The 55,393-nt window shown below is 62.9% G+C and carries 57 protein-coding genes and 1 tRNA gene (1 of these 58 cut by a window edge); 52 read left to right on the top strand and 6 right to left on the bottom strand.

Translation table 11 applies throughout. The features are described from left to right. Window positions 1–246 precede the first annotated feature (246 nt). Window positions 247–909: a TetR/AcrR family transcriptional regulator gene (locus tag BMW89_RS34855; RefSeq protein ID WP_092034872.1), complete on the bottom strand. Its 663-nt coding sequence runs from the start codon at window positions 907–909 to the stop codon at window positions 247–249. A gap of 318 nt (window positions 910–1,227) precedes the next feature. Here BMW89_RS34855 and BMW89_RS34860 point away from each other — a divergent pair, with 318 nt between their 5' ends. Continuing rightward, window positions 1,228–2,463, top strand: a complete 1,236-nt coding sequence (locus tag BMW89_RS34860) for an acyl-CoA dehydrogenase family protein (protein ID WP_092034873.1) — start codon at window positions 1,228–1,230, stop codon at window positions 2,461–2,463. 131 nt (window positions 2,464–2,594) lie between these two features. Beyond that, window positions 2,595–3,653 carry a phosphotransferase family protein gene (locus tag BMW89_RS34865; protein ID WP_092034874.1) on the top strand — a complete coding sequence of 353 codons (1,059 nt, stop codon included), beginning with the start codon at window positions 2,595–2,597 and terminating at the stop codon, window positions 3,651–3,653. A gap of 95 nt (window positions 3,654–3,748) precedes the next feature. Here the strand turns inward: BMW89_RS34865 and argE are convergent, their stop codons facing one another. Further along, the gene (gene argE / locus BMW89_RS34870) at window positions 3,749–4,936 is read right to left on the bottom strand and encodes an acetylornithine deacetylase (RefSeq protein ID WP_092034875.1); all 1,188 of its coding nucleotides are present in this window, start codon (window positions 4,934–4,936) and stop codon (window positions 3,749–3,751) included. A 942-nt stretch (window positions 4,937–5,878) separates the two neighbouring features. Further along, complete coding sequence (locus BMW89_RS34885) at window positions 5,879–6,664, bottom strand: SDR family NAD(P)-dependent oxidoreductase (protein WP_092034876.1); 786 nt, start codon at window positions 6,662–6,664, stop codon at window positions 5,879–5,881. Between the two features lie 133 nt (window positions 6,665–6,797). Here BMW89_RS34885 and BMW89_RS34890 point away from each other — a divergent pair, with 133 nt between their 5' ends. The 3 genes from BMW89_RS34890 (at window position 6,798) to BMW89_RS34900 (ending at window position 10,419) form a co-directional block, all read left to right on the top strand. After that, a complete protein-coding gene (locus BMW89_RS34890; RefSeq protein ID WP_177196542.1) occupies window positions 6,798–7,496 on the top strand; it encodes a histidine phosphatase family protein in 699 nt (232 codons plus the stop codon). A 69-nt stretch (window positions 7,497–7,565) separates the two neighbouring features. Next, window positions 7,566–8,333 (top strand): SDR family NAD(P)-dependent oxidoreductase, encoded by a 768-nt coding sequence (locus BMW89_RS34895; protein WP_092034878.1) that lies wholly within the window; start codon window positions 7,566–7,568, stop codon window positions 8,331–8,333. 121 nt (window positions 8,334–8,454) lie between these two features. Then, the gene (locus BMW89_RS34900; protein ID WP_092034879.1) at window positions 8,455–10,419 is read left to right on the top strand and encodes an AI-2E family transporter; all 1,965 of its coding nucleotides are present in this window, start codon (window positions 8,455–8,457) and stop codon (window positions 10,417–10,419) included. Window positions 10,420–10,423: 4 nt separating this feature from the next. On the opposite strand, the gene BMW89_RS34905 is transcribed toward BMW89_RS34900, so the two are convergent. Then, window positions 10,424–11,647 (bottom strand): serine hydrolase domain-containing protein, encoded by a 1,224-nt coding sequence (locus BMW89_RS34905; RefSeq protein WP_092034880.1) that lies wholly within the window; start codon window positions 11,645–11,647, stop codon window positions 10,424–10,426. A gap of 150 nt (window positions 11,648–11,797) precedes the next feature. Here BMW89_RS34905 and BMW89_RS34910 point away from each other — a divergent pair. The 12 genes from BMW89_RS34910 to BMW89_RS34965 all read left to right on the top strand — a co-directional run bounded on the left by BMW89_RS34910 (window position 11,798) and on the right by BMW89_RS34965 (window position 30,135). Further along, a tRNA-Trp gene (locus BMW89_RS34910) sits at window positions 11,798–11,873 on the top strand. A gap of 345 nt (window positions 11,874–12,218) precedes the next feature. Beyond that, on the top strand, window positions 12,219–12,410 hold the full coding sequence (gene secE, locus BMW89_RS34915; RefSeq protein WP_063682740.1) for a preprotein translocase subunit SecE: 192 nt from the start codon (window positions 12,219–12,221) through the stop codon (window positions 12,408–12,410). Beyond that, on the top strand, window positions 12,410–12,964 hold the full coding sequence (gene nusG, locus BMW89_RS34920) for a transcription termination/antitermination protein NusG (RefSeq protein WP_008136441.1): 555 nt from the start codon (window positions 12,410–12,412) through the stop codon (window positions 12,962–12,964). Before secE ends, nusG begins: the two co-directional genes overlap by 1 nt. Before the next feature lie 130 nt (window positions 12,965–13,094). Then, complete coding sequence (rplK, locus tag BMW89_RS34925; RefSeq protein WP_045008228.1) at window positions 13,095–13,523, top strand: 50S ribosomal protein L11; 429 nt, start codon at window positions 13,095–13,097, stop codon at window positions 13,521–13,523. Between the two features lie 6 nt (window positions 13,524–13,529). Beyond that, a complete protein-coding gene (gene rplA / locus BMW89_RS34930) occupies window positions 13,530–14,222 on the top strand; it encodes a 50S ribosomal protein L1 (RefSeq protein ID WP_092034881.1) in 693 nt (230 codons plus the stop codon). A 90-nt stretch (window positions 14,223–14,312) separates the two neighbouring features. Then, complete coding sequence (locus BMW89_RS34935) at window positions 14,313–15,266, top strand: 2-hydroxyacid dehydrogenase (RefSeq protein ID WP_092034882.1); 954 nt, start codon at window positions 14,313–14,315, stop codon at window positions 15,264–15,266. A gap of 583 nt (window positions 15,267–15,849) precedes the next feature. Further along, the gene (rplJ, locus tag BMW89_RS34940) at window positions 15,850–16,368 is read left to right on the top strand and encodes a 50S ribosomal protein L10 (protein WP_092034946.1); all 519 of its coding nucleotides are present in this window, start codon (window positions 15,850–15,852) and stop codon (window positions 16,366–16,368) included. A gap of 54 nt (window positions 16,369–16,422) precedes the next feature. Then, entirely contained in the window at window positions 16,423–16,794 is a 372-nt protein-coding gene (rplL, locus tag BMW89_RS34945) for a 50S ribosomal protein L7/L12 (RefSeq protein WP_074828450.1), read from the top strand. 484 nt (window positions 16,795–17,278) lie between these two features. Next, window positions 17,279–21,394, top strand: coding sequence for a DNA-directed RNA polymerase subunit beta (gene rpoB / locus BMW89_RS34950; RefSeq protein ID WP_092034883.1), 4,116 nt, complete (start codon window positions 17,279–17,281; stop codon window positions 21,392–21,394). 129 nt (window positions 21,395–21,523) lie between these two features. Then, window positions 21,524–25,720 (top strand): DNA-directed RNA polymerase subunit beta', encoded by a 4,197-nt coding sequence (gene rpoC, locus BMW89_RS34955; RefSeq protein WP_092034884.1) that lies wholly within the window; start codon window positions 21,524–21,526, stop codon window positions 25,718–25,720. Window positions 25,721–25,911: 191 nt separating this feature from the next. Further along, window positions 25,912–27,972 (top strand): FAD-dependent oxidoreductase, encoded by a 2,061-nt coding sequence (locus BMW89_RS34960; protein WP_092034885.1) that lies wholly within the window; start codon window positions 25,912–25,914, stop codon window positions 27,970–27,972. 132 nt (window positions 27,973–28,104) lie between these two features. Next, complete coding sequence (locus BMW89_RS34965; RefSeq protein WP_092034886.1) at window positions 28,105–30,135, top strand: ABC transporter ATP-binding protein; 2,031 nt, start codon at window positions 28,105–28,107, stop codon at window positions 30,133–30,135. Here BMW89_RS34965 and BMW89_RS34970 read toward each other — a convergent pair. Continuing rightward, window positions 30,054–31,286, bottom strand: coding sequence for an FAD-dependent oxidoreductase (locus BMW89_RS34970; protein ID WP_092034887.1), 1,233 nt, complete (start codon window positions 31,284–31,286; stop codon window positions 30,054–30,056). The two genes, BMW89_RS34965 and BMW89_RS34970, sit on opposite strands and share 82 nt — an antisense overlap. A gap of 683 nt (window positions 31,287–31,969) precedes the next feature. Here BMW89_RS34970 and rpsL point away from each other — a divergent pair. The 34 genes from rpsL to BMW89_RS35140 all read left to right on the top strand — a co-directional run bounded on the left by rpsL (window position 31,970) and on the right by BMW89_RS35140 (window position 54,065). Continuing rightward, window positions 31,970–32,341 carry a 30S ribosomal protein S12 gene (gene rpsL / locus BMW89_RS34975; RefSeq protein WP_007603006.1) on the top strand — a complete coding sequence of 124 codons (372 nt, stop codon included), beginning with the start codon at window positions 31,970–31,972 and terminating at the stop codon, window positions 32,339–32,341. Window positions 32,342–32,356: 15 nt separating this feature from the next. After that, on the top strand, window positions 32,357–32,827 hold the full coding sequence (rpsG, locus tag BMW89_RS34980; protein WP_092034888.1) for a 30S ribosomal protein S7: 471 nt from the start codon (window positions 32,357–32,359) through the stop codon (window positions 32,825–32,827). A gap of 30 nt (window positions 32,828–32,857) precedes the next feature. Then, window positions 32,858–34,930 carry an elongation factor G gene (gene fusA / locus BMW89_RS34985; RefSeq protein WP_092034889.1) on the top strand — a complete coding sequence of 691 codons (2,073 nt, stop codon included), beginning with the start codon at window positions 32,858–32,860 and terminating at the stop codon, window positions 34,928–34,930. A 40-nt stretch (window positions 34,931–34,970) separates the two neighbouring features. Continuing rightward, window positions 34,971–36,161: an elongation factor Tu gene (gene tuf, locus BMW89_RS34990; RefSeq protein ID WP_092034890.1), complete on the top strand. Its 1,191-nt coding sequence runs from the start codon at window positions 34,971–34,973 to the stop codon at window positions 36,159–36,161. A gap of 84 nt (window positions 36,162–36,245) precedes the next feature. Further along, entirely contained in the window at window positions 36,246–36,554 is a 309-nt protein-coding gene (gene rpsJ / locus BMW89_RS34995) for a 30S ribosomal protein S10 (RefSeq protein ID WP_002712302.1), read from the top strand. A gap of 53 nt (window positions 36,555–36,607) precedes the next feature. Then, window positions 36,608–37,321: a 50S ribosomal protein L3 gene (gene rplC, locus BMW89_RS35000; RefSeq protein ID WP_092034891.1), complete on the top strand. Its 714-nt coding sequence runs from the start codon at window positions 36,608–36,610 to the stop codon at window positions 37,319–37,321. Window position 37,322: 1 nt separating this feature from the next. Further along, window positions 37,323–37,943: a 50S ribosomal protein L4 gene (gene rplD / locus BMW89_RS35005; protein ID WP_092034892.1), complete on the top strand. Its 621-nt coding sequence runs from the start codon at window positions 37,323–37,325 to the stop codon at window positions 37,941–37,943. Further along, window positions 37,940–38,242, top strand: a complete 303-nt coding sequence (locus BMW89_RS35010) for a 50S ribosomal protein L23 (protein WP_007603019.1) — start codon at window positions 37,940–37,942, stop codon at window positions 38,240–38,242. Before rplD ends, BMW89_RS35010 begins: the two co-directional genes overlap by 4 nt. A gap of 12 nt (window positions 38,243–38,254) precedes the next feature. Further along, the gene (gene rplB, locus BMW89_RS35015) at window positions 38,255–39,088 is read left to right on the top strand and encodes a 50S ribosomal protein L2 (protein WP_092034893.1); all 834 of its coding nucleotides are present in this window, start codon (window positions 38,255–38,257) and stop codon (window positions 39,086–39,088) included. 12 nt (window positions 39,089–39,100) lie between these two features. Then, a complete protein-coding gene (gene rpsS, locus BMW89_RS35020; RefSeq protein ID WP_074116739.1) occupies window positions 39,101–39,379 on the top strand; it encodes a 30S ribosomal protein S19 in 279 nt (92 codons plus the stop codon). 3 nt (window positions 39,380–39,382) lie between these two features. Beyond that, window positions 39,383–39,769, top strand: a complete 387-nt coding sequence (rplV, locus tag BMW89_RS35025; RefSeq protein WP_092034894.1) for a 50S ribosomal protein L22 — start codon at window positions 39,383–39,385, stop codon at window positions 39,767–39,769. A gap of 18 nt (window positions 39,770–39,787) precedes the next feature. After that, a complete protein-coding gene (gene rpsC / locus BMW89_RS35030; protein WP_092034895.1) occupies window positions 39,788–40,513 on the top strand; it encodes a 30S ribosomal protein S3 in 726 nt (241 codons plus the stop codon). A gap of 31 nt (window positions 40,514–40,544) precedes the next feature. Further along, window positions 40,545–40,958 carry a 50S ribosomal protein L16 gene (gene rplP / locus BMW89_RS35035; RefSeq protein ID WP_092034896.1) on the top strand — a complete coding sequence of 138 codons (414 nt, stop codon included), beginning with the start codon at window positions 40,545–40,547 and terminating at the stop codon, window positions 40,956–40,958. 5 nt (window positions 40,959–40,963) lie between these two features. Further along, complete coding sequence (gene rpmC / locus BMW89_RS35040; RefSeq protein ID WP_092034947.1) at window positions 40,964–41,167, top strand: 50S ribosomal protein L29; 204 nt, start codon at window positions 40,964–40,966, stop codon at window positions 41,165–41,167. Window positions 41,168–41,180: 13 nt separating this feature from the next. After that, a complete protein-coding gene (gene rpsQ, locus BMW89_RS35045) occupies window positions 41,181–41,429 on the top strand; it encodes a 30S ribosomal protein S17 (protein ID WP_092034897.1) in 249 nt (82 codons plus the stop codon). 83 nt (window positions 41,430–41,512) lie between these two features. Next, complete coding sequence (gene rplN / locus BMW89_RS35050) at window positions 41,513–41,881, top strand: 50S ribosomal protein L14 (protein ID WP_027535299.1); 369 nt, start codon at window positions 41,513–41,515, stop codon at window positions 41,879–41,881. Next, entirely contained in the window at window positions 41,881–42,195 is a 315-nt protein-coding gene (gene rplX, locus BMW89_RS35055) for a 50S ribosomal protein L24 (RefSeq protein WP_092034898.1), read from the top strand. The genes rplN and rplX overlap by 1 nt, the downstream gene beginning before the upstream one ends. Continuing rightward, window positions 42,188–42,745 carry a 50S ribosomal protein L5 gene (gene rplE, locus BMW89_RS35060; protein ID WP_092034899.1) on the top strand — a complete coding sequence of 186 codons (558 nt, stop codon included), beginning with the start codon at window positions 42,188–42,190 and terminating at the stop codon, window positions 42,743–42,745. The genes rplX and rplE overlap by 8 nt, the downstream gene beginning before the upstream one ends. Window positions 42,746–42,791: 46 nt before the next feature. Next, window positions 42,792–43,097 (top strand): 30S ribosomal protein S14, encoded by a 306-nt coding sequence (gene rpsN, locus BMW89_RS35065; protein ID WP_092034900.1) that lies wholly within the window; start codon window positions 42,792–42,794, stop codon window positions 43,095–43,097. 14 nt (window positions 43,098–43,111) lie between these two features. Further along, on the top strand, window positions 43,112–43,510 hold the full coding sequence (gene rpsH, locus BMW89_RS35070; RefSeq protein WP_092034901.1) for a 30S ribosomal protein S8: 399 nt from the start codon (window positions 43,112–43,114) through the stop codon (window positions 43,508–43,510). A gap of 16 nt (window positions 43,511–43,526) precedes the next feature. Continuing rightward, a complete protein-coding gene (gene rplF / locus BMW89_RS35075) occupies window positions 43,527–44,060 on the top strand; it encodes a 50S ribosomal protein L6 (RefSeq protein WP_092034902.1) in 534 nt (177 codons plus the stop codon). A gap of 11 nt (window positions 44,061–44,071) precedes the next feature. Then, the gene (gene rplR, locus BMW89_RS35080; protein WP_092034903.1) at window positions 44,072–44,434 is read left to right on the top strand and encodes a 50S ribosomal protein L18; all 363 of its coding nucleotides are present in this window, start codon (window positions 44,072–44,074) and stop codon (window positions 44,432–44,434) included. A gap of 44 nt (window positions 44,435–44,478) precedes the next feature. Then, window positions 44,479–45,072: a 30S ribosomal protein S5 gene (gene rpsE, locus BMW89_RS35085; RefSeq protein WP_092034904.1), complete on the top strand. Its 594-nt coding sequence runs from the start codon at window positions 44,479–44,481 to the stop codon at window positions 45,070–45,072. A gap of 25 nt (window positions 45,073–45,097) precedes the next feature. Continuing rightward, a complete protein-coding gene (rpmD, locus tag BMW89_RS35090; protein WP_092034948.1) occupies window positions 45,098–45,292 on the top strand; it encodes a 50S ribosomal protein L30 in 195 nt (64 codons plus the stop codon). Window positions 45,293–45,367: 75 nt separating this feature from the next. Further along, complete coding sequence (gene rplO, locus BMW89_RS35095) at window positions 45,368–45,853, top strand: 50S ribosomal protein L15 (protein WP_092034905.1); 486 nt, start codon at window positions 45,368–45,370, stop codon at window positions 45,851–45,853. Window positions 45,854–46,003: 150 nt separating this feature from the next. Continuing rightward, window positions 46,004–47,335 carry a preprotein translocase subunit SecY gene (secY, locus tag BMW89_RS35100; RefSeq protein WP_092034906.1) on the top strand — a complete coding sequence of 444 codons (1,332 nt, stop codon included), beginning with the start codon at window positions 46,004–46,006 and terminating at the stop codon, window positions 47,333–47,335. Further along, window positions 47,332–48,543 (top strand): preprotein translocase subunit SecY, encoded by a 1,212-nt coding sequence (locus BMW89_RS35105; protein ID WP_092034907.1) that lies wholly within the window; start codon window positions 47,332–47,334, stop codon window positions 48,541–48,543. Before secY ends, BMW89_RS35105 begins: the two co-directional genes overlap by 4 nt. Further along, window positions 48,540–49,430: an adenylate kinase gene (locus BMW89_RS35110; protein ID WP_092034908.1), complete on the top strand. Its 891-nt coding sequence runs from the start codon at window positions 48,540–48,542 to the stop codon at window positions 49,428–49,430. The genes BMW89_RS35105 and BMW89_RS35110 overlap by 4 nt, the downstream gene beginning before the upstream one ends. Before the next feature lie 187 nt (window positions 49,431–49,617). Continuing rightward, entirely contained in the window at window positions 49,618–49,986 is a 369-nt protein-coding gene (rpsM, locus tag BMW89_RS35115) for a 30S ribosomal protein S13 (RefSeq protein ID WP_092034909.1), read from the top strand. Between the two features lie 124 nt (window positions 49,987–50,110). Beyond that, window positions 50,111–50,500, top strand: coding sequence for a 30S ribosomal protein S11 (gene rpsK / locus BMW89_RS35120; protein WP_007603045.1), 390 nt, complete (start codon window positions 50,111–50,113; stop codon window positions 50,498–50,500). A 111-nt stretch (window positions 50,501–50,611) separates the two neighbouring features. Next, window positions 50,612–51,643 (top strand): DNA-directed RNA polymerase subunit alpha, encoded by a 1,032-nt coding sequence (locus tag BMW89_RS35125; RefSeq protein WP_092034910.1) that lies wholly within the window; start codon window positions 50,612–50,614, stop codon window positions 51,641–51,643. 137 nt (window positions 51,644–51,780) lie between these two features. Then, entirely contained in the window at window positions 51,781–52,197 is a 417-nt protein-coding gene (rplQ, locus tag BMW89_RS35130) for a 50S ribosomal protein L17 (RefSeq protein ID WP_092034911.1), read from the top strand. A 117-nt stretch (window positions 52,198–52,314) separates the two neighbouring features. Continuing rightward, the gene (locus tag BMW89_RS35135; RefSeq protein WP_092034912.1) at window positions 52,315–53,154 is read left to right on the top strand and encodes a c-type cytochrome; all 840 of its coding nucleotides are present in this window, start codon (window positions 52,315–52,317) and stop codon (window positions 53,152–53,154) included. Between the two features lie 122 nt (window positions 53,155–53,276). After that, on the top strand, window positions 53,277–54,065 hold the full coding sequence (locus tag BMW89_RS35140) for an SDR family NAD(P)-dependent oxidoreductase (RefSeq protein WP_092034913.1): 789 nt from the start codon (window positions 53,277–53,279) through the stop codon (window positions 54,063–54,065). Between the two features lie 130 nt (window positions 54,066–54,195). Here BMW89_RS35140 and BMW89_RS35145 read toward each other — a convergent pair whose 3' ends face one another. Then, the gene (locus tag BMW89_RS35145) at window positions 54,196–55,209 is read right to left on the bottom strand and encodes a zinc-binding alcohol dehydrogenase family protein (protein ID WP_092034914.1); all 1,014 of its coding nucleotides are present in this window, start codon (window positions 55,207–55,209) and stop codon (window positions 54,196–54,198) included. Window positions 55,210–55,330: 121 nt separating this feature from the next. Here BMW89_RS35145 and BMW89_RS35150 point away from each other — a divergent pair, with 121 nt between their 5' ends. After that, window positions 55,331–55,393 carry the start of a winged helix-turn-helix transcriptional regulator gene (locus BMW89_RS35150; RefSeq protein ID WP_092034915.1) on the top strand. The gene runs 312 nt beyond the window's last position, so the window shows 63 of its 375 coding nt (coding positions 1–63); it begins with the start codon at window positions 55,331–55,333; the stop codon falls past the right edge of the window.

The following is a 55,393-nucleotide window of genomic DNA, read 5'->3' on the forward strand; positions in this document are numbered from 1 at the left end:
AGCCCCCGCCCATCAACCCCAGCCGCCGCCAATCCTGCAAAATCCCCGGCCAGATCGAGTTCTGCTACGGCTGAGTTTCCCCGGACAGCCCTGCGCTTGCGGGGAGAGGTCGGATCGCTCTTGCGATCCGGGTGAGGGGGTACATGTCTCTCGACGATCTCACGTGCGGAGAGAGGCCCCTCACCCCAACCCTCTCCCCGTAAGAACGGGGCGAGGGAGCGCACCGTCGGCGTGGCGCGTCTTGCGCTAACGCGCCGCCATCTTCGCCGGCGCCTTGGCCTCGACCTTTCCCGCCGTCAGCGCCATCGTCGCGACACCGACCACGCGCGCGACCACGTCTTCGACGTCATCGAGATCGCATTTGCCTTCCGACAGCTTTGTCAGCCGCTCGCTTTCGCGGATGGTGTGGTGCGCCATCGCGAGCGCGAAATTGAGGCCCCAATAGATATCGACGTCGCTGCGATCGGGCAGGGCGCGCCGCATGGCGCCGGCGAATTTGCGCAGATGGTCGATCTCGCGGTTCTTGATGCGGCGGATCGGCGGCACGGACTCGATCGAGGCGCGGATCATGAAGCGCGCCGCGGTGGAGCGCTGGTTCTCAGGTCCCAAGCAACCGCGCAAGGTCGGGCCGACCAGTGCGTGCAGGATCACCTCGATCGGCGCGCGGCCGCCGCCTTGCTCTTCCGCCGCCTTCAACTCGCGCAAGCGCTCGCGGTTGGTCGCGATCGAGCGGGTGACAAATAATTCCGCGATCAGCTCGTCCTTCGAGCCGAAATGATAGTTCACCGCGGCCAGGTTGACATTGGCCGCCGCGACGATGTCGCGCAGCGTCACGTCGCCAAAGCCGCGATCGGCATAGAGCCGTTCGGCGGCGGCGAGAATGGCAGACCTTGTATGATCGCTGGCCATGGATGCCCTCTAAAGCGCGATGAGATTGGGATGAATCGTCATCGCGCTTTAGGTTGTTGTTTGCGCATAATCTTTTCGGAAAACCGCTTCGCACTTTTCCGGATCATGCTTCAGGCGGAGGGAGTTGCAATTCAAACACTTGTATGAAACTATCGTTTGAAGGCCGGAGAAAGTCAATCCGCAATCGAGACTCGTTCGCAAACGCGCGATCCGGTTCCGAAGCTCGCAAAGCGCATGCATTCGCGCTTGCGGGCCGTGCGCGGCGGGAGGACAGTCCGGCGCAAAACAGTTTCGCAAAGAGAAACCGAGGAGCGTCCCATGGATTTCGATCTGTCCCCCAAGCAGAAGGAATGGCTCGACCGCGTGCAGTCCTTCATGGCCAAGCACGTGCGTCCGGCGGTGCCCGTTTATGACGAGCAGGATCGCACCGGCGAGCGCTGGAAGGTCATTCCTGTGCTCGAGGACCTCAAGAAGATTGCGAAGGCCGAAGGCCTTTGGAACATGTTCATGCCGCCGAACCAGCATGAGGACGACGAATTCCGCGGCGCGGGATTGAGCAATCTCGAATACGCGCTGTTGTCGGAAGAGATGGGCCGCGTCACCTGGGCCTCGGAAGTGTTCAACTGTTCGGCTCCCGACACCGGCAACATGGAAGTGTTCATGCGCTACGGCTCCAAGGAGCAGAAGCGTAAATGGCTGCGCCCGCTGATGGACGGCGAGATCCGCTCGGCCTTCCTGATGACGGAGCCGGCGGTGGCTTCGTCGGATGCGACCAACATCGAGACCAGCATCAAGAAGGACGGCGATCACTACGTCATCAACGGCCGCAAATGGTGGTCATCAGGCGTCGGCGATCCCCGTTGCAAGATCGCGATCCTGATGGGCAAGACGGATTTCAACGCGGCCAAGCACCAGCAGCAGTCGCAGATTCTGGTTCCGCTCAACACTCCCGGCATCAAGGTCGAGAAGATGCTCCCGGTGTTCGGCTACGACGACGCGCCGCATGGCCACGCCCAGGTGCTGCTCGACAACGTGCGGGTGCCCAAGGAGAACATCCTGCTCGGTGAGGGCCGCGGCTTCGAGATCGCGCAGGGCCGTCTCGGTCCGGGCCGGATCCATCACTGCATGCGCACCATCGGCAAGGCCGAGGAAGCCCTGGAGAAGATGGTGAAGCGGCTGACCTCGCGCTCTGCGTTCGGCAAGAAGATCGTCGAGCACTCTGTGTGGGAGCAGCGCATCGGCGATGCCCGCACCAACATCGAGATGACGCGGCTGCTGTGCCTGAAAGCCGCCGACATGATGGACAAGGTCGGCAACAAGACCGCGCAGGCCGAGATCGCCATGATCAAGGTCGCAGCGCCCAACATGGCGCTGAAGATCATCGACGAGGCGATCCAGTCGTTCGGTGGCGCCGGTGTCTCGGACGAAGCGGGCCTTGCCAAGGACTACGCCCACATCCGCACGCTGCGTCTCGCCGACGGTCCGGACGAGGTGCACAATCGCGCCATTGCAAGGCTCGAAGTTCGGAAGTATGCCAATTCTCCCAAGCATTAAGCGGGAGGGCAGGATCGCGCTCCCGACTTAAGAAACGACAGGGCATGATCCGTGATCGGATGACCGCTTGACGCAAGTGCAAGAGCAGTTACCGATTAGGATCATGTTCGGACTGAAGAGGGAGCGTCACCGTGGCTGACGGCGTCAGGAAAGACGAAGAGTTCTCGGGCACCAAGCCGGTCGAGGAGCGTCATCGCATCGACGAGATGCGGCTCGAGGCCTGGCTGCGCGACAATGTCGAAGGCTATGAGGGCCCGCTGGTCATCCTCCAGTTCAAGGGCGGCCAGTCCAATCCGACCTATCGCCTGGACACGCCGAAGCGCTCTTACGTGATGCGCAGAAAACCGTTCGGCAAATTGCTGCCGTCGGCGCATGCGGTCGATCGCGAATACCGCGTCATCGCAGCCCTTGGAAAGCAGGGTTTTCCGGTCGCGCGCGCCTATGCGCTGTGCCAGGACGACAGCATCATCGGTTCGGCCTTCTACATCATGTCGATGGAAGATGGCCGGGTGTTCTGGGATCCGACGCTGCCGAGCCAGACGCCGGAGGATCGCCGGAAAATCTTCACCAGCAAGATCGAGACGCTGGCCAAGCTGCACATGTTCGATCCCACGGCGATCGGCCTCGGCGATTTCGGCAAGCCCGGCAATTATTTTGCGCGGCAGATCGACCGCTGGACCAAGCAGTATCGCGCGTCCGAGACCCAGCACATTCCGGAGTTCGAGAAAGTCGCCGAATGGCTGGTGAAGACCGTGCCGGAGCAGGCGCGGGTCTCGATCGTGCACGGCGACTACCGCCTCGACAACATGATTTTCCACGCGACGGAACCGCGCGTGCAGGCGGTGCTCGACTGGGAGCTGTCGACGCTCGGCGATCCCATGGCCGACTTCACCTATCTGCTGATGCAGTGGGTGATGCCGGGCCTGGACGGCGCCGACCTCAAGGCGCTCAACATTCCGAGCGTGGAGGAAGCAGCCCAGATCTATTGCAACGTCACCAAGATGACGGTGCCTGATCTGAACTGGTACTTCTCATACAATCTGTTCCGCCTCGCCGGCATCACCCAAGGCATCGCCGGCCGCGTCCGCGACGGCACCGCCGCGAATGCCAAGGCGCTGGAGTCAGCCAAGCGCACCGTGCCGCTGTCGAAGGCGTCATGGGAATACGCGCAGAAGGCGGGCGCGGTTTAATATCAACTCGCCACTCTCGTGTCCCGGACGCGCTGCAGCGTGCAACGCTGCTGCGCAGAGCCGGGACCCAGTCACTTGGCTGCGCCGCTCTCCGGCTACCCCTTCACACAATGCGCGATCAGCTTCGCCACAAACCCCGCACACTTCTCCAGCTCCGCCATTTCCACGAATTCATCCGGCGTATGCGCCTGCGCGATCGAGCCGGGGCCGATCACCACCGAGGGGATATCGGCGATGCTGGCAAACAAACTCGCTTCGGTGCCGAAGGCGACCTTGGCGTGGTCGTTGCGTCCCGCAAGGCTCTTGGCGAGCGTGACGATGGCCGCATCGGCCGCCGTGTCGAGCGCGGGATAGTCGAGGATCTCCTCGAAATCGATGCCGCACTGCGGATGTCTCGCCTTCATCGCCGGCTCAAGCTCGGCCTTCGCCCAGGCGACGATCGCATCCGTCACCTCCCTGGACTCGGTGATGCCGATGCCGCGGCATTCGAAATCCACCGTGCAGGTATCAGGCACGATGTTGAGTGCAGCGCCGCCATGCACGATGCTGGTCAGCAGCGTCGAGTGCGGAACGTCGTAGAGACTGCCGCGCTCGGCCTGGCCTGCGAGCTTCACCGCGCGGCGACGGATCTCGACGATCAGTTCGGCCGCATATTCGATCGCATTGACGCCGTCGGGTGCGATCGAGGAGTGGCGGGCGAGGCCGCGGAACGTCGCGCGCACGCCGTGCTTGCCCTTGTGGCCGATGATGACCTTCATCTCGGTCGGCTCGCCGATGAAGGCGCCGAGCGGCTTCACTTTCTTCTTCGCGACCTCGCCGAGCATCGGCCGCACGCCGACGCAGCCGATCTCCTCGTCATAGGAGATCGCCAGATGGATCGGCGTTGTCAGCTTCGCCTCCAGCATCTCCGGCACCATGGCGAGGCACACCGCGACAAAGCCCTTCATGTCGGTGGTGCCGCGGCCGTAAAGCTTGCCGTCGCGCTCGATCAGCTTGAACGGATCGTGGCTCCAGTCCTGGCCGATGACAGGCACCACGTCGGTATGGCCCGACAGCACGAGACCGGGGCGATCCTCCGGCCCGATCGTGACCCACAGCGAGGCCTTCTGACCGGTCTCATCGGTGATGCGCTCGCCCTTGACGCCGAGGAAAGCGAGATAGCTCTCGATGTGGGCGATCAGGGGCAGGTTGGTGCGATCGCTGATCGTGTCGAAACCGACGAGGTCGGTGAGGAGGTGGCGAATGCGATCGGGGCGTGAGCTCGGGAAAATCGGGTTCGGCATTGTCATTTCTTGTCGGAGGAAGATTGAGGCTGATGTGCTTGCACGAACCATACCAATGTGGCGGCCGATCGGGCAAATCAACTCAGCCCCGTAGCCGGATGGAGCGAAGCGCAATCCGGGGCCGCTGTGTCTGCGCGGATAGAATCCCGGATTACGCTTCGCTCCATCCGGGCTACGAGACCTTGTGTTGCCCGACGGGCAAAACACCCAAGCTGCCGGTCAATGCCCGCTCGCAAAAATATTCCACTTTACCGAAATTCGGAAACGGCGTATGCATCGCCGCAACCCGGCCCAAGGAAGAGGGGCGTATCGCGATCGTCACGAACGCGGGCCGGGCGGCGGTGGACGCTGATGACATCGGCGCGAAGGCTTTCGCAGGGCGGGCAACCGTGAGCGATGCGCGTCGCGCGCACGACCGGTGTGATCGGCGTACGGCAAAATCGTGTGGTCCTGACGCCCGGGGTCTGTGCGTCAAGTGTTGCGGTGATGTGGCGGCCCGACCGGGCACGCGCATCAGCCATCCGCAAGGCGACGGGGGCAATAGTGCATCGCTCCCCGGGGAGAGCACGACATAAGCCGTAAAACCATTGCGCAGGGAAGGCCGGTTGTTAGGCTTCACCTGTATGCCGCTGTGCAAATTCTTGTTGCCACCTTCCGCACAGTGGACCGTGGGTGCCCGGCCGGCACCCGGTCTTCCCTGCGCCCTCTTTCAATTGAGGGTGAGACGACGAAGCAAAGCTCGGGCGAAATGAGCCGCGAGGATGAGAAGGTGTGTCTAATCTTGAACACAGGTCTCGTGCCCCGGACGCAGCGCAGCGTCTCTTCGACGGTGCGCTGCAGAGCCGGGGCCCATGTAGTAGCGAGTGCGGTGGCTTCTCTGGGTCCCGGCTCTGCGCAGCAACGCCAAGAGCGTTGCAGCGCGTCCGGGACACGAGAGCTGTGCTAAACCGGCTTCCCCGCATACGGCATCGACGCCGTCAGCCCGCCATCCACCGGGAATGCCTGACCATTCACATACGACGCTTCGTCGCTCGCCAAAAACAATCCCATCGCGGCGAGCTCGTGCGGCTGGCCGGGGCGCTTCAGCGGATTGAGCTGACCGATCTTGTCTTGGGTGCCGCGCTCCTTGGCACGATCGAAGATCGGCTTGGTCATGCCGGTCTCGATCAGGCCCGGGCATACCGCGTTGATGCGAACGCCGGTGCCGGTGAGCGAGTACGCCGTGGTCTGCACCAGCGAGATCACACCGGCCTTGCTCGCGGCATAAGGATGACCGCTGGCACCGGCCTTGAGGCCCGCGACGGACGCGGTCAGCACGATTGCGCCGGACTGCTGCTTCGCCATGTGCGGCATCGCGTGCTTCACCGCGAGGAACGGCCCGATCAGATTGACGCGCAACACCTCTTGCCACTGTTCCACGGTCTGCTCGCCGAGCGGGACGAGTCCGCCGGAAACGCCGGCATTGGCCCAGATCACATCGAGCCGGCCATGCGTCTTCACCGCCCTGTCGATGACGGCCATCACGTCGTTCTCGGAGCCCGCATCCGCCATCATGGCTTCCGCGACACCGCCGGCCTTCTTTACCTCGTCGACGGTCTCCTTCACGGCCTCGGTGCGATCGACCGCGATCAGTTTGGCGCCTTCCCTCGTGAACAGGAGTGCCGCCGCGCGACCGATGCCGCTGCCGGCGCCGGTGATGATGACGGATTTGCCTTGCAGACGGCCCATGCGTTTCTCCCTTTGGCTCACACGCGGCGCTTGCCGCGCGACGGAATTTCAAACAGAATTTGAAACAGTAAAGTGTCTTGAGACACGTTCACACCTGACGTACAGCGACATCACACGGGATGGAAGGGCTTCAATGGCAACCGCAGACAAGCCGAATGTGGTCACGACACGGTGGTGGTGGGTCCGTCATGCGCCGGTGCGCAACGACGGCGGCAACATCTACGGGCAGAGCGATCTCGCCTGCGACACCAGCGACACCTACGTGTTCAACGCTGTTGCCAAGGTGCTGCCACGCAACGCGGTCTGGTATTCGAGCAATCTGATGCGCACGCACCAGACCGCGGAAGCGATCTGGGCAGCCGGCTACCCGAAGCCCGCGTCGATGCCATGGGAAGCGGACCTCGCCGAGCAAAATCTCGGGACATGGCAGGGCATGAATCGCGCCGCGTTCATCGCGAGCCGTCCTGTCGGTTCGAGCTGGTTCGCCGACATCAACGAGCCTGCGCCCGGCGGCGAAAGCTTTATGGATCTCTATAACCGCGCGCGCCGCACCATCGAGCGCATCAACAGCGATGCGGCCGGCCGGGATGTGATCGCGGTTGCCCATGGCGGCACCATCAAGGCCGCGCTTGGGCTCGCGCTCGATGGCCAGGTGGAGAAGGCGCTGTCGTTCGATATCGACAATTGCTCGATCACGCGGCTCGACTATTTTGCGAGTCCTGAACGCAGCGTCTGGCGGCTGCCGATGGTGAACCAGCAGCCGTGGATCGCAGATGACGCGCATGCGGAGATGCATCAGCCCGCGGGACCGGAAGTCAAGAAGCTCGCCTGAAGCTGTTGTCCGCTCGCGCGGACGCGACGTAAGCTTCGGGCCAATCAAATCATACTCTGGGAGAGAAACATGACCTTGTTCGACATGAAGGGGAAAGTCGCCGTCATCACGGGATCGACGCGCGGCATCGGACTTGCGATCGCCGAGCGCATGGCCGAGCACGGCGCCAAGGTCGTGATCTCCTCGCGCAAGGCCGATGTCTGCGAGCAGGTGGCCAAGGGCATCAACGACAGGTTCGGCAACGGCACGGCGGTCGCGATTGCCGCCAACATCTCCTCGAAGGAAAATCTGCAAAACCTCATCGACGAGAGCAACCGCGCCTTCGGCAGGATCGACGTGCTGGTGTGTAACGCCGCGTCGAACCCGTATTACGGTCCGCTCGCCGGCATCTCCGACGACCAGTTCAGAAAAATTCTTGACAACAACATCGTCGCCAACAACTGGCTGATCTCGATGGTGGTGCCGCAGATGATCGAGCGCAAGGACGGCTCGGTGATCATCGTCTCCTCGATCGGCGGCCTCAAGGGCTCGACCATCCTCGGCGCCTACGCGATCTCCAAGGCCGCCGACATGCAGCTCGCGCGCAACCTCGCTTGCGAATACGGCAAGCACAACATCCGCGTGAACTGCATTGCGCCGGGCCTGATCAAGACCGATTTTGCCAAAGCGCTGTGGGACAATCCTGAGAATTTGAAAGCTTCGACCGCGCGCTCGCCGCTGCTCCGCATCGGCACCCCCGACGAGATCGCGGGCGCAGCGGTGTTCCTGGGCTCCGCAGCCGGCGACTTCATGACCGGCCAGACCATGGTGATCGACGGCGGCGCGACGATTAGCTGAGGCGATCACGCAGGAGGGGACGGTTGGCGAGCCGGTGCGGCGGGAACCAACCGGTTTCCGGCCCGTTAGCCCGCGCATTCGCCCCTGATCGTGGCGGCAGGCGACGGCCACAGCTAGACAGATGATCCCCACGGTAATCAAGCCGCAATCTTCCGACGACGTCTCCGCAATGGTTTTCGCGGTGGGCGCCGCGATCCTAGGGATCATCATCGTCTCGGCTCTCTATCTGGGTCGGGAAATCTTCGTTCCGGTCGCACTCGCCATCCTGCTGAGCTTTGTTCTGGCCGCTCCCGTCAGGTTGATGCAACGTCTTCACGCCCCGCGCGCGCTCGCCGTGGTCGGGGTTGTGCTGTTCGCCTTCGCCATCATTTTCGCCCTGGGAAGCGTGATCGCGACCCAGCTCAACGGCCTGGCCGGAGATCTGCCAAAATACCAGGTCACGATCTTGTCGAAGATCCAGTCGGTTCGCGGCGTCGCGGGCGGCAGCTCCACGTTGGAGCGTGCTGCCGGGATGCTTCAGGACCTTGGCAAGGAGCTGGACAAGCCCAAGTCGGTCGCGCCGGCCAATCCGCTGACCTCCGGCACTCCGACCCCCGGCGTCAAGCCGGTCGCGGTGGAGGTCTTGCAGCCAGATCCTGGCGCGCTGGAGAGCCTGCGCTCGCTGATCGCACCCCTGGTGTCGCCGCTGGCAACGACAGGCATCATCGTCATCTTTGTGATCTTCATCCTGATTCAGCGCGAGGATCTCCGAAACCGTCTGATCAGGCTGGCCGGCTCCCACGATCTGCAACGGACCACTGCGGCGCTGGACGACGCCGCGGCGCGCCTGAGCCGGCTTTTCCTCAATCAGCTCATGCTCAATACAGGCTTCGGCGTGATGATCGGCACCGGCCTGTGGCTGATCGGGATTCCCAGCGCGGCACTGTGGGGCATTCTCGCGGCCGTGCTGCGCTTTGTGCCCTATATAGGCTCGATCATCGCGGCTGCATTTCCGCTTGCGCTCGCGGTGGCGGTCGATCCGGGCTGGTGGATGCTGGCCTGGACAGCGGCGCTGTTCTTCGTCATCGAACCGCTGGTCGGCCAAGTGGTCGAACCCCTGTTGTACGGCCGCACCACCGGCCTTTCGCCCGTGGCCGTCGTCGTCTCGGCGACGTTCTGGACGGCGCTGTGGGGACCGATCGGGCTGGTGCTCGCAACGCCCCTCACCGTGTGTCTGGTCGTGCTGGGCCGGCACGTGGAAAGGCTGTCCTTTCTGGACGTCATGTTCGGCGATCGCCCGGCACTGTCGCCTCCGGAGATTTTCTATCAGCGCATGCTGGCGGGCGATCCGACCGAAGCCGCCGAGAAGGCCGAGCAATTTCTCAAGGAGAGGTCGCTCGCGGCCTATTACGATGAAGTCGCGCTCAAGGGCATGCAACTTGCCCAGTCGGACTTCGACCGCGCGGCCCTGGACCGGACGCGGCTCGCGCGGATCCGCGATACCGTGGTCGAATTTGTCGACGATCTCTCAGACCAGGACGATGGCCGTCCTGTTGGAACCGAGCGGACCGTGGACGCTGAGGCGGTCGATGCGGTGGAAGCCGTTGCGCCCGCCAGTGACCGGCCGGATATACCTGTGCTCGATGCGGCGGCCCTTGCAGAGCAATTTCGCGGCGAAAATGCTGTGCTCTGCATTGGAGGCCGAACCCTGCTCGACGAAGCCGGTGCCATCATGCTCGCGCAACTGTGCCGCGCGCATGGCGTCGGCAGCCGAGTCGAAGGACCGGAGGCCTTGTCCACCGCCAACATCTTCCGCCTCGAGACGTCAGGCGTGGCGTTGGTTTGTCTCGGCTATGTCGGCATCACGAGCCCGGCGCATTTGCGCTACGCGGTGCGCCGGCTTCGCCGCAAGCTGCCGCATGCGTCCATCATGGTCGGATGCTGGGCGGAGGGCGTCGCCAACATCGACGAGCTGCGTGAGACGGCGAAGGCCGATCTGTTTGCCACCTCGCTGCGAGAGGCGGCGCAAATCGTCGTCTCCATGGCACAAGGCCAAGATGGCTCCGAGCCGTCTGTCGCGGAGCCTGCCTTGTTGGCGCGTGCTTGAAAGGCTAATCCACCGCCGCGTAAACCAGATCCCGCACCAGCGTCCGCGTAAAATCGCGCTGGCCCGGGCCCTGGCTCATGAACATCGTGAACAGATCCTCCTTCGGATCGATCCAGAAGAACGTCCCGGCGATACCGCTCCAGAAATACTGGCCGACGCTGCCGGGGAACGGCGCGATGCCGGCCTCGCGGCGGACGGCGAAGCCGAGACCAAAGCCGTGGCCGGGCGACAGCAGCGTGCCGTTGGTCACGACGTGCGGGCCGAGATGGTCAGAGGCCATCAGCTCCAGCGTCTTGCGGCCGATGATCCTGTTGCCGTCAAGCGTGCCGCCATTGCGGAGCATCAGCGCGAAGCGGGCGTAGTCCATCGTCGTGGAAACGAGACCGCCGCCGCCGGACTCCATGACCGGCTGCTCGAGCATGTTGAAGAGCGCGACCTTGTCGCCGGTCCATGGATCGGCTTCGAACGGCTGGGCGAGCCTGTTGGCATTGGCCTCGGATGTCGAGAAAGCGGTTTCGGTCATCTGAAGTGGCGCGAGGATTCGTTCGGCGAGGAACGTGCCGAGCGATTTGCCGCTGACGACTTCGATGATGCGGCCGAGGATGTCGGTGGAGCGGCTGTAGTTGAACTCGTCACCGGGATGGCAGACGAGGGGGAAGCTCGCCACCAGCGCGGCGTGCTCGGCATTGGTGATCTTGCGGCTGCGGACGCGGGAGTCCTGATAGAGCTTGTGCACGGGGCCATCGCCTTGGTGCTCGTAGGTCAGGCCCGAGGTGTGGCGGAGCAGGTCCTGCACCGTCATCGGCCGCCTGGGCGGAACCAGTTCTAGTCTGCCGCCGCTGACCACGCCGACCTTCTGGTCGGCGAACTCCGGGATGAACTTGGCGACGGGATCGGCCAGGAGCAGGTGGCCGTCCTCAACCAGCGCCATGATGCCGACCGACACGATCGGCTTGGTCATCGAGAAGATCCGGAAGATCGAATCAAGCGCCATCGGCGTGGACCCGGCCGGGCTCTGCTTGCCGAGCGCCTCGAACCAGCCGACCTGGCCGCGCCGGGCCACCAGCACGGTTACGCCGGGAATGGTTCCCTTGTCGATCTCGCGCTTGAACGCATCCGACATCGCCTCCAGGCGAGGGCGCGACAGGCCGAGCGTTTCCGGCTTGGCCTCGGGCAGAGGCGGGGTATTCGGCGTGGTCGTGGGCCGAGGGGCGGCGTTCGCAGTCATGGTCACTCCCGGTTGTTCTTGATTATCGGGAACGGAGAGTGGCCCAGAAGGCTCGGCACAAACAAGCGAGGCCAGCGCGCTTCACCCTTGCAATCCAGCCGTCCCCTGTGCTTGAAAGCGGCCCTGATCCTAAGGCGACGCAGGGTCCGTAGGAGTGTAGCTCAATTGGTAGAGCACCGGTCTCCAAAACCGGGGGTCGCAGGTTCGAGCCCTGCCACTCCTGCCAGCTAATCCCAGACAATCAGGATCGACAGGCAGGACAGCGCGGGGCCGAAAGGCCCCGGGCATGGATCATGCGGGCCGGGTAAGCCCTTGATCCGGATCAGGTCCGCAGGCCGCGGCCGCGGGCATCCCGGCCTGGCCACACCTTGACCTTTGGCCCCATCCGCAGTAGATAGCCGACACTCGCAGCCGGCCCGTTAAACGCGGATCTCCGGCGCGGCTTTGAAATCCCCGAACAATCGAGCCCGGTTTCCGGCTCATCCTTCGAGACAGAGGGTTGGGCCAACGGCGGCTGTTCGGGTCCCTGAAATTCATTCGCGTCCGGCGACGGACGTTGGACATTCAAACGATGGCAGTCAGCCCGTTCAAGTTCTTGCAGGAAGTGCGCTCGGAGACCGCCAAGGTCACCTGGCCGACCCGTCGTGAGACCACCATCACCACGATCATGGTGTTCGTGATGGTCGCCGTGGCTTCGGTCTTCTTCTTCGCCGCCGACCAGATCATCCGCGTCCTCATCACCTTCCTTCTGGGCATTCACTGATGGCTACCGCAACCGCTCAACTGTCCGACAAGCGCTGGTACATCGTCCACGCCTATTCGAACTTCGAGAAGAAGGTCGCCGAATCGATCCGCGAGCAGGCCAAGCAGCGAGGGCTCGAGGAGCTGTTCGAGCTGGTGCTGGTTCCGACCGAGAAGGTTACGGAAGTGCGCCGCGGCCGCAAGATCGACGCCGAGCGCAAGTTCTTCCCGGGCTACGTGCTGGTGAAGATGAAGCTGACCGACGAGGCGTTTCATCTGATCAAGAATACGCCGAAGGTCACGGGCTTCCTCGGCGCCGAGAACAAGCCGATGCCGATCTCGGAATCCGAGGCCATGCGCATCCTGCACCAGGTGCAGGAAGGCGTGGAGCGGCCGAAGGCGTCGGTGTCGTTCGAGATCGGCGAGAACGTGCGCGTGGCCGATGGCCCGTTCGCCTCGTTCTCGGGTGTGGTCGAGGAAATCGACGAGGCGCGCTCGCGCGTGAAGGTCGCTGTGTCGATCTTCGGCCGCGCAACGCCGGTCGAACTGGAATTCGGTCAGGTCGAGAAGGTCTGATCGGGTAGCGCGTGAGACTTCGGTCTCACGTGAGAAGAGGCCGTGGGAGGGAGAGGGCGGTTGCCAGCCGCATCCGACCCAGACCACGAACCTGAAACCGCCGGCCTTGCCGGCACAACAGGAGTGATACATGGCAAAGAAAGTGACCGGATACCTGAAGCTTCAGGTCCCGGCCGGTGCGGCGAATCCTTCGCCCCCGATCGGTCCCGCGCTTGGTCAGCGCGGTCTCAACATCATGGAGTTCTGCAAGGCGTTCAACGCCCAGACCCAGAAGGAAGAGAAAAACACCCCGATTCCCGTCGTGATCACGATCTACGCCGATCGTTCGTTCACGTTCGAGATGAAGACGCCCCCGATGTCCTTCTTCCTCAAGCAGGCCGCCAAGATTCAGTCCGGTTCGAAAGCTCCGGGCCGTGACAAGGCCGGCGCGGTGACCAAGGCGCAGGTGCGCGAGATCGCCGAGAAGAAGATGAAGGACCTGAATTGCGATACCATCGAATCGGCCATGAAGATGGTCGAGGGCTCTGCCCGTTCGATGGGTCTGGAAGTGGCGGGGTAAGGGCTCATGGCAATCGGAAAGCGTTTGAACAAAGCCCGCGAAGGTGTTGATCGCGAAAAGCTTTACCCGCTCGCGGACGCCATCAAGATGGTCAAGGAACGCGCGAAAGCGAAGTTCGACGAGACCATCGAGGTCGCGATCAATCTCGGCGTCGATCCGCGTCACGCCGACCAGATGGTCCGCGGCGTCGTGACCCTGCCGAACGGCACTGGCCGTACGCTCCGCGTCGGCGTGTTCGCCCGCGGTGCCAAGGCCGATGAGGCCAAGGCTGCAGGTGCTGACGTCGTCGGCGCTGAAGACCTGGTCGAGAAGGTGCAGAACGGCACGATCGATTTCGATCGTTGTATTGCGACCCCCGACATGATGCCGCTGGTCGGCCGCCTCGGTAAGGTGCTCGGCCCGCGCGGCCTGATGCCGAACCCGAAGATCGGCACCGTGACCATGGACGTCACCGGTGCGGTGAAGGGTGCCAAGGGCGGCTCGGTCGAGTTCCGCGTCGAGAAGGCCGGCATCCTGCAGGCCGGCGTCGGCAAGGCCTCGTTCTCCGAGGAGAAGCTGGTCGAGAACATCAAGGCTCTGGCCGATGCTGTCTCGAAGGCAAAGCCGGCCGGTTCCAAGGGCACCTACATCCAGCGCGTTGCGGTGTCCTCGTCGATGGGCCCCGGCGTGAAGGTCGAGCCGGGCACCATTCTCGGCTGAGGTTCGAAAATTGCATGAGGCGAGGGGCGGAATCGGGCAACCGATTCCGCCCCTCGTCGTTTGTGGCAGCGTTTACCGGAAACAAGAACAATGACTGACAAGGTCCTGATCTATTCGCGCTTTCCCAAGACGATGATGGCGCGCTTCGCCGAGCGGTTCGAGCTGCTCGACACCGGTGGCAAGCCCGCGCGTGAGGTGTTTTCGTCCGATGAACTCGGCGGCATCCGCGCGGTGCTGACCGCAGGCGGCACGCCGTTCAGCGCGGAGGCGATGGACCTGTTTCCGAGGCTCGAGGCGATCGTCTGCTACGGCACCGGCTATGACGGCGTCGACCTGAAGGCGGCGGCCGCACGTAACGTCGCGGTCGGCCACAGCCCGGGTGCCAATGCCGCCTCGGTCGCCGATATCGCGATGACCCTGATGCTGGCGACGACAAGGCGGATCCTGGTCGCCGACCAATATGTCCGCAGCGGCGATTGGGCGGCCTCAAAGCAGTCGCCAATGATGCGGCCCCAGGCCGGCATGCCCGGCCGCCGTATCGGCGTCTACGGCATGGGCGAGATCGGCCGCAAGATCGCCGCACGCTGCGCCGCCTTTGAGAGCGAGGTCGGTTACTTCAGCCGCAGCAAGTACGATTTGCCCTATCAATATTTCCCGACGCTGGAGGCGCTGGCCGACTGGTGCAGCGTGCTGATGATCGCGGTCCGGGCCGGGGCCGAGACCCAGCATATGGTCAATGCCGATATCCTGAGGCGGCTCGGCGCGGACGGCTACGTCGTCAATATTTCGCGGGGCTCGGTGATCGACGAGAAGGCACTGGTCGCGGCGCTCACCGACAAGACCATCGCCGGCGCCGGCCTCGACGTCTTCGAGAAGGAACCGCACGCCCCCGACGCCCTGACGGCGCTCCCCAATGTGGTGTTCGCCCCGCATATCGGCGGCCACACCCTCGAATCGCACGTCGCCATGCAGAACTGCGTGCTGGCGAACCTGAGCGCGTTTTTCGAGGGCAAGCCGCTACCCTATGGGGTCAAATCGGCCTGAATCGGCCCTTGTCAGGCCGGGTCAAGCCCGGCCGGCAACGGATTGGAACTGGTGTGAATTTTGCTCTTGGCAAGCAGGCAGAGAGCGGTTAAAGAACCGCTTCCGAACGGGCTGGCCTCGGCTGGCGCGTTCGTGCACGCATTCCGAAAACCCGACAAGACAGGAGATCATTCCTTTTCAGGACGTCCGTAAGGATTTGCCCGAAAAGGAAGGAAAACCCGTCAGTTGGTGGGGTGCGGGCAGGGGTCGGGCGGTTCGCCGGCTGACCTTGTCCTGTCCAAGACTGCAGGCGCCCGCGGGAAGTTTCGATTTCTCAACGGCTTAATCGCATGGCCTGCATAGACGGGTGAAGACCGGATTTCACGCCGCATCCCACCTGAGGGTGGTTGCGGAATGGGTTTGGTTCGGACCTCGACACGCCGTGGGCTCCAAAGGGCTCCCGGAGGGCAGGCTTTGAATTGTCGTCTCGCCCGGCGCGTGTCCGATGGGTTTTTGACCCAGAGGTTCAGGTTTGGGTGGGACGATGGGTGCAACCCGGCGGTCCCGCTTTCTCGCGATGGCCGCCAACCGGAAAGAGCTTGCTGTGGAACGAGCGGCAAAAAAGGAAGCGGTCGAACAGCTCAACAAGGCCTTCAAGGCCACGAGCGTCGCGGTCGTTGCCCAATATTCCGGCCTGACCGTTGCCCAGATGCAGAAGCTGCGCATGCAGATGAAGCAGGCTGGCGCCTCGGTGAAGGTCTCGAAGAACCGTCTCGCCAAAATTGCTCTTGAAGGCACTGACGTCGTTGCCATCGGTCCCATGCTCAAGGGACCGACCGTGATCGCCACTTCGGACGATCCGGTAGCGGCGCCAAAGGTCGCCGTCGAATTCGCCAAGGCGAACGAAAAGTTCGTCATCATTGGCGGGTCGATGGGAACGACCGTCCTGAATGTCGACGGTGTGAAGGCGCTTGCCTCGCTGCCGTCGCTTGATGAACTGCGTGCCAAGATCGTCGGCCTCCTCGTGGCCCCGGCGACCAAGCTTGCGCAGCTCGCAAACGCGCCCGCGGGCAAGCTCGCGCGCGTCATCCAGGCCTATGCCTCAAAGAGCGAAGCGGCCTGACGCCCTTCGCAAAACTCAAACCCGAACCAGACTTACATTCAAGGAAACTGAAAAATGGCTGACTTGCAGAAGATCGTCGACGACCTGTCGGGCCTCACCGTGCTCGAAGCTGCTGAACTCGCGAAGCTCCTCGAAGAAAAGTGGGGCGTCTCGGCCGCCGCGGCCGTGGCCGTTGCCGGTCCCGCCGCTGCTGCCGCTGCTCCGGCGGAAGAGAAGACCGAGTTCACTGTCATGCTGGCCGCCGCCGGCGACAAGAAGATCGAAGTCATCAAGGAAGTCCGCGCCATCACCGGCCTGGGCCTGAAGGAAGCAAAGGACCTCGTCGAGGGCGCGCCGAAGGCTGTCAAGGAAGGCGTGAACAAGGACGAAGCCGAGAAGCTCAAGGCCCAGCTCGAGAAGGCCGGCGCCAAGGTCGAACTCAAGTAAGCAACGCTTACTGGCGAGATCCCGGGCGAGCTTCAGGCGGAGCCCGGGATCTTGGTCCACCCCTTGAAAGGGTGGGCCGGATGCAAAAGGCGTGCGACGGAACCTTCCGACGCAAGCCAAACACGAAAAAGTGTGGGGATTGGAGGGTTACCCCCTCGAATCTGCACTATTGTCGCCCCATATCGGTTCGGCAGCACGAAAGCGCGGTGGGCAGGGATGTCAGATTTCCCTGTAAGCCGTTGGGAGAGCAGGCTATTTCGGGCTTTTGCAGTCCGTGAAAACGATCATAGAGACGGGCGGGCGTGCCTATGCGCCCCGCGCGTCGTTTTGCGTTTTGAAGGTCTGAAGAACAGATTCAGGACATGACGGCCTGAAACTGAGTTTCCGACCCCCAAGGCGGGTTCGAAAAAATTCAACCCGGGGAGCGGCGGCAGCTGCGTTCCGGACGGCGCGCCCAGAGCGGGCGACGAAATGAGAGGCCACGATGGCGCAGCAGACATTCACCGGTCGCAAACGCGTTCGCAAGTTCTTCGGACACATCAAAGAAGTGGCCGAGATGCCGAACCTCATCGAGGTTCAGAAGGCGTCCTATGACCAGTTCCTGATGGTCGACGAACCCCAGGGGGGGCGTCTCGACGAGGGTCTGCAGGCGGTGTTCCGCTCGGTGTTCCCGATCTCGGACTTCTCGGGCACCTCAATGCTGGAATTCGTCCGCTACGAGTTCGAGCAGCCGAAATACGACGTCGACGAGTGCCGCCAGCGCGGCATGACCTTCGCTGCGCCGCTGAAGGTGACGCTGCGCCTCATCGTGTTCGATATCGACGAGGAAACCGGCGCGAAGTCGGTGAAGGACATCAAGGAGCAGGACGTCTACATGGGCGACATCCCGCTCATGACGATGAACGGCACCTTCATCGTCAACGGGACCGAGCGCGTCATCGTTTCGCAGATGCACCGTTCGCCCGGCGTGTTCTTCGACCACGACAAGGGCAAGACCCATTCCTCGGGCAAGCTGCTGTTCGCCGCCCGCGTGATCCCGTATCGCGGCTCCTGGCTCGACATCGAGTTCGACGCCAAGGACATCGTCTATGCGCGTATCGACCGCCGCCGCAAGATTCCGGTGACGTCGCTGATGTTCGCCCTCGGCCTTGACGGCGAGGCGATCCTCTCCACGTTCTACAAGAAGATCCAGTACAAGCGGACCAAGGAAGGCTGGCGCGTTCCGTTCGACGCCAACCGTTTCCGCGGCTACTCGACCGTCAACGATCTGATCGACGCCGATACCGGCAAGGTCGTGCTCGAGGCCGGCAAGAAGCTCACCGTCCGCGGTGCGCGTCAGATGCAGGAGAAGGGCCTGAAGGCGCTGCGCCTGTCGGATGCGGAACTCGTCGGCAACTACATCGCCGAGGACCTCGTCAATCCGAAGACCGGCGAGATCCACGCCGAGGCCGGCGAAGAGATCACCGACAAGTCCATGAAGGCCCTCAACGAGCAGGGCTACAAGGAATTGCCGATGCTCGATATTGACCACGTCAATATCGGCCCCTACATCCGCAACACGCTCTCGGCCGACAAGAACATGACGCGTGAGGACGCGTTGTTCGACATCTACCGCGTGATGCGCCCGGGCGAGCCGCCGACGGTGGATTCGGCGCAGGCGATGTTCCAGTCGCTGTTCTTCGATTCCGAGCGCTACGACCTCTCCGCGGTCGGTCGCGTCAAGATGAACATGCGCCTCGACCTCGATGCGCCCGACACCCAGCGCACGCTGCGCAAGGAAGACATCCTCTCCGTCATCAAGACGCTGGTGGATCTGCGCGACGGCAAGGGCGAGATCGACGACATCGACCATCTCGGCAACCGTCGTGTGCGTTCGGTCGGCGAGCTCATGGAGAACCAGTACCGCATCGGCCTCCTGCGTATGGAGCGCGCGATCAAGGAGCGCATGTCCTCGGTCGATATCGACACGGTCATGCCGCAGGACCTGATCAACGCGAAACCGGCCGCCGCAGCCGTGCGCGAGTTCTTCGGCTCCTCGCAGCTCTCGCAGTTCATGGACCAGACCAACCCGCTCAGCGAGATCACCCACAAGCGTCGTCTCTCGGCGCTTGGACCGGGCGGTCTGACCCGCGAGCGCGCCGGCTTCGAGGTGCGCGACGTGCATCCGACGCATTACGGCCGCATCTGCCCGATTGAGACGCCGGAAGGTCCGAACATCGGCCTGATCAACTCGCTCGCGACCTTCGCGCGCGTGAACAAGTACGGCTTCGTCGAGACGCCGTACCGCAAGGTCAAGGATGGTCGCGTCACCGACGAGGTCGTGTACCTCTCGGCGATGGAAGAAGGCCGCTACACCGTCGCGCAGGCCAACGTGCCGCTCGACGCCAAGGGCCGCTTCACTGAGGACCTCGTGGTCTGCCGTCATGCCGGCGAAGTGCTGCCGGTGGTGCCGGACAAGGTCGACTACATGGACGTGTCGCCGAAGCAGCTCGTTTCGGTCGCCGCGGCGCTGATCCCGTTCCTCGAGAACGACGACGCCAACCGCGCGCTGATGGGCTCGAACATGCAGCGCCAGGCAGTGCCGCTGGTTCGCGCCGAGGCGCCGTTCGTCGGCACCGGCATGGAAGGCGTCGTTGCGCGCGACTCGGGTGCCGCGATCGCGTCGCGTCGCTCGGGCGTGATCGACCAGATCGACGCGACCCGCATCGTCATCCGCGCCACCGAAGATCTCGATCCGACCAAGTCGGGCGTCGATATCTACCGTCTCATGAAGTACCAGCGTTCGAACCAGTCGACCTGCATCAACCAGCGTCCGCTGGTGAAGGTCGGCGACATCGTCAAGAAGGGCGACATCATCGCCGACGGTCCGTCGACCGATCTCGGTGAGCTCGCGCTCGGCCGCAACGTGCTCGTCGCGTTCATGCCGTGGAACGGCTACAACTTCGAAGACTCGATCCTGCTCTCCGAGCGGATCGTGAAGGAAGACGTGTTTACCTCAATTCATATCGAAGAATTCGAGGTGATGGCCCGCGACACCAAGCTCGGGCCTGAGGAAATCACCCGCGACATTCCGAACGTCTCGGAAGAAGCGCTCAAGAACCTCGACGAAGCCGGTATCGTCTACATCGGCGCGGAAGTGCGCGCCGGCGACATCCTGGTCGGCAAGATCACGCCGAAGGGCGAAAGCCCGATGACGCCGGAAGAAAAGCTTCTGCGCGCCATCTTCGGCGAAAAGGCCTCCGACGTTCGCGACACCTCGCTGCGCGTTCCTCCGGGCGTGCAGGGCACGATCGTGGAAGTGCGCGTGTTCAACCGTCACGGCGTCGACAAGGACGAGCGTGCGCTGGCGATCGAGCGGGAAGAGATCGAGCGTCTGGCCAAGGACCGCGACGACGAGCAGGCGATCCTGGACCGCAACGTCTACAACCGTCTTGCCGAGCTGCTCGAAGGGCGGCAGGGCATTGCCGGTCCGAAGGGCTTCAAGAAGGACACCAAGATCACCCGTGCGGTGCTCGAGGAGTACCCGAAGTCGCAGTGGTGGCTGTTCGCGTCGCCGAACGACAAGCTGATGGCCGAGATCGAGGCCATGCGGAAGCAGTACGACGAGTCGAAGAAGGGGCTCGAGCAGCGCTTCCTGGACAAGGTCGAGAAGCTTCAGCGCGGTGACGAATTGCCGCCCGGCGTGATGAAGATGGTCAAGGTCTTCGTCGCGGTGAAGCGCAAGATCCAGCCCGGCGACAAGATGGCCGGCCGCCACGGCAACAAGGGCGTGGTGTCGAAGATCGTGCCGATCGAGGACATGCCGTTCCTCGAAGACGGTACGCACGCCGACATCGTGCTCAATCCGCTGGGCGTGCCCTCGCGCATGAACGTCGGACAGATCCTCGAGACCCATCTCGGCTGGGCATGCGCCGGCCTCGGCAAGCGTATCGGCCAGACGGTCGATGCCTATTTGGCGAAGCAGGACATCCGGCCGCTGAAGGAAACCTTGAAGAAGGTCTACGGCGAGGACGAGACGATCAAGTCGCTCAACGACAACGAGTTGATCGAGCTTGGTCATAACCTCAGCCGCGGCGTGCCGATCGCGACGCCGGTGTTCGACGGTGCCAAGGAAGCCGACATCGAGGAGATGCTGAAGCTTGCCGGTCTCGACGCTTCGGGTCAGTCGACCGTCTATGACGGCCGCACCGGCGATGCGTTCGATCGCAAGGTGACGGTGGGCTACATCTACATGCTCAAGCTGCACCATCTCGTGGACGACAAGATCCACGCGCGTTCGATCGGTCCGTACTCGCTCGTCACCCAGCAGCCGCTGGGCGGCAAAGCGCAGTTCGGTGGTCAGCGCTTCGGCGAAATGGAAGTGTGGGCGCTCGAGGCTTACGGCGCGGCGTACACGCTCCAGGAGATGCTGACCGTGAAGTCGGACGACGTCGCCGGCCGTACCAAGGTGTACGAGGCGATCGTGCGTGGCGACGACACCTTCGAGGCCGGTATTCCGGAATCGTTCAACGTGCTGGTCAAGGAAATGCGCTCGCTCGGCCTCAACGTCGATCTGCACAATTCCAAGGTCGGGCCGGGGACGGCGGAAGCGGCCGAGTAACGCGACCTATCATGCCCGGCCTTAACGGCCGGGCATCGGCGCCCCACCCGAGGCCTTGAGGGCAGGGCGCCCCGCTTATGTGATTTTCGAATTTGCTGCCGGAGGCGACCGGCACGCGAGGAGAAGACGATGAACCAAGAAATTATGAATCTCTTCAACCCGACGACGCCGGCTCAGGTCTTCGACCAGATCCGGATTTCGATCGCGAGCCCCGAGAAGATTCTGTCCTGGTCGTACGGCGAGATCAAGAAGCCGGAAACCATCAACTACCGTACCTTCAAGCCCGAGCGCGACGGTCTGTTCTGCGCCCGCATCTTCGGGCCGATCAAGGACTACGAGTGCTTGTGCGGCAAGTACAAGCGCATGAAGTACAAGGGCATCATCTGCGAGAAGTGCTCGGTCGAGGTCACGCTGTCGCGCGTCCGGCGCGAGCGCATGGGCCATATCGAGCTCGCTGCCCCCGTCGCCCACATCTGGTTCCTGAAGTCGCTGCCCTCGCGCATCGGCCTTCTGCTGGATATGACGCTGAAGGATCTCGAGCGGATCCTCTACTTCGAATATTACGTCGTGCTCGAGCCGGGTCTCACCGCGCTCAAGGACCGTCAGTTGCTGTCGGAAGACGAGTATCTTCGGGCGCAGGACGAGTATGGCCAGGATTCCTTCACCGCCATGATCGGCGCCGAAGCGATCCGCGAGCTGCTCAAGGGCATGGACCTCGAGAAGCTCGAGCTGACCTTGCGTGCGGAGATGCAGGAGACCGACTCCGAGATCAAGCACAAGAAGCTCGCCAAGCGCCTGAAGATCGTGGAAGCGTTCCGCCACTCCGGCAACAAGCCGGAATGGATGATCATGACCGTGGTCCCCGTGATTCCGCCGGACTTGCGTCCGCTGGTGCCGCTGGACGGCGGCCGCTTCGCGACCTCCGATCTCAACGACCTCTACCGCCGCGTCATCAACCGCAACAACCGCTTGAAGCGGCTGATGGAGCTGCGCGCGCCCGACATCATCATCCGCAACGAGAAGCGCATGCTTCAGGAAGCGGTCGATGCGCTGTTCGACAACGGCCGCCGCGGCCGCGTCATCACGGGCGCCAACAAGCGTCCGCTGAAGTCGCTCGCCGACATGCTCAAGGGCAAGCAGGGTCGCTTCCGCCAGAACCTGCTCGGCAAGCGCGTCGACTATTCGGGCCGTTCGGTGATCGTGGTCGGTCCCGAGCTGCGCCTGCATCAGTGCGGCCTGCCGAAGAAGATGGCGCTCGAGTTGTTCAAGCCGTTCATCTATTCGCGGCTTGACGCCAAGGGCCTGTCCACCACCGTGAAGCAGGCCAAGAAGCTCGTCGAGAAGGAACGGCCCGAGGTCTGGGACATCCTGGACGAGGTGATCCGCGAGCATCCGGTGCTGCTCAACCGCGCACCGACGCTGCATCGTCTCGGCATCCAGGCGTTCGAGCCTGTGCTGATCGAGGGTAAGGCGATCCAGCTCCACCCGCTGGTCTGCGCCGCGTTCAACGCCGACTTCGACGGCGACCAGATGGCCGTGCACGTTCCGCTGTCGCTCGAAGCGCAGCTGGAAGCGCGCGTCCTGATGATGTCGACCAACAACATCCTGCATCCGGCGAACGGCCAGCCGATCATCGTGCCGTCGCAGGACATCGTGCTCGGTCTCTATTACGTCTCGATCGTGCGCGAAGGCCTGCCCGGCGAGGGCAAGATCTTCGGCTCGATGGCCGAGCTCGAGCATGCCCTGCATGCGAAGGTCATCCACCTTCACACCAAGATCAAGTACCGGTGGAACGGCATGGATGAGACCGGCAAGGTCACAACGCGCTGGATCGAGACCACCGCGGGCCGCGTCATGCTCGGCAATTTGCTGCCGAAGAACCCGCGTATCTCGTACGAGATCATCAACAAGCTGATGACCAAGCGCGAGATCTCAGGCGTGATCGACCAGGTCTACCGCCACTGCGGCCAGAAGGAGACGGTGATCTTCTGCGACCGCATCATGGCGCTCGGCTTCTACAACGCGTTCAAGGCCGGCATCTCGTTCGGCAAGGACGACATGGTCGTGCCGCACAGCAAGTGGAAGATCGTCGACTCCACCCGTACGCTGGCGAAGGATTTCGAGCAGCAGTACAATGACGGTCTGATCACCCATGGCGAGAAGTACAACAAGGTTGTCGACGCCTGGTCGAAGGCGACCGAAGAAATCGCCAAGGCGATGATGAAGGAAATCTCCGCCACCAAGAGGACGGCGAGCGGAGCGGAAGCCGAGGTCAACTCGATCTACATGATGGCGCACTCCGGTGCGCGCGGCTCGCCGGCGCAGATGCGCCAGCTCGCCGGCATGCGCGGCCTGATGGCCAAGCCGTCAGGCGAGATCATCGAGACGCCGATCATCTCGAACTTCAAGGAAGGCCTCTCGGTGCTCGAGTACTTCAACTCGACCCACGGCGCCCGCAAGGGTCTCGCGGACACCGCGTTGAAAACCGCGAACTCGGGCTACCTGACCCGTCGTCTCGTCGACGTTGCGCAGGACTGCATCATCACGCAGAGCGATTGCGGTACCAAGCTTGGCATCAAGATGCGCGCCATCGTCGATGCGGGCACCGTGGTCGCTTCGCTCGGTTCGCGCATCCTCGGACGCACGGCCTGCGATGACATCCGTGACAGCTCCGGCAAGGTGATCATCAAGCGCGATACGCTGATGGAAGAGAGCCATCTGGATGCCATCCATCAAGGTGGCGTGCAGGAGGTGAAGATCCGCTCGGCACTGACCTGCGAGCTCGTCAACGGCATCTGCGGCATGTGCTACGGCCGCGACCTCGCCCGCGGTACGCCGGTCAACCACGGTGAAGCCGTCGGCGTCATCGCGGCGCAGTCGATCGGCGAGCCGGGCACCCAGCTGACCATGCGCACCTTCCACATCGGTGGTGCGGCGCAGCTCAACGAGCAGTCGTTCGTCGAATCCAACTTCGACGGCAAGATCGTGATCCGGAACAAGGCCATCGCCCGCAACAGCGAAGGCCATCTGGTCGCGATGGTGCGCAACATGGTGATCGCGATCGTCGATGCCGACGGCACCGAACGTGCGACGCACCGTATCCAGTACGGCTCGCGGCTGCATGTCGACGAGGGCGACACCGTCAAGCGCGGCCAGCGCATCGTCGAGTGGGACCCGTATACCCGTCCGCTTCTCACCGAAGTGGAAGGCAGCATCGGCTTCGAGGACCTGGTCGAGGGTCTGTCGATCACGGAAACGCTGGACGAAGCCACCGGTATCGCCAAGCGCGTGGTCATCGACTGGCGCTCGACGCGCGGCGGCGGGGACCTGCGTCCCGCCATCGTGGTCAAGGGCAAGGACGGCAAGGTGCTCAAGCTCGCCCGTGGCGGCGATGCCCGCTACATGCTGTCGGTCGACGGCATTCTGTCGGTCGACATTGGAGCCAAGGTCCAGGCGGGCGACATCCTCGCCCGTGTCTCGACCGAAAGCGCCAAGACGCGTGACATCACCGGCGGTCTGCCGCGGGTGGCGGAGCTGTTCGAGGCACGGCGTCCGAAGGATGCGGCGATCATCGCCGAAATCTCGGGCACCATCCGGTTCGGGCGCGACTACAAGAACAAGCGTCGCATCGCGATCGAGCCGATGGACAAGACCGAAGAGGCGCGCGAGTACCTGATCCCGAAGGGCAAGCATATCCACCTTCAGGACGGCGACGTCGTCGAAAAGGGCGACTTCATCGTGGAAGGCAACCCGGCGCCGCACGACATCCTTGCGGTCAAGGGCATCGAGGAACTCGCGGCCTATCTGGTCAACGAAATCCAGGAGGTCTATCGGCTCCAGGGCGTGCTCATCAACGACAAGCACATCGAGGTGATTGTCCGTCAGATGCTCCAGAAGGTGGAAGTCACCGACCAGGGCGACACGGACATGATCTCCGGCGAGCAGATCGACAAGATCGAGTTCGACCAGATCAACGCGAAGGCCAAGGAAGAGGGCAAGAAGATTGCCACGGCGACGCCGGTTCTGCTCGGCATCACCAAGGCGAGCCTCCAGACCCGCTCCTTCTTCTCGGCGGCCTCGTTCCAGGAGACCACCCGCGTCCTCACGGAAGCGGCGGTCAACGGCAAGGTCGATCCGCTCGAAGGCCTCAAGGAGAACGTCATCGTCGGCCGGCTGATCCCGGCGGGCACCGGCGCCTCCATGGCCAAGATCCGCGAAGTTGCTGTGAAGCGCGACAAGATGATTCTCGACGAGCGCGAGAAGCAGGCGGCCGTTGTGTCGCCCGCGCCGGAGGCGGAGCTTCCTGCGCTCCCGCCTGCGGAATAATGGTTCATCCGTAGGACTACGAGGATAACGAAAAGGCCGGCGCAAGCCGGCCTTTTTGCTGCTTTGTTTCCCTGTTGCGGTGCGGGATCAACCTTTGTTCATCTTCCCTTCAGTCGCAAAAGCGCTTCTGCTAGGGGAGCTTAGACCGGTGATCCCGTGACGGGGGCAGGGCCGGAGACCACGGAACTGACATGCTTGATCTCGCAATCGTAGGCGGCGGCCCCGGCGGGCTGATGAGCGCCTGGTATCTGAAGAAGAAGCTCGGCGATCTCTGCCGCATCACGATCTATGAGGCGTCCGACCGGCTCGGTGGCAAGATCGTCACGCGCAAATTCGATTCGGCGCCGGCGATGTACGAGGCCGGCGTCGCCGAGATCTACGACTACTCGATGACGGGTCCGGATCCCCTGCGCGAGCTGATCCAGCATTTCGGTTTGCAGACCATTCCGATGGACGCCGAGCAGGTGCAGTTCGGCGGCGAGCTCCTCAACGACGTCGCCGGCATGCGCCGCAAATACGGCGCCAAGACTGCGGCCGCGATCGAGGCGTTCCGCAAGCGCTGCGCCGAGGCGATGTCGCCAATCGAATATTACGAGGGCGTCGGCGCGCACGACAACGAGAATCCCTGGGCCTACAAGACCGCCGAGCAGGTGCTCGACGAGGAGGTCGAGGACGAGACCGCAAAGCGTTTCTTCAAGGTGATGGCGCGCTCGGACCTCGCGACCGAGACCCACAACACCAACGGCCTCAACGCGCTGAAGAACTATCTGATGGATGTCGATGGCTATATCGGCCTCTATTCCATCCAGAACGGCAACGAGCAGCTGATCGAGTGCCTCCAGTCGGAGGTCAATGCCGACATCCAGCTCAATCACCGCGTGCTCACCGTCGGCAAGGCGCCGACCGGCCGCTACCAGCTCAAGATGATGAACGGCAAGGGACCGGAGACGCGCGACTTCGACCTCGTGCTGATGTGCCTGCCGCATTCCTGGCTCTCCACCGTGGGCTGGGAGGGCGAGCAGCTCCGCAAGTCGATGGTCAAGCACGTCTCGTATTTCGACCGTCCCGCGCATTATTTGCGTGTCTCGATCCTGTTCGACACGCCGTTCTGGGACGAGAAGATTCCCGGTGCCTGGTTCATGTCGGAGGCGTTCGGCGGCTGCTGCGTCTACAACGAGGGCGCACGCCACGACGTCGGCAAGCACGGCGTCCTGAACTGGCTGATTCCCGGTTCCGATGCGCTGGCCTTCGCCAATCTGTCGGACCAGGAGTTGATCGACGCCGCGTTGAAATCGCTGCCGGCCTCGCTCGGCGATGCGCGCGCGCATTTCGTGGAAGGCAAGATCCACCGCTGGCTGTCGTCGGTGAACGCGATCCCGGGCGGCCTGCCTGTGCGCGACGTCATGACCAACCATCGCCCTGAGCCGAAGGAGCATCCCGGCATCGTGGTGGTCGGCGACTATCTGTTCGATTCGACGCTGAACGGGCTGCTCGACTCCTCGGATGCGGCGACCGACATCATCCTGACCGAGATGATGCGCCTGCGCCGCGAGCGCGCACAGGACGACAAGCCGGTTTCCGACAAGATCGACCGCGCCTATTTCGAGAACTATCGCGGCCTTGGTCCATACAGCGAAGCGTGGAAGCACTTCACCGATCCCGATTATCTCGCCAAGCTGATCGGTATCGTCTGGGGCAAGGCGAAGGGCGCGAAGCTGCTGGTCGCGGGCTCCGCCAGCGGTGAGCTGGTCGGCGCGCTGCGCGAGCGCGGCATCGACGCCTTCGGCATCGAGAACAACCGCGCCATCCACGCCAAAACGCCGAAGGCGCTGAGGAAGTACAACAAGCTCGGCTCGATCATCGACATGCCGTTCAAGGACGGCAGCTTCGACTTCGTGTTCGAGACCAGCCTCTGCCATCTTTCCCCGAAGCAGGTGGTCCGCGCGATCCGCGAGCTCAACCGCGTGGTCAAGACCGGCCTCGTGTTCGGCTCGATCACCTCGGACATGGCTTCAGTTGTGATCGATCGCTACGACCTGTTGCGCGGGGTCAAGAAGCTCGGCACCTGGTGGGAATGGTCCGAGCTGTTCTTCGGCAACGGCTTCGACCTGTCGATGCATCGCAAGGACTGCGCAGATGCGCTCTGGGAGGCGACGCTCGCCGCCAACAAGGGCCCGGGCCAGTGGTACGCCGACGCCGACTCTTTGCGCTATTCCTTCTTCGACAAGGTCGAGGACGAGGACGACGACTAGCCGCAAGATGGAAACGGACGAGCCAATTGCTTTGCCGAATTCATTCTGATCGCATAGAATCAGTGCAATAGCGGTTGCCGCTATTTCCTGCTTTCTCTGCGGTCATGCCGGCCGTCAGCATCGGTTGGTTTCATGGCGTCCAGGCCTCCCTCTCCCGACAAACAGAAGCTCGCTGCGCAAGAGGCGGCCGAGCGCGACGACAAGCTCGCCCCCGTCAAGCCGGACCTTGAAGACGACGAGGACGACGAAGACGAGGATGATGACGAGCTGGAGCTCGACGACGATGATGATGAGGACGAGGATCTCGTCGTCTTTACCGCGCGCGAGGCCGCCGGCGCGCTCGCTACCATCCTGGGTTTCGTCAAACCCTTCCTCGTCAACTACAAGCGGATGCTGTCATTCGTGGCGTTCGGCGTCGTCGTCGAGACGCTGTTCAACGTCATCATGCCGCTCAGCCTGAAGTATCTGATCGACGACGCGCTCGGCGAGGAAGACTTCCAGGCGCTGTACAAGATCCTCGGCGTGCTCGCTGTTGCCGGCATCTTCACCTCGATCGTCGCGGTCTGGTATGAGCGCTGGGACGCACGGCTTGCTGCCTGCATCATCTCCGACGTCCGCAAGCGCCTGTTCGAGCATGTCCAGGATCTGCCGACGGCCTATTTCGGCCGCACCAAGCGCGGCGAGATCCTGTCGCGCTTCTCGGTCGACCAGGCTGCCTTCGAAGGCTCGGTCAAGACCTTTGCCAACAGCGCGGCGCTGCCGTTCCTGGAACTCATCGCCGGCATCATCCTGATGTTTTTCTTGAACTGGCAGCTCGCGGTGGTCGCGCTGCTGGTGTTCCCGATCACGCTGATCGGCCCGCGCATCCTCACCCCGAAGGCGGTGCAGGCCAATTACGAGCAGAAGCAGAACGAAAGCGCGTTGCTCGGCATGGTGCAGGAGAACGTGGCCGCGCAGGCGGTGATCAAGGCATTCAGCCTGCAACGCAAGATGTTCGGATTCTTCGCCTTCCGCAACGACGAGACACGCCGCAAGATCGCGTCAGCCGCGTTCCTCTCGACCATGGTGGAGCGGACGGTCACCATCTCGGTCTTGATGCTGCACCTCGTGGTGCTCGCTATCGGCGCGTATCTGGCGACCAAGGGCCAGATCACCATCGGCACTTTCGTCACCTTCGAGAGCGCGTTCTGGGAGGTCTCCTACAACATCGCCCATGTGATGCACTTTATCCCGGTGTCGATCTCCTCGGCCGCCGCGATCCGCCACATGCAGGAACTGCTGGATGAGCCGACGCGCGGTGCCGATCGTCCCGGCGCGCCCGACCTGCCGCGCGTCACCAATGACATCACCTTCGACCATGTCACGTTCCAGTACGAAGGCAGCCAGACGCCGGTGCTGGACAATCTCAGCCTCAAGCTCAATGTCGGCAAGCGCATCGCCATCGTCGGCCCCTCGGGCTCCGGCAAGAGCACGCTGCTCAACCTGATCCTGCGGCTCTACGTGCCCGACGAGGGCCGCGTCACCATCGACGGCGTGGACGTGCGCAAGGTGACGCTGGATTCGCTGCGCCGGAGCATGGCGGTCGTGTTCCAGGAGAACATGCTGTTCAACATGTCGATCCGCGAGAACATCCGGCTCGGCAAGGAGGGCGCGACCGATGCGGAGGTGGAGGAGGCCGCCAAGAAGGCCGAAATCCACCGCTACATCATGAGCCTTCCGCAGCGTTACGACACGCCGGTCGGGGAGCGCGGCGACACGCTCTCCGGCGGCCAGCGCCAGCGCATCGCGATCGCGCGCGCGATCATCCGTAACCCGTCCGTGCTGCTGCTGGACGAGGCCACCTCGGCGCTGGACCAGACCACGGAAGCCGCGATCAACCGCACGCTGCTCAAGGTCGCCAAGGGCCGCACCATGATCTGGTCGACCCATCGCCTGAGCTCGGTGGTCGAGATGGACGAGATCATCGTGATTTCAGGGGGCAGGGCGATCGAGCGCGGCTCCCACGCCGCGCTGCTGGCCGAGAACGGCACCTACCGCAAGCTGTGGAACGACCAGACTCACCAGCCGCATGGCGCGGCGGCTCAGGCCGATGACGACAGCGACGATGACGAGGATGAAGACGACCTCGAGGATGATGAGGACGAGGACGACGAGGAGGAGTGACCGAGGAAGTTCGCTCCTCCGAGCGGCCGTAACAGCCCCTGAGCCGACCAGGCGATGAAGCGCGCCCAGCGCTGCGCGGTCCAGTAGGGGCTCGTGGCGATCGACACTGAGCGGAAGTCGAACGCCTTCGCCGCCGACCATTCATCGCAATCCCGTTTGACCGGATCGGCGTAGAAGCCGGCGATCTTGGCCGCATCCATGCCGTCGGAGGCGAGCCATTGCGGGATGTAGACATTGCAGAGCCGCTCGACGTCGGTGAAGACCTTGTCACAGCCGGTGCCAGCGACGGGGCAAGAGGTCGAGAACGCATCGCCGACCAGCGCGAGGCCGTGCAGGCCGCCGGCATCGTTCACATAGAGATCGACCGGGCGAATCTTCAGCTCGCCAGAGATGTCGAAGGCGCCGGTGATGCGTTTGAGCCGGGGCAGGGCGGCATTCAGCGTCTCGGCCGGTGCGCGGCGCAGATCGTGCAGCCAGGGATCGTCGAAGCCGCGATAGACGAACAGATTGGCGCGCATCCGCGTGCCGACCGGAAACAGCGTGATGTAGGGGATGCGGTCGCTCGGCCGCTCCGAGAAATAGGTCAGCGCCGGGAAGCCGAACGCATTCCGCCCGGCCGGCACCACGTCGAATCCGATCGAGATCGAATGGCAGGCGCTGACGATCTTTCGTGTGATTCCGAGCTGGTGGCGCAGGCCGACATTGAGGCCGTTGGCGAGTACGACCAGGCGGGCGGAGAGCGTCTCGCCGTTGGAGAGCACGACCTTCTGCCGCTCCGAGCTGGTCTCGAGCGAGACAGCCTTGGCCCAGATGCGCTCGACGCTGGCAGGGATTTCGTCGCGGACCGCGTTGACCAGGGAATCATAAAGGATGTTGAACTGCCGGCTCGGTGCCTTGTCGAGCAGGTGGCCGAATCGGGCGATCCAGTTCTCGCCGGCAAAAGTCGCCCGCCGCAGCACCGATTCTCCGATTCCCGTCCTCAGGAATCGGTCGACCTGGGTGTGACCGCTGAGTTTTTCGACCCGAAAGTCCGCCGGATAGCTCTCATGCGGATCGATCAACACCGCCGAAATGCCGGCGCGGCCGAGCATTGCGGCGGCGGTCGAGCCGGATAAGCCCCCGCCGATAATGGCAATGTCGGTGTACCGCATGACGCAAATCTCTGCCGAAGGTGGCAGATTGGCGCATCAACAGGAAAAAAAGCCTTAGCAGGAGTTATAAAAGTATATTTCTTCCGGGTATAAATAGGTCGCTGGGGTAGCGGAACAGGCCCGGCGTTGCCATATCGGGGAGGTGCGGCGAGTGCGGTAAACATCGGTTTGGGCAGTGCCAGAAGCGGTTTCTGACTGTCGTTTCGCCTTGACTTGATCGATTCCCACTTATAGAAAGCGCCTCACTTACACGACAGGCGGTGAGCATTGCCAACGTCGGAACGGGCCACCCGTTGATCCCAGGGATTAGATCCCCAGGGGTCGCTAAAGCGGGCACCAACCTCGACGAATGCCGCTCAAACGCTGTCGATTATAGCTAGGCAATGCCAGTGCGATTTTAGATCTCTTGAGCTTGTTCTCTCGAGATCGAATTCGGATGCATGACCTCGGTACGCGGGCCGCGGCTTTACGCTGATCGGCTTCAATATCGCGGTCCTCTGTGGCGTCGTAACGCTTTCCGCTCGGTGATGGAGCGGTTGGCGCAATTTCGCTTTGTGCGGATTGTTCCGTGCGGGCGGCCTCGTCGGGCGGGTGGCTCGAAAGAATTTGCGGTTCCGTCAAGGGGTCGCGCTCAAGACAGCGGATCCGGAAGGGTTCGCCACAGAACAAAGGGTAAGGCCAGGATGCCGACGATCAACCAGCTGATCGCTCAACCGCGTGAAGTGCAGAAGTCGCGCAAGAAGGTGCCGGCGCTGCAGCAGTCGCCGCAGAAGCGTGGTGTTTGCACCCGCGTCTACACCACGACCCCGAAGAAGCCGAACTCGGCGCTTCGTAAGGTCGCCAAGGTGCGCCTGACCAACGGTTTCGAGGTGATCGGCTACATCCCGGGTGAGGGCCACAACCTTCAGGAGCACTCGGTGGTCATGATCCGCGGCGGCCGCGTCAAGGATTTGCCCGGCGTTCGCTACCACATCCTCCGCGGCGTTCTGGATACCCAGGGCGTCAAGAACCGTAAGCAGCGTCGTTCGAAGTACGGCGCGAAGCGTCCGAAGTAAGCGGGAACCAGCTCAATGTCTCGTCGCCACTCAGCGGAAAAGCGCGAAGTCCTTCCCGATCCGAAGTTCGGGAACATCATCGTCACGAAGTTCATGAACTCGGTGATGTACGCCGGCAAGAAGTCGGTCGCCGAAGGCATCGTCTACGGTGCGTTCGGTATCATCGAAGCCAAGACCAAGCAGAGCCCGCTCGGCGTGTTCGAGCAGGCACTCGAGAACGTCATGCCGACGATCGAAGTGCGTTCGCGCCGCGTCGGCGGCGCGACCTACCAGGTCCCGGTCGAAGTTCGCACGGTGCGTCGTCAGGCCCTGGGCATCCGTTGGTTGATCTCGGCTGCGCGCGATCGCAACGAGAAGACGATGACCGAGCGGCTCTCCGCCGAGCTCCTGGACGCATCAAACAACCGTGGCAACGCCGTCAAGAAGCGTGAAGACGTGCACCGGATGGCGGAAGCCAACCGTGCCTTCTCGCACTATCGCTGGTAACGGCGAAACACGGAATCTAAGGAACACTCCATGCCCCGCGTTCATGCCATAGAGAATTACCGCAACTTCGGTATCATGGCGCATATCGATGCCGGCAAGACCACGACCACCGAGCGCATCCTCTATTACACCGGCAAGAGCCACAAGATCGGCGAAGTGCACGAAGGTGCCGCGACGATGGACTGGATGGAGCAGGAGCAGGAGCGCGGCATCACGATTACGTCGGCCGCGACCACCGCGTTCTGGGAAGGCAAGCGTCTCAACATCATCGACACTCCCGGCCACGTCGACTTCACCATTGAAGTCGAGCGCAGCTTGCGCGTGCTCGACGGCGCCGTGTGCGTGCTCGACTCCAACCAGGGCGTCGAGCCCCAGACCGAGACCGTCTGGCGTCAGGGCGACAAGTACAAGGTTCCGCGCATCGTCTTCGCCAACAAGATGGATAAGACCGGCGCCGACTTCTACAAGTGCATGCAGGACATTATCGATCGCCTCGGCGCAAAGCCGATCGCGATCCAGCTTCCGATCGGCTCCGAGAACAACTTCAAGGGTCTGGTCGATCTCGTCCGTATGAAGGGCGTGGTCTGGGAAGAAGAGAAGCTCGACGCCAAGTTCGTCGACATCGATATTCCCGAGGACATGGTCGAGAAGGCCAAGGAATATCGCGAGAAGCTGTTGGAAGCCGCCGTCGAACTCGACGACGAAGTTCTCGCCGCTTATCTCGATGGCAAGGAGCCTGATGAGGCGACGTTGAAGCGCCTGATCCGCAAGGCCGTGCTGACTGGCGCGTTCTTCCCGGTGTTGTGCGGCTCGGCCTTCAAGAACAAGGGCGTGCAGCCCTTGCTCGACGCGGTCGTGGATTATCTGCCGTCGCCGGTCGACGTGCCCGCCATCAAGGGCGTCGATGAAGACGGCAACGAGATCGTTCGTCTGCCGGACGACAAGGAGCCGCTGGCTCTGTTGGCTTTCAAGATCATGGACGACCCGTTCGTCGGTACCATCACCTTCTGCCGTATCTATTCGGGCACGCTGATGTCGGGTACCGGCGTGATCAATTCGACGCGCGACCGCAAGGAGCGCATCGGCCGCATGTTGCTGATGCATGCGAACAATCGCGAAGACATCAAGGAAGCCTATGCCGGCGACATCGTCGCGCTGGCTGGCCTGAAGGAAGCGCGCACCGGTGACACGCTGTGCGATCCCGACAAGTCGGTGATCCTCGAAAAGATGGAATTCCCCGAGCCGGTCATCGAGATCGCGATCGAGCCGAAGTCGAAAGCCGACCAGGAAAAGCTGGGCGTGGCGCTGGCGAAGCTTGCCGCGGAGGATCCGTCCTTCCGCGTGTCGACCGACCAGGAGTCCGGCCAGACCATCCTCAAGGGCATGGGCGAACTCCATCTCGACATCAAGGTCGACATCCTCCGCCGTACCTACAAGGTCGACGCCAACATCGGCGCGCCGCAGGTTGCGTTCCGTGAGCGCGTCACCAAGAGGGCCGAGGTCAAGTACACCCACAAGAAGCAGACCGGCGGTACCGGTCAGTTCGCTGAAGTGTCGATCGTGGTCGAGCCGAACGAGCCCGGCAAGGGCTACGAGTTCGAATCCAAGGTCGTCGGCGGCTCGGTGCCGAAGGAATACATCCCCGGCGTCGAAAAGGGCCTCAACAGCGTCATGGGCGCCGGCGTCGTCGCGGGCTTCCCCGTGGTCGACGTCAAGGTCTCGCTGGTGGACGGCAAATACCACGACGTCGACTCGTCGGCGCTCGCCTTCGAAATCGCCTCGCGTGCTGCATTCCGCGAAGCGCTGCAGAAGGGCAAGTCCGTCCTGCTCGAGCCGATCATGAAGGTCGAAGTGGTGACCCCGGAAGACTACACCGGCTCGGTCATCGGCGACCTGAATTCCCGGCGCGGTCAGATCCAGGGGCAGGACATGCGCGGCAACGCCAACGTCATCAACGCGATGGTGCCGCTCATGAACATGTTCGGTTACGTGAATAACCTGCGCTCGATGAGCCAGGGTCGCGCAACCTTCACCATGCAATTCGACCACTACGCAGAAGCGCCGGCGAACGTGTCGGCGGAAGTCCAAAAGAAGTTTGCCTGATTATCGTCGGTCTCGAACTGACGATTGAACGGAGAGTCAAATGGCCAAAGCAAAGTTTGAACGTAACAAGCCGCACTGCAACATCGGCACCATCGGTCACGTCGACCATGGCAAGACGTCGCTGACCGCGGCGATCACCAAGATCCTCGCCGAGACCGGCGGTGCGACGTTCACCGCGTACGACCAGATCGACAAGGCGCCGGAAGAGAAGGCGCGCGGCATCACGATCTCGACCGCCCACGTCGAGTACGAGACCAAGAACCGCCACTACGCCCACGTCGACTGCCCGGGCCACGCCGACTATGTGAAGAACATGATCACCGGCGCCGCTCAGATGGATGGCGGGATCCTGGTCGTGTCGGCTGCTGACGGCCCGATGCCGCAGACCCGCGAGCACATCCTGCTCGCCCGCCAGGTCGGCGTGCCCGCGCTCGTCGTGTTCCTCAACAAGTGCGACATGGTCGACGATCCGGAGCTGCTCGAGCTGGTTGAGCTCGAAGTTCGCGAGCTGCTCTCGAAGTACGAATTCCCGGGCGACAAGATTCCGATCATCAAGGGTTCGGCGCTCGCTGCGCTCGAAGATTCCGACAAGAAGCTCGGCCACGACGCCATCCTCGAGCTGATGAAGGCCGTCGATGAGTACATCCCGCAGCCGGAGCGTCCGATCGACCAGCCGTTCCTGATGCCGGTTGAAGACGTGTTCTCGATCTCGGGCCGCGGCACCGTCGTCACCGGCCGTGTCGAGCGCGGCATCGTCAAGGTCGGCGAGGAAATCGAGATCGTCGGTCTCCGTGCCACCCAGAAGACCACCGTCACCGGCGTCGAAATGTTCCGCAAGCTGCTCGATCAGGGCCAGGCCGGCGACAACATCGGTGCGCTGCTCCGCGGCACCAAGCGCGAGGACGTCGAGCGCGGCCAGGTTCTGGCCAAGCCGGGTTCGGTCAAGCCGCACACCAAGTTCAAGGCTGAGGCCTACATCCTCACCAAGGAAGAGGGCGGCCGCCACACCCCGTTCTTCACCAACTACCGTCCGCAGTTCTACTTCCGCACCACCGACGTGACCGGTGTCGTGCATCTGCCGGAAGGTACCGAGATGGTGATGCCGGGCGACAACATCGCGATGGAAGTGCACCTGATCGTGCCGATCGCGATGGAAGAGAAGCTCCGTTTCGCGATCCGCGAAGGTGGCCGCACCGTCGGCGCCGGCGTCGTCGCCTCGATCATCGAGTAACAAGCGATAGGGAATGGCGAGTAGCGAGTGGACTAGAAACCATTCGCTATTCGCTACTCGCCACCCACTAAGAAAGACACGGCAATGAACGGCCAAAATATTCGTATCCGTCTCAAGGCGTTCGACCATCGTATCCTCGATACGTCGACCCGCGAGATCGTGAACACGGCGAAGCGCACCGGTGCGCAGGTTCGCGGACCCATTCCGCTGCCCACCCGCATCGAGAAGTTCACCGTCAACCGTTCGCCGCACGTCGACAAGAAGAGCCGCGAGCAGTTCGAGATGCGCACTCACAAGCGCCTGCTCGACATCGTCGATCCGACTCCGCAGACCGTCGATGCTTTGATGAAGCTCGACCTGGCCGCCGGTGTCGACGTCGAGATCAAGCTCTAAGATTTTTGGATCACGTTCGCGACTTGCGGACAGAAAGAACAGGAAGCACGCCGATGCGCTCCGGAGTGATCGCACAAAAGGTCGGGATGACGCGGGTCTTTACAGAGGCCGGCGAACATATCCCCGTGACCGTGCTGAAGCTCGGCAATTGCCAGGTCTTAGGCCACCGCACTGAAGAGAAGAACGGCTACGTGGCGCTCCAGCTTGGTTCTGGCAGCCGCAAGACCGTTTACATGCCCAAGGCGGAGCGCGGCCAGTTCGCGGTCGCCAAGGTCGAGCCGAAGCGGCAGGTCGAGGAATTCCGCGTCTCCGCGGATGCCATGATCCCGGTTGGCGCCGAAATCCTCGCCGACCACTTCGTCGTCGGCCAGTTCGTCGACGTCACCGGCACCTCGGTCGGTAAGGGCTTTGCCGGCGGTATGAAGCGCTGGAACTTCGGCGGTCTGCGCGCCACCCACGGTGTGTCGGTGTCGCATCGTTCGATCGGTTCGACCGGTGGCCGTCAGGACCCCGGCAAGACCTGGAAGAACAAGAAGATGCCCGGCCACATGGGTGTCGACCGCATCACCACGCTCAACCTCCGCGTCGTTCAGCTCGATGTCGAGCGCGGGCTGATCCTCGTCGAAGGCGCCGTTCCCGGCTCCAAGGGCGGCTGGATTCGCGTGCGCGACGCCGTCAAGAAGCCGCTGCCGAAGGATGCTCCGAAGCCCGGCAAGTTCAAGGTTGCTGGCGAAGCGGACGCTGCTCCGGCTGCGCAGGAGGCGTGAGATGGAATTGAAGGTCACCACCCTCGAAGGTAAGGAAGCGGGCTCCGTCCAGCTGTCCGATACCATTTTCGGTCTCGAGCCGCGCCAGGACATCATCGCACGTTGCGTGCAATGGCAGCTCAACAAGCGTCAGGCCGGTACCCACAAGGCCAAGGGCCGCGCCGAGATCTGGCGCACCGGCAAGAAGATGTACAAGCAGAAGGGCACCGGCGGTGCTCGTCACGGCTCGGCCCGCGTGCCGCAGTTCCGTGGCGGTGGCCGTGCCTTCGGTCCGGTGGTGCGTTCGCACGAAACCGGCCTGCCGAAGAAGGTCCGTGTGCTTGCTCTCAAGCATGCTCTGTCGGCCAAGGCCAAGGACGGCGATCTGATCGTGATCGACAAGGCCGCGCTGGAAGCCGCCAAGACCAAGGCGCTGCTCGGTCATTTCTCCGGCCTCGGCTTGACCAACGCGCTGATCATTGATGGTGCCGAGCTCAACAACGGCTTTGCCGCTGCTGCCCGCAACATCCCGAACATGGACGTGCTGCCGATCCAGGGCATCAACGTCTATGACATCCTGCGCCGTCGGAAGCTTGTTCTGACCAAGGCCGCCATCGATGCGCTGGAGGCGCGCTTCAAATGACGAAGAACATCGAGCCTCGCCACTACGACGTGATCCTGTCGCCGGTTGTGACCGAAAAGGCCACGATCGCCTCGGAGCACAACAAGGTGCTGTTCAAGGTGGCCGCGAAGGCGACCAAGCCGCAGATCAAGGAAGCGATCGAGAAGCTGTTCGACGTCAAGGTCAAGAGCGTCAACACGCTGGTCCGCAAGGGCAAGACCAAGATCTTCCGCGGCAATCTCGGCTCGCAGTCGAACTCCAAGCGCGCGATCGTGACTCTCGAAGAGGGTCACCGGATCGACGTGACCACCGGTCTGTAAGGTCGTACGACGATGGCACTGAAGACATTCAATCCTACGACGCCGGGCCAGCGCCAGCTGGTCATGGTCGATCGTTCGGCGCTCTACAAGGGCAAGCCGGTCAAGGCGCTCACCGAAGGCAAGCATTCCTCGGGCGGCCGCAACAACACCGGTCGCATCACCGTGCGCTTCCGTGGCGGTGGTCACAAGCGGACGCTGCGCACCGTCGATTTCAAGCGTGAGAAGATCGACGTTCCCGCGACCGTCGAGCGGCTGGAATACGATCCGAACCGCAGCGGCTTCATCGCGCTGATCAAGTATCAGGACGGCGAGCAGGCCTACATCCTGGCGCCGCAGCGCCTGGCCGTGGGTGACACCATCATCGCCGGTAACTACGTCGACGTGAAGCCGGGCAACGTCATGCCGCTCGGCAACATGCCGGTCGGCACGATCATCCACAACATCGAGCTCAAGATCGGGAAGGGCGGCCAGCTCGCCCGTTCCGCGGGTACCTATGCCCAGCTCGTCGGTCGCGACCAGGACTACGTGATCGTCCGCCTGAATTCGGGCGAGCAGCGCCTGGTGCACGGCCGTTGCCGCGGCACGATCGGCGCGGTGTCGAACCCGGATCACATGAACACGTCGATCGGCAAGGCCGGCCGAAACCGCTGGCTGGGCCGCAAGCCGCACAACCGCGGCGTTTCGATGAACCCGATCGACCATCCGCACGGCGGTGGTGAAGGTCGTACCTCGGGCGGTCGCCACCCGGTCACTCCGTGGGGCAAGCCGACCAAGGGCAAGAAGACCCGCTCCAACAAGTCGACCAACAAATTCATTCTCCTAAGCCGCCACAAGCGGAAGAAGTAAGGAACGCCGGACATGGTTCGTTCAGTCTGGAAAGGCCCGTTCGTCGAGGGTTCTCTGCTCAAGAAGGCAGATGCCGCGCGCGCGTCCGGCCGTCACGATGTCATCAAGATCTGGAGCCGTCGCTCGACGATCCTGCCGCAATTCGTCGGCCTGACCTTCGGGGTCTACAACGGTCAGAAGCACGTGCCGGTGGCCGTCAACGAGGAAATGGTCGGTCACAAGTTCGGCGAGTTCTCGCCGACCCGTACCTTCCATGGCCACTCCGGCGACAAGAAAGCCAAGAGGGCTTAAACGATGAGCAAACCTAAGCGCGAACGGAGCCTCGCCGAGAACGAGGCCAAGGCTGTCGCCCGGATGCTTCGGGTGAGCCCGCAGAAGCTCAACCTGGTCGCCCAGCTTATTCGCGGCCGGAAGGCGGCTTCTGCGCTCGCCGACTTGCAGTTTTCGCGCAAGCGGATCGCGGTCGACGTGAAGAAGTGCCTGGAATCGGCTATCGCCAATGCCGAGAACAATCACGACCTCGACGTCGATGATCTCGTCGTGGCGCAGGCCTTCGTCGGCAACGGCCTCGTGATGAAGCGCTTTGCCGCCCGTGGCCGTGGCCGCTCGGGCCGTGTCTACAAACCATTTTCGCAGCTGACGATCATCGTTCGTCAGGTCGAAGCCGAAGCAGCGGCTTAAGGGACGCAGGAGCACACGATGGGTCAAAAGATCAATCCGATCGGTCTGCGTCTTGGCATCAACCGTACCTGGGATTCCCGCTGGTTCGCCGGCAAGCAGGAATACGGCAAGCTGTTGCACGAGGACGTCAAGATCCGCGAGATCCTGCACAAGGAGCTCAAGCAGGCGGCCGTCGCCCGCATCATCATCGAGCGTCCGCACAAGAAGTGCCGCGTCACCATCCACTCGGCTCGTCCGGGCGTGGTGATCGGCAAGAAGGGCGCCGACATCGACAAGCTGCGCAAGAAGGTCGCGGACATCACGTCGTCCGACGTCGTCATCAACATCGTCGAGATCCGCAAGCCGGAGCTCGATTCGACGCTGGTGGCCGAATCGATCGCGCAGCAGCTCGAGCGCCGCGTTGCGTTCCGACGTGCCATGAAGCGCGCCGTGCAATCGGCGATGCGTCTCGGCGCGGAAGGCATCCGGATCAACTGCTCGGGTCGTCTGGGCGGTGCGGAAATCGCGCGTATGGAGTGGTATCGCGAAGGTCGCGTGCCGCTGCACACGCTGCGCGCCGACATCGATTACGGCGTCGCGACCGCGTTCACGACCTTCGGCACCTGCGGCGTCAAGGTCTGGATCTTCAAGGGTGAGATCCTCGAGCACGATCCGATGGCCCAGGACAAGAGAATGGCCGAAGGCGAGACCGGCGGCGGTGGCGGTGGTGATCGTGGCGGCCGTCAGCGCCGCGACGCGGCCTGAGCCAGTACAGAGAATTTGAGGGCTTGAAGCCATGATGCAACCTAAGAAAACGAAGTTCCGGAAGGCGCATAAGGGCCGTATCCACGGCGTTGCGTCTTCGGGCGCGACGTTGGCCTTCGGTCAGTTCGGCCTGAAGGCGGCCGAGCCTGATCGCGTCACCGCGCGCCAGATCGAGGCCGCTCGCCGCGCGCTGACCCGCCACATGAAGCGTGCCGGCCGTGTCTGGATCCGCGTGTTCCCCGACGTTCCGGTGTCGAAGAAGCCCGCCGAAGTCCGCATGGGCTCCGGCAAGGGTGCGCCGGAATTGTGGGTCGCGCGCGTCAAGCCGGGTCGGGTGATTTTCGAGATCGACGGTGTCACGGTGCAGACCGCAAAGGAAGCGCTGACGCTCGCGGCCGCCAAGCTGCCGATCAAGACGCGCTTCGTCGAACGCATTGCGGAGTAATGGCCATGGCCCAGATGAAGATCGAAGACATCCGCGCGTTGAGCCCCGATCAGCAGGATGACGCCATCCTGAACCTGAAGAAGGAGCGCTTCAACCTGCGCTTCCAGCGTGCCACCGGGCAGCTCGAGAACACCTCGCGCCTGCGCGAGGCCCGCCGTGACATCGCCCGGATCAAGACCGTCGCCGCGCAAAAGCGCGCGAAGAAGTAAGAGGCTTACGAAGATGCCGAAACGTACTTTGCAGGGCCTGGTCGTCAGCGACAAGCAAGCCAAGACCATCGTGGTGCGCGTTGACCGCCGCTTCACGCACCCAATCTACAAGAAGACGATCCGCCGTTCGAAGAACTACCACGCGCACGACGAGAGCAACGAGTTCAAGCCGGGCGACATGGTGTGGATCGAGGAATCGAAGCCGATTTCCAAGTTGAAGCGCTGGGTCGTGATCCGGGGCGAACACAAGAAAAGCGCCTGATCTGTTGGCTTTAGCCGACTGACTTCAGGGAAATGTTGAGCGCCGGCTGGGCTGGCGCATAGAGAAGAGGACGAGGTGCATCAATGATTCAGATGCAGACCAACCTCGACGTGGCCGATAATTCTGGCGCACGCCGTGTTATGTGTATCAAGGTGCTCGGGGGCTCCAAGCGCCGCTACGCCACGATCGGCGACATCATCGTCGTCTCGATCAAGGAAGCAATTCCGCGTGGCAAGGTGAAGAAGGGCGACGTGATGAAGGCCGTCGTGGTGCGCGTCCGCAAGGACATCCGCCGCGCCGACGGTTCGGTCATCCGCTTCGACCGCAATGCCGCCGTTCTGATCAACAACCAGTCCGAGCCGATCGGTACCCGTATCTTCGGGCCCGTGCCGCGCGAGCTGCGTGGCAAGAACCACATGAAGATCATCTCGCTTGCGCCGGAGGTGCTGTAATGGCTGCCAAGATCCGCAAGGGTGACAAGGTCGTCGTGCTGACCGGCCGCGACAAGGGCCGCACCGGCGAAGTGTTCGAAGTGCGTCCTGACGCCGGCACCGCGCTCGTGCGTGGCATCAACATGGTCAAGCGTCACCAGAAGCAGACGCAGGCCCAGGAGGGCGGCATCATCTCGAAGGAGTCGCCGATCCAACTGTCCAACGTCGCGTTTGTCGGCAAGGACGGAAAGCCGACCCGCGTCGGATTCAAGATTCTGGCGGACGGCAAGAAGGTCCGCATCGCCAAGAGCTCGGGAGCAGAGATCGATGGCTGAGGCCGCTTACACGCCGCGCCTGCGCGCGGAATACGACGCGAAGATCCGGACGGAAATGACCGAGAAGTTCGGTTATGAGAACGTCATGCAGGTTCCGCGGCTGGACAAGATCGTGCTGAACATGGGCGTTGGCGATTCCGTCAACGACCGCAAGAAGGCCGAGAACGCCGCCGCCGAATTGACCCAGATCGCCGGCCAGAAGGCGATCGTGACCTATTCGCGCGTCGCGATCGCGACCTTCAAGCTGCGTGAAAACCAGCCGATCGGCTGCAAGGTCACGCTGCGCAAGGCCCGCATGTACGAGTTCATCGATCGCCTGGTGACGGTCGCGCTGCCGCGCGTCCGCGACTTCCGCGGCCTGAACCCGAAGAGCTTCGATGGTCGCGGCAACTACTCGCTCGGCATCAAGGAGCACATCATTTTCCCCGAGATCGACTTCGACAAGGTCACGGATACCCGCGGTATGGACATCACTGTCTGCACCACGGCCAAGACCGACGATGAGGCGCGGGCCCTGTTGACCGCTTTCAATTTCCCGTTCCGGCAGTGAGACGCTGACCTAAAGCCTCTCAAACGCGGATACCCAGGAGCCAAGCATGGCAAAGAAGAGTTCAGTCGAGAAGAACAACCGGCGCAAGCGGATGGCGAAGAACGCCGCCCCGAAGCGCGCGCGGTTGAAGGCGATCATCGCCGACAAGACGCTGCCGATGGAGGAGCGGTTCGCCGCGACCCTGAAGCTTGCGGAAATGCCGCGCAATTCGTCGGCCACCCGCATCCGTCTGCGTTGCGAGCTGTCGGGCCGTTCGCGCTCGAACTATCGCTTGACCAAACTGTCCCGCATCGCGATGCGCGACCTTGGCTCCAAGGGCATGGTCCCGGGCCTCGTGAAGTCCAGCTGGTAAGGAGGGTCGTTTAGATGTCTACGCACGATCCAATCAGCGATCTGATCACCCGTATCCGCAACGCGCAGATGCGCGCCAAGAGCAAGGTCTCCACGCCTGGCTCGAAGATGCGCGAGAACGTGCTCGAGGTCCTGAAGACCGAGGGCTACATTCGCGGTTACGCCACGCTCGAGCATTCCTCGGGCCGCAGCGAGATCGAGATCGAGCTGAAGTATTTCGACGGCGAGCCCGTCATCCGCGAGATCGAACGAGTCTCCAAGCCCGGGCGTCGTGTCTACGCCTCGGTGAAGGCTCTGCCGCGGGTCAACAACGGGCTCGGCATTTCGGTGTTGTCGACGCCGAAGGGGATCATGGCTGACCACAGTGCGCGTGAAGCGAACGTGGGCGGCGAAGTCCTCTTCACCGTGTTCTGAGAAGGATTTTTGATCCATGTCACGTGTTGGCAAAAGGCCTGTGGCGGTTCCGTCCGGTGTGACCGCGACCGTCGATGGGCAGACCGTCAAGATGAAGGGGCCGAAGGGCCAGCTTCAGTTCGTCGTTCATAGCGACGTCGAAGTGAAGCTCGAGAGCGGCCAGGTCAAGGTGAACCCGCGGGTCGAGACCAATCGCGCGCGGGCGCTGTACGGTACCGCTCGCGCCCAGGTCGCGAATCTGGTCGAAGGCGTCACCAAGGGCTTCGAGAAGAAGCTCGAAATCACCGGCGTCGGTTACCGCGCCGCGTTGCAGGGCAAGAACCTGCAGCTCGCGCTCGGCTACAGCCACGACGTGGTCTATGCGATCCCGGAAGGGATCACGATCACCGTGCCGAAGCCGACTGAGATCACGGTGACCGGCAGCGACATCCAGCGTGTCGGCCAGGTCGCCGCCGAGATTCGCTCCTATCGTCCGCCGGAGCCCTACAAGGGCAAGGGCGTGAAGTATGTTGGCGAGTTTATCTTCCGCAAGGAAGGCAAGAAGAAGTAACGGAGCCGGTCATGTCGAAAGCCAAGATTACGAATGCCCGGCGCAAGCGGAGTGTGCGGCTGAAGCTGCGCCGCTCCGGTGCCGGCCGTCCGCGTCTGTCTGTGTTCCGCTCGTCGAAGCACATCTACGCCCAGGTCATCGACGACCTGAAGGGCGAGACGCTGGCCTCTGCCTCCTCGCTCGAGAAGTCGATGCGCGACGGCGGCAAGACCGGCGCCGACATCGATGCGGCGAAGGCGGTCGGCAAGCTGCTGGCCGAGCGCGCTGCCGAGAAGGGCGTCAAGGAAGTCGTGTTCGATCGCGGCAGCTACCTCTACCACGGGCGCGTCAAGGCTCTTGCCGACGCGGCGCGTGAGAGCGGGCTGAGCTTCTAACAGAATTTGAAGGTTGAGGCGTAAGCCTCTGAAGGATTGGAAAAATGGCAGAACGCGAACAACGTGGTGGACGCGATCAACGCGGCGGCGGACGTGACCGCCAGCAGCGCGAGGAGCGCGATAGCGAGTTCGTCGACAAGCTCGTGCACATCAACCGCGTGGCCAAGGTCGTCAAGGGCGGCAAGCGCTTCGGTTTCGCAGCGCTGGTCGTGATCGGCGACCAGAAGGGCCGCGCCGGCTTCGGTCACGGCAAGGCGCGCGAAGTTCCCGAGGCGATCCGCAAGGCAACCGAGTCCGCCAAGCGCAATCTGACCCGCGTGTCGCTGCGCGAGGGCCGCACGCTGCATCACGACATCGCCGGCCGTCATGGCGCGGGCCGTGTCTACCTGCGTGCAGCTCCGGCTGGTACTGGCATCATCGCGGGGGGCCCGATGCGCGCCGTGTTCGAGACGCTCGGCGTCCAGGACGTGGTGGCAAAGTCGATCGGCTCGTCGAACCCCTACAACATGGTTCGCGCGACGTTCGACGCGCTGAAGCATCAGGATTCGCCGCGTTCGGTCGCTGCCCGCCGCAACATCAAGGTGTCCACCCTCCAGTCGCGCCGTATCGGTGGCGATGCCGAGGCGGCTGCCGAGTAACGGAAGCTTTTCGGAGTAGACCATGATGGCCAAGGCCGCAAAGACGATCAAGCTCGAGCAGACCGGCAGCGCGATCCGCCGCCATCACTCGCAGCGCTCAACGCTGATCGGGCTCAAGCTCAACAAGATCGGTCGTATCAGCGAACTGCCGGACACCCCGGCAGTCCGCGGCATGATCTTGAAGGTTCACCATCTCGTTCGCATCGTCGACGAGAAGTAAGCAAAGGCGCACGACCCCGAAAAGCGGGCACCCGTTTTCGGTGAAGGTCATGCGCAAGAAACAAGGAGCAGGGCGATGAAGCTCAGCGATATCGCCGACAACGCCGGCTCGCGCAAGAAGCGTATGCGCGTCGGCCGTGGCATTGGTTCGGGCAAGGGCAAGCAGGCTGGCCGCGGTGGCAAGGGCCAGACCGCGCGTTCGGGCGTGCGCATCAAGGGTTTCGAAGGCGGTCAGATGCCGTTGCATCGCCGTCTGCCCAAGCGCGGCTTCAACAACATCTTCCGCATCGAGTTCGCCGAGATCAATCTCGACCGGCTCCAGGACGCGGTCGATGCCAAGAAGATCGACGCCGGCAGCGTCGTGAACGTCGAAGCTCTGGTCAAGGCTGGCGTGCTGCGCCGCGCCAAGGGCGGCCTGCGGCTGCTCGGCCGCGGCGAGTTCAAGGCCAAGCTTAACATCGAAGTCCACGGTGCCTCGAAGACCGCGATCGCGGCAGTCGAGAAGGCCGGCGGTTCGGTGAAGATCCTCGCCCCTGCCAAGGAAGAAGGCGAGGCGGCGTAACAACTGCGTCATTGGCCCGCGGCTCGCGGGCCTTTACGCATGAGTGACAATGGACTTATCGAAGCCGTAGCCCCAGATAATGTCCGGCGTCCGCTAAAGTAGCCCGGCCGCGGGCATGACGGCGCAATAGGCGGCGGGAGAAAGTCCAAGATGGCCTCTGCAGCGGAACAACTGGCAGCCAATCTCAATTTCGGCGCGTTTGCCAAGGCCGACGAACTGAAGAAGCGCATCTGGTTCACCCTGGGTGCTCTGCTCGTTTATCGGCTCGGGACCTACATCCCGCTGCCCGGCATCGATCCCAACATCTGGGAGCAGGTGTTCCGTTCCCAGGCGGGCGGCATCCTCGGCATGTTCAACATGTTCGCCGGCGGTGGCATCCACCGCATGGCGATCTTCGCGCTGAACATCATGCCGTACATTTCGGCCTCGATTATCATCCAGCTCCTCACCACCGTCTCGCCCCAGCTCGAGGCGCTGAAGAAGGAAGGTGAGTCCGGCCGCAAGCTGCTGAACCAGTACACCCGCTATCTCACGGTCATCCTGGCCGCGTTCCAGTCCTACGGCATCGCGGTGGGCCTCGAGGGCGCCGGCAACGTCGTCAGCGACCCCGGCATGTTCTTCCGTCTGTCCACCGCGATCACGCTGACCGGCGGCACCATGTTCCTGATGTGGCTGGGCGAGCAGATTACCTCGCGCGGCATCGGCAACGGCATCTCGCTGATCATTCTCTCCGGCATCGTCGCCGAGCTGCCGGCGGCGCTCGCCAACATGCTCGAGCTCGGCCGTCAGGGCGCGATGTCAACCGGCCTGATCCTGGTCGTCATCATTATGGCAGTCGCCGTGATCGCCTTCATCGTGTTCGTGGAGCGCGCCCAGCGCCGGCTGCTGATCCAGTATCCGAAGCGCCAGGTCGGCAACAAGATGTTCGAGGGACAGTCCTCCCATCTGCCGCTCAAGCTCAACACCTCGGGCGTGATCCCGCCGATCTTCGCGTCCTCGCTGCTGCTGCTGCCGACCACGGTTGCGAACTTCAACGCGGGCCGTGGGCCGGAATGGTTCCAGTGGATCACGACCCAGCTCGGCCATGGCCGTCCGCTGTTCCTGATCATGTATCTGGCGCTGATCGTGTTCTTCGCGTTCTTCTACACCGCGATCGTGTTCAACCCGACCGAGACCGCGGACAATCTGAAGAAGCATGGCGGTTTCATTCCGGGTATCCGTCCCGGCGAGCGCACCGCCGAATATATCGACTACGTGCTGTCGCGCATCACCGTGTTAGGTGCGATCTATCTGGCGATCGTCTGCTTGATCCCGGAGATTCTGATCTCCTACGCCTCGGTGCCTTTCTACTTCGGCGGCACCTCGCTGCTGATCGTCGTCAGCGTCACCATGGACACGGTGGCGCAGGTGCAGGGCTATCTGCTGGCGCATCAGTACGAAGGCCTGATCCGCAAGTCGAAGCTGCGCGGCCGCCGTAGATGAGCAGGGAGCTCGCGCGCCGGATCGCTTTCACGATTGGCGCGCTGCTCTTGTTCAGGCTCGGCACCCAGATCCCGATTGCGGGACTGGATGTTTCGCGCCTCACGTCGTTGCCCAACTTCAACGTCCGCCTGTCGCTCTTTTCGCTCAGCCTCATTCCCTATCTGACTGCGGCGATCTTTGTCCGGTTGCTGTCGGTGGTGTGGCGCGGCCTTAGTTCGCTCGAGCGGTCGGGCGAGGGCGGTCGACGCAAGGTCGCCCGTGCCACGCTCGGACTCACGCTGGCTCTTGCGGCCTTTCAAGCCTACGGCATCGCCTCCGCGCTGATTTCCATTCCGGAGCTCGTCAAGAATCCCGACGGCTGGTTCGTCGTGACGGCCACGGCTTCGATGGTCGGCGGCGTCTTCGTGCTGGTGTGGCTGAGCGAACAGATCACCCGCTACGGCATCGGCAATGGCCTGGCGCTGATCTTGAGTGTCGGCATGCTCGTCTCCCTGCCGCGAGACGTCGCCGGCGTCGTGGGTCTGGTGCAGAGCGGGGCGATCTCGGGCAATCTCGTGTTCGCCCACGTCGTGTTCTGGGTCGTGACCGTCGCTGTGATCGTGCTTGTCGAAGGTGCGCGGCGAAATATCCGCGTCGAGTTCGGCGCGCTCAATGCCGGCGCCCGGCAGTTGCCAGTGCGCGCGGGCGTGCTGCCGATCAAGATCAACAACGCCGGGTTTCTGATTCCGGTCACCGTGGCGCCGTGGATCTTCTTTCTGCCGCTCGCCTTTGCGGGCGTCATCCTGGGCGGCGATCATCCGCTGGTCGCCGCAGCGTACCGGCATCTCCAGCTGGGGCAGCCGGCGCACCTCGTCCTCGTCTCGATCGCGGTGTTCGTGCTCGCCTTTGTCTACACGGCTTATGTCGTCGACCCCGAGCACACCTCCAAATCCCTGGCGCAGCGTGATGGCACAATTCCCGGTGTCGCACCGGGCGAGGCGACAGCCGACTATCTCGATCGCGCCGTGTCATTGACGACGGTCGTCGGAGCCGTCTACCTGACTGCGTTGCAGTTGATTCCGGAGGTCTTCGAGCTTTACGGGATCGGTCTGCCTTATAGTATGATCGTCGATGGTGGTGCGGCGCTGGTTCTGGTTTGCACTGCTCTTGATATCAAAACACAGGTGCGCGACGTATCGCTCACCAATCCGGGGGGCGTACGCCGATGAGAATTATACTTCTGGGACCGCCGGGGTCGGGCAAGGGGACCCAGGCGCAGCTGCTGGTGCAGCGCTATGGCATCGTCCAGCTCTCGACCGGCGAGATGTTGCGTGCAGCCGTCGCGGCGGGAACGCCGGTCGGTCTGAAGGCCAAGGAGATCATGGCCGGCGGCGGCCTCGTCCCCGACGAGGTCGTGGTGGGAATCATCTCCGACCGCATCGACCAGCCGGATGCGAAGAACGGTTTTATCCTCGACGGCTTCCCGCGCACCGTGCCGCAGGCCGAGGCGCTGGATGAGCTGCTCAAGCACAAGCATCTCAAGCTCGACGGCGTGATCGAGCTCCGCGTCAACGAGAGCGCGCTGCTGAGTCGCGTCGAGACCCGCGTCGCCCAGATGCGGGAGCGCGGGGAGGAGGTCCGGGTCGACGACACCCCGGAGGTCCTGACCAAGCGACTCGCCAGCTACCGCAACCAGACGGAACCGCTGATTCACTACTATTCCGAGCGGCGGAAGCTCTCCACCATCGACGGAATGATGGCCATCGACGAGGTCACCCGGGCCATCCACCGCCAGCTCCTGGCGCTTGGGGCGATCGAACCCAAGAGTCACGCCCGCAGCGCGGCCAAGGCGGCGCCCGCCAAGACGGGGACCAAAAAAGCCAAGGCAACGAAGAAAACGGCCGGAAAGCCGGCCAAAGCGGCTAAGAAGGCCGCTAAATCGGCCAAAACCGTCAAAAAGGCGGCCAAGAAGGCCGTGAAGGGCACCAAGAAGGCTGCCAAGAAAACGGCCAAGAAAACGGCTAAAAAAGCAGCCAAAAAGACCGCCAAGAAGGCTGTCAAAAAAGGTTCGAAGAAGGGACCAAAAAAGGTCACGAAAAAGCGAGCCAAGCGCTAGCAGCGGTTGACGAAAGCCCCTGGAATCCCCTAATAAGCCCAGCATCCAAGTCGGATAGTTTAAAACGATGCCGAGCCCCAGGAAGACTAGGGGTGGGCGTCGTGTTCGCGTTTGTGAACACCTGCCCGAGAAACCAAGCACTTAAAGCCAGATTCCTGACGAGGGGTCGGCGACAGGAGAGAAGGCCGTGGCCCGTATTGCCGGCGTGAACATTCCGACCAACAAGCGCGTGCTGATCGCGCTCCAGTACATCCATGGCATCGGCCAGAAGATCGCTGGTGAAATCATCGAGAAGGTGAAGATCCCCGAGGATCGTCGCGTTAATCAGCTCAGCGATGCCGAAGTGCTCCAGATCCGCGAGGTGATCGACCGCGACTATCTCGTCGAGGGCGACCTGCGTCGTGAGGTCGGCATCAACATCAAGCGTCTGATGGACCTCGGCTGCTATCGCGGCCTGCGTCATCGTCGCGGTCTGCCGGTGCGGGGTCAGCGTACCCACACCAATGCGCGCACGCGCAAGGGACCGGCCAAGGCCATCGCTGGCAAGAAGAAGTAAGTTTTCGAATCCAATCGCGGCGTGCGGCGAACAGGGGACATCCCGTTCGCCGCACGCCTTTCGTTCCATCAGGTGTAGCCGCTGGCATTACGGCGGCGTTTGAGATCTTCAGGAAAGGTACTCTATGGGCAAGGAAGCCACCCGCGTTCGTCGTCGTGAGCGCAAGAACATCGCCTCCGGCGTCGCGCACGTGAACTCGTCGTTCAACAACACGACCATCACCATCACCGACGCGCAGGGCAATACCATTGCCTGGTCTTCCGCCGGCACGATGGGCTTCAAGGGCTCGCGCAAGTCGACCCCGTATGCCGCGCAGGTTGCCGCCGAGGACGTGTCGAAGAAGGCGCAGGAACACGGCATGCGCACGCTGGAAGTCGAAGTCGCCGGTCCCGGTTCGGGACGTGAGTCGGCGCTCCGTGCGCTGCAGGCCGCGGGCTTCACCGTCACCTCGATCCGCGACGTGACCACGATCCCGCACAACGGTTGCCGTCCCCGCAAGCGTCGGCGCGTTTGATACGAAGTTGCGGGCGCATCGTCGCCCGCGATGACTTTTTGCAAAGCCGCGGGAATGATCTGCGGCCTTTCTCCAACGCCAGTGTCTGCGACAGCAGTTTGACTGGCCTGTATGGGTGAAACAGTGACGATCCAGAAAAATTGGCAAGAACTGATTCGGCCGAACAAGCTCCAGGTGCAGCCCGGCAGCGATCCCTCGCGTTTCGCGACTGTCGTTGCCGAGCCGCTCGAGCGCGGATTCGGCCAGACGCTTGGCAATGCGCTCCGCCGCATCCTGCTCTCCTCGCTCCAGGGCGCGGCGGTGCAGTCGGTGCATATCGACGGCGTGCTGCACGAGTTCTCCTCGATCGCGGGCGTTCGTGAGGACGTCACCGACATCGTGCTGAACATCAAGGACATCGCGATCAGGATGCAGGGCGAAGGCCCCAAGCGCATGGTCGTGAAGAAGCAGGGCCCGGGCACGGTCACGGCCGGCGACATCCAGACGGTTGGCGATGTCGTCGTGCTCAATCCCGACCTGCAGATCTGCACCCTCGACGAGGGCGCCGAGATCCGCATGGAGTTCACGGTCGCCACCGGCAAGGGCTACGTGCCCGCCGAGCGTAACCGTCCCGAGGATGCGCCGATCGGTCTGATCCCGGTCGACAGCCTGTACTCGCCGGTCCGCAAGGTCTCCTACAAGGTCGAGAACACCCGCGAGGGCCAGATCCTCGACTATGACAAGCTGACCATGACGATCGAGACCAACGGCGCGCTGACGCCGGATGATTCCGTGGCCTATGCCGCGCGCATCCTCCAGGATCAGCTCAACGTGTTCGTCAACTTCGAAGAGCCGCGCAAGGAAGTTGCCCAGGAGATCATCCCGGACCTCGCCTTCAACCCGGCCTTCCTCAAGAAGGTGGACGAGCTCGAGCTGTCGGTGCGTTCGGCCAACTGCTTGAAGAACGACAACATCGTCTACATCGGCGACCTCGTGCAGAAGTCGGAAGCCGAAATGCTCCGCACCCCGAACTTCGGCCGCAAGTCGCTGAACGAGATCAAGGAAGTGCTGGCCCAGATGGGTCTGCATCTCGGCATGGAAGTGCCGGGCTGGCCGCCGGAGAACATCGACGAGCTCGCCAAGCGCTTCGAGGATCACTACTGAGTTAGGCGAATAGGGAGTGGCGAGTAGCGAATAGCTGCTTGCCACTCGCTGATCGTTATCTGGGCGAACGCAGGCAGCCCACCTGAGCAATATGTCCGACGAACCGTCGCGACGAAGTCAAATCAAGGAATAGATCAATGCGTCACGGCAAGGTTCATCGTAAGCTCAACCGCACCGCCGAACACCGCAAGGCGATGTTCGCCAACATGTGCGCCGCGCTGATCAAGCACGAGCAGATCGTCACCACGCTGCCCAAGGCCAAGGAGCTTCGTCCGATCGTGGAGAAGCTCATCACCCTCGGCAAGAAGGGTGGTCTCGCTTTGCGCCGCCAGGCGATCTCCGAGATGCGCGACAAGGACCAGGTCAGGAAGCTGTTCGACGTATTGGGGCCCCGCTACAAGGACCGCCAGGGCGGCTACACCCGCATCATCAAGGCCGGCTTCCGCTACGGCGACAACGCCCCGATGGCCGTGATCGAGTTCGTCGATCGCGATGTCGATGCCAAGGGCCAGGACTCCGGACCGGTGCAGGAGAAGGAAGCCGAGGCGGCGTAAGCCGACCGGTACTGAGTTTTCGAAAGCGGCGCCTCTGGGCGCCGCTTTTTTGTATGGCGCGGCGATTTCTCATGCCGCGCATTGTTTTGGTGCACGCGATTCCGGGCGGGGGCTCTCATGAGGATTGTGTTTGGATTTGCGCTGGCGCTGCTGATGTCGCCGGCCTCTGCCGAGACGCTGGTCGAGCGCGGCGCCTATCTCGTCAACAGCGTGATGGTCTGCCACAACTGCCACACGCCGCGCGGGCCGCAAGGGCTCGATCTCTCGCGTGCGCTCTCGGGTGGCAGTCAGGTCTTTGACGAGCCGGCGTTCAAGGTCACCGGCTCCAACATCACGCCGGACAAGGATACCGGGATCGGCAACTGGAGCGATGCCGAGCTGAAACGGTTTCTCGCCAGCGGCATCAAGCCGAACGGCACCCACGTTGCGCCGATCATGCCGAGCGCGTTCTACACGGTGCTCACGGCCCGCGATCTCGATGCGCTCGCGGCTTATCTGCGCTCCGTGCCGCCAGTGCGCCACGAGACGCCGGCGCCGGAATACAGGGTCGCGCTGAAGCCGGAAACGCCGACCTATGCCGGCAAGCAGGCAGCCGAGGCTGACCTGTCCGACAAGCTCGCGCGCGGCCGTTATCTGCTGACGATCGCCCATTGCCTGGAATGCCACACGCCCGAAGGACCGTCCGTCGTGCACGATTTCGCCGCAGCAAGCGGCAAGGGCGGCCGGACCTTCAAGGGGCCGTGGGGCGAGTCTGTCTCTGCCAACATCACCGCGGACCCTGCTGCGGGCCTCGGCCAATGGAGCGACGACGAAATCAAACGTGCGATTACGCAAGGCATCGCGCGCGACGGCCACAAGCTCAAGCCGCCGATGGCTTATGCTGGTTATGCAAGCATGACGGCCCAGGATCTCGACGCCATAGTCGCGTTCGTCCGGACGCTGCCGCCGAAATCGTAGGGTGGACACAGGCACGCTACGGCTCTGCCGTTGTGGCGACAGATCCTCACGCGTCGGTGAGAGGTGATTGCATCCGCCTGTGCTGCGCACGATATCCGTACCAGCATCAATGGAGATAATTCATGAAGATCGACCTTTCCGGAAAGACCGCCCTCGTCACCGGCTCGACAGCCGGCATTGGCCACGCCATTGCCAAGGGCCTGGCTGCTTCCGGCGCCAGCGTCGTGATCAACGGCCGCGGACAGGACAAGGTCGATGCGGCCGTGCGCAAGCTGGAAGCGGCTGGCGGCAAGGTGCGCGGCATTGCCGCCGACGTCTCGACCGCAGCGGGCTGCAAGGCGCTTGTGGCGGCGCTGCCGGAGGTCGACATCCTCATCAACAACGCCGGCATCTTCGAGCCAAAGGACTTTTTCGAGATCCCCGATGAGGATTGGAGCCGCTTCTTCGAGGTCAATGTCATGAGCGGCGTACGCCTCTCGCGCGCCTACATGAAGGGCATGCTCAAGCGCAATTGGGGCCGCATCGTCTTCATCTCCTCGGAATCCGGGCTCAACATTCCCGCCGAGATGATCCATTACGGCATGAGCAAGACCGCGCAGCTCTCGGTCGCGCGCGGCCTGGCGCAGCTCACCCGCGGCACTGCGGTCACCGTCAATTCCGTGCTGCCGGGGCCGACCATGTCGGAAGGCGTCGAGACCTTCGTGAAGGATCTCGCCAAGCAGAACGGCCAGTCAGTGGATGAGGCCGCTGCTAATTTCGTCAAGCAGCACCGCCCGAGCTCGCTGATCCAGCGTTTTGCCAGCGTCGACGAGATCGCGAATATGGTGGTTTATGTCGCATCGAAGGAGGCGTCCGCGACCAACGGCGCGGCGTTGCGGGCGGAAGGTGGCATCGTCAATACGATTGCGTGAGGATGCACGCGGCAACACAACTGCCGTAGGGTGGGCAAAGCGGAAGCGTGCCCACCACTTTTACGCGACGCGTTGAGAAGATGGTGGGCACGGCGCAAGTGCGCCTTTGCCCACCCTAAGATACCTGTGCCTACCACCCCTCCAGCACGATCTTGCCGCGTGACTTGCCGCTCTCGAGCAGCGCATGCGCGCGCTTGAGGTTGGCTGCGTTGATCGTGCCAAAGGTCTGGTCGAGCGTGGTGCGCAGCACGCCCTTGTCGATGAGGTCGGCGACGTCGCCCAGCAGATGATGCTGCGCGATCATGTCGGGGGTCTGGAACGAGGAGCGCGTGAACATCGATTCCCAATGCACCGAGATCGCCTTGCCCTTGAAGGCGCTCATGGTGAATTCCGGGGGATCGTCGATCAGGCCGAACCGACCCTGCGGCGCCATGAAGTCTGCGATCGCCTTGTAGTGCTGGTCGGTGAAGGTGAGGCTGGCCACCAGCGCGACCGGCGGCAGCTTGAGTTTCTCGATCTGCTCCTTCATCGGCTTGCCGTGATCGATCATCGCATGCGCGCCGAGATCGAGGCACCATTTTTGTGATTCAGGCCGCGTCGCGGTCGCGAGCACCGTGAGGCCGGTGAGGCGACGGGCAAGCTGGATCAGGATCGAGCCGACGCCGCCGGCGCCGCCGGTGATCAGCAGCGTGCGCGGATCGACGCTCTTTCCGGGCACCGCGCCGAGCCGGTCGAACAGCAATTCCCAGGCGGTGATGGAGGTGAGGGGGAGGGCTGCGGCCTGCGCAAACGAGAGCGACTTCGGCTTGTTGCCGACGATGCGCTCGTCGACCAAATGGAATTCCGCGTTGGTGCCCTGGCGCAAGATCGAGCCCGCGTAGAACACTTCATCACCGGGCTTGAACAGTGTGACCTCGGGCCCGACGGCATCGACCACGCCGGCTGCGTCATAGCCCAGGATCTTGGTCCCGCCCTCGGGCGGGGCGGCGCGCTTGCGCACCTTGTAATCGACCGGATTGGCCGAGATCGCCTTCACGGCGACGCGGATGTCGCGTCCCTCAGGCTCGGGCTTTGCGGTTTCGAAGTCGATCAGCGCGTCCTGATCCTCGATCGGAAGCGATTTTTTGTAGCCGACGGCCTTCATGGCTTGTCTCCATCAGATGGCGTGCTCGCCTGCCGTGCTAACTGTCGCTCTGGCTCCGATTTGGCAAGTACTGTAAATTCGGGGATATAGTCCCTGTTTGGATACTATTGGGAAAATACCCATGAAACGGCGAGATTTTACCCGGCGTCCCGGCTGCTCGGTCGAGGCGACGCTGGACCTGATC

The sequence above is a fragment of the Bradyrhizobium sp. OK095 genome, assembly GCF_900109945.1.
Lineage (GTDB): Bacteria > Pseudomonadota > Alphaproteobacteria > Rhizobiales > Xanthobacteraceae > Bradyrhizobium.

Excerpts from the sequence above, each read along its gene's own strand:
- rpsL (WP_007603006.1), top strand. The coding sequence starts at position 31,970 with ATGCCGACGATCAACCAGCTGATCGCTCAACCGCGTGAAGTGCAGAAG.
- BMW89_RS34890 (WP_177196542.1), top strand. The coding sequence starts at position 6,798 with ATGGCAACCGCAGACAAGCCGAATGTGGTCACGACACGGTGGTGGTGG.
- BMW89_RS34860 (WP_092034873.1), top strand. The coding sequence starts at position 1,228 with ATGGATTTCGATCTGTCCCCCAAGCAGAAGGAATGGCTCGACCGCGTG.
- rplO (WP_092034905.1), top strand. The coding sequence starts at position 45,368 with ATGAAGCTCAGCGATATCGCCGACAACGCCGGCTCGCGCAAGAAGCGT.
- BMW89_RS34895 (WP_092034878.1), top strand. The coding sequence starts at position 7,566 with ATGACCTTGTTCGACATGAAGGGGAAAGTCGCCGTCATCACGGGATCG.
- BMW89_RS35135 (WP_092034912.1), top strand. The coding sequence starts at position 52,315 with ATGAGGATTGTGTTTGGATTTGCGCTGGCGCTGCTGATGTCGCCGGCC.
- BMW89_RS35140 (WP_092034913.1), top strand. The coding sequence starts at position 53,277 with ATGAAGATCGACCTTTCCGGAAAGACCGCCCTCGTCACCGGCTCGACA.
- rplC (WP_092034891.1), top strand. The coding sequence starts at position 36,608 with ATGCGCTCCGGAGTGATCGCACAAAAGGTCGGGATGACGCGGGTCTTT.
- rpsE (WP_092034904.1), top strand. The coding sequence starts at position 44,479 with ATGGCAGAACGCGAACAACGTGGTGGACGCGATCAACGCGGCGGCGGA.
- rplV (WP_092034894.1), top strand. The coding sequence starts at position 39,383 with ATGAGCAAACCTAAGCGCGAACGGAGCCTCGCCGAGAACGAGGCCAAG.
- rplR (WP_092034903.1), top strand. The coding sequence starts at position 44,072 with ATGTCGAAAGCCAAGATTACGAATGCCCGGCGCAAGCGGAGTGTGCGG.
- rpoC (WP_092034884.1), top strand. The coding sequence starts at position 21,524 with ATGAACCAAGAAATTATGAATCTCTTCAACCCGACGACGCCGGCTCAG.
- rpsG (WP_092034888.1), top strand. The coding sequence starts at position 32,357 with ATGTCTCGTCGCCACTCAGCGGAAAAGCGCGAAGTCCTTCCCGATCCG.
- rpsC (WP_092034895.1), top strand. The coding sequence starts at position 39,788 with ATGGGTCAAAAGATCAATCCGATCGGTCTGCGTCTTGGCATCAACCGT.
- rpmC (WP_092034947.1), top strand. The coding sequence starts at position 40,964 with ATGGCCCAGATGAAGATCGAAGACATCCGCGCGTTGAGCCCCGATCAG.
- BMW89_RS35010 (WP_007603019.1), top strand. The coding sequence starts at position 37,940 with ATGACGAAGAACATCGAGCCTCGCCACTACGACGTGATCCTGTCGCCG.
- BMW89_RS34960 (WP_092034885.1), top strand. The coding sequence starts at position 25,912 with ATGCTTGATCTCGCAATCGTAGGCGGCGGCCCCGGCGGGCTGATGAGC.
- rpsN (WP_092034900.1), top strand. The coding sequence starts at position 42,792 with ATGGCAAAGAAGAGTTCAGTCGAGAAGAACAACCGGCGCAAGCGGATG.
- BMW89_RS34855 (WP_092034872.1), bottom strand. The coding sequence starts at position 909 with ATGGCCAGCGATCATACAAGGTCTGCCATTCTCGCCGCCGCCGAACGG.
- BMW89_RS35125 (WP_092034910.1), top strand. The coding sequence starts at position 50,612 with ATGGGTGAAACAGTGACGATCCAGAAAAATTGGCAAGAACTGATTCGG.
- tuf (WP_092034890.1), top strand. The coding sequence starts at position 34,971 with ATGGCCAAAGCAAAGTTTGAACGTAACAAGCCGCACTGCAACATCGGC.
- rpsQ (WP_092034897.1), top strand. The coding sequence starts at position 41,181 with ATGCCGAAACGTACTTTGCAGGGCCTGGTCGTCAGCGACAAGCAAGCC.
- fusA (WP_092034889.1), top strand. The coding sequence starts at position 32,858 with ATGCCCCGCGTTCATGCCATAGAGAATTACCGCAACTTCGGTATCATG.
- BMW89_RS35105 (WP_092034907.1), top strand. The coding sequence starts at position 47,332 with ATGAGCAGGGAGCTCGCGCGCCGGATCGCTTTCACGATTGGCGCGCTG.
- rpoB (WP_092034883.1), top strand. The coding sequence starts at position 17,279 with ATGGCGCAGCAGACATTCACCGGTCGCAAACGCGTTCGCAAGTTCTTC.
- rplF (WP_092034902.1), top strand. The coding sequence starts at position 43,527 with ATGTCACGTGTTGGCAAAAGGCCTGTGGCGGTTCCGTCCGGTGTGACC.
- rpmD (WP_092034948.1), top strand. The coding sequence starts at position 45,098 with ATGGCCAAGGCCGCAAAGACGATCAAGCTCGAGCAGACCGGCAGCGCG.
- BMW89_RS34965 (WP_092034886.1), top strand. The coding sequence starts at position 28,105 with ATGGCGTCCAGGCCTCCCTCTCCCGACAAACAGAAGCTCGCTGCGCAA.
- rpsH (WP_092034901.1), top strand. The coding sequence starts at position 43,112 with ATGTCTACGCACGATCCAATCAGCGATCTGATCACCCGTATCCGCAAC.
- secY (WP_092034906.1), top strand. The coding sequence starts at position 46,004 with ATGGCCTCTGCAGCGGAACAACTGGCAGCCAATCTCAATTTCGGCGCG.
- BMW89_RS34970 (WP_092034887.1), bottom strand. The coding sequence starts at position 31,286 with ATGCGGTACACCGACATTGCCATTATCGGCGGGGGCTTATCCGGCTCG.
- BMW89_RS34935 (WP_092034882.1), top strand. The coding sequence starts at position 14,313 with ATGACTGACAAGGTCCTGATCTATTCGCGCTTTCCCAAGACGATGATG.
- rplL (WP_074828450.1), top strand. The coding sequence starts at position 16,423 with ATGGCTGACTTGCAGAAGATCGTCGACGACCTGTCGGGCCTCACCGTG.
- rpsJ (WP_002712302.1), top strand. The coding sequence starts at position 36,246 with ATGAACGGCCAAAATATTCGTATCCGTCTCAAGGCGTTCGACCATCGT.
- rplQ (WP_092034911.1), top strand. The coding sequence starts at position 51,781 with ATGCGTCACGGCAAGGTTCATCGTAAGCTCAACCGCACCGCCGAACAC.
- secE (WP_063682740.1), top strand. The coding sequence starts at position 12,219 with ATGGCAGTCAGCCCGTTCAAGTTCTTGCAGGAAGTGCGCTCGGAGACC.
- BMW89_RS34885 (WP_092034876.1), bottom strand. The coding sequence starts at position 6,664 with ATGGGCCGTCTGCAAGGCAAATCCGTCATCATCACCGGCGCCGGCAGC.
- rplK (WP_045008228.1), top strand. The coding sequence starts at position 13,095 with ATGGCAAAGAAAGTGACCGGATACCTGAAGCTTCAGGTCCCGGCCGGT.
- BMW89_RS35110 (WP_092034908.1), top strand. The coding sequence starts at position 48,540 with ATGAGAATTATACTTCTGGGACCGCCGGGGTCGGGCAAGGGGACCCAG.
- rpsK (WP_007603045.1), top strand. The coding sequence starts at position 50,111 with ATGGGCAAGGAAGCCACCCGCGTTCGTCGTCGTGAGCGCAAGAACATC.
- rplA (WP_092034881.1), top strand. The coding sequence starts at position 13,530 with ATGGCAATCGGAAAGCGTTTGAACAAAGCCCGCGAAGGTGTTGATCGC.
- rplP (WP_092034896.1), top strand. The coding sequence starts at position 40,545 with ATGATGCAACCTAAGAAAACGAAGTTCCGGAAGGCGCATAAGGGCCGT.
- argE (WP_092034875.1), bottom strand. The coding sequence starts at position 4,936 with ATGCCGAACCCGATTTTCCCGAGCTCACGCCCCGATCGCATTCGCCAC.
- rplD (WP_092034892.1), top strand. The coding sequence starts at position 37,323 with ATGGAATTGAAGGTCACCACCCTCGAAGGTAAGGAAGCGGGCTCCGTC.
- rplN (WP_027535299.1), top strand. The coding sequence starts at position 41,513 with ATGATTCAGATGCAGACCAACCTCGACGTGGCCGATAATTCTGGCGCA.
- rplE (WP_092034899.1), top strand. The coding sequence starts at position 42,188 with ATGGCTGAGGCCGCTTACACGCCGCGCCTGCGCGCGGAATACGACGCG.
- BMW89_RS34905 (WP_092034880.1), bottom strand. The coding sequence starts at position 11,647 with ATGACTGCGAACGCCGCCCCTCGGCCCACGACCACGCCGAATACCCCG.
- rpsS (WP_074116739.1), top strand. The coding sequence starts at position 39,101 with ATGGTTCGTTCAGTCTGGAAAGGCCCGTTCGTCGAGGGTTCTCTGCTC.
- rplX (WP_092034898.1), top strand. The coding sequence starts at position 41,881 with ATGGCTGCCAAGATCCGCAAGGGTGACAAGGTCGTCGTGCTGACCGGC.
- BMW89_RS35145 (WP_092034914.1), bottom strand. The coding sequence starts at position 55,209 with ATGAAGGCCGTCGGCTACAAAAAATCGCTTCCGATCGAGGATCAGGAC.
- nusG (WP_008136441.1), top strand. The coding sequence starts at position 12,410 with ATGGCTACCGCAACCGCTCAACTGTCCGACAAGCGCTGGTACATCGTC.
- BMW89_RS34900 (WP_092034879.1), top strand. The coding sequence starts at position 8,455 with ATGATCCCCACGGTAATCAAGCCGCAATCTTCCGACGACGTCTCCGCA.
- rplB (WP_092034893.1), top strand. The coding sequence starts at position 38,255 with ATGGCACTGAAGACATTCAATCCTACGACGCCGGGCCAGCGCCAGCTG.